General features: G+C 43.9%; 39 protein-coding genes and 2 rRNA genes (2 of these 41 cut by a window edge). 14 read left to right on the top strand and 27 right to left on the bottom strand.

Annotated elements, in window-relative coordinates:
- The 6 genes in view from GSF13_RS05945 to GSF13_RS05920 are tightly spaced (at most 28 nt apart) and all read right to left on the bottom strand, a layout consistent with a single transcriptional unit that may run on beyond the window.
- On the bottom strand, positions 1–962 hold the start of the coding sequence (locus tag GSF13_RS05945; protein WP_211867495.1) for a non-ribosomal peptide synthetase. It extends 2449 nt beyond the left edge of the window; only the first 962 of its 3411 coding nucleotides appear in the window; its start codon is at positions 960–962; its stop codon lies beyond the left edge, outside the window.
- Entirely contained in the window at positions 959–4252 is a 3294-nt protein-coding gene (locus GSF13_RS05940) for a type I polyketide synthase (protein WP_206472328.1), read from the bottom strand. The genes GSF13_RS05945 and GSF13_RS05940 overlap by 4 nt, the downstream gene beginning before the upstream one ends.
- A gap of 6 nt (positions 4253–4258) precedes the next feature.
- Positions 4259–9664, bottom strand: coding sequence for a type I polyketide synthase (locus tag GSF13_RS05935; RefSeq protein WP_211867493.1), 5406 nt, complete (start codon positions 9662–9664; stop codon positions 4259–4261).
- Entirely contained in the window at positions 9654–12791 is a 3138-nt protein-coding gene (locus tag GSF13_RS05930; RefSeq protein ID WP_174171039.1) for a non-ribosomal peptide synthetase, read from the bottom strand. Before GSF13_RS05930 ends, GSF13_RS05935 begins: the two co-directional genes overlap by 11 nt.
- The gene (locus tag GSF13_RS05925; RefSeq protein ID WP_010604331.1) at positions 12781–14511 is read right to left on the bottom strand and encodes a cyclic peptide export ABC transporter; all 1731 of its coding nucleotides are present in this window, start codon (positions 14509–14511) and stop codon (positions 12781–12783) included. The genes GSF13_RS05930 and GSF13_RS05925 overlap by 11 nt, the downstream gene beginning before the upstream one ends.
- A gap of 28 nt (positions 14512–14539) precedes the next feature.
- Positions 14540–16870 carry a penicillin acylase family protein gene (locus GSF13_RS05920; RefSeq protein ID WP_211867491.1) on the bottom strand — a complete coding sequence of 777 codons (2331 nt, stop codon included), beginning with the start codon at positions 16868–16870 and terminating at the stop codon, positions 14540–14542.
- 777 nt (positions 16871–17647) lie between these two features.
- Here GSF13_RS05920 and glnA point away from each other — a divergent pair.
- From glnA to GSF13_RS05890, 6 genes are all read left to right on the top strand, one after another.
- On the top strand, positions 17648–19054 hold the full coding sequence (glnA, locus tag GSF13_RS05915; protein ID WP_010604329.1) for a glutamate--ammonia ligase: 1407 nt from the start codon (positions 17648–17650) through the stop codon (positions 19052–19054).
- Between the two features lie 266 nt (positions 19055–19320).
- Positions 19321–19827, top strand: coding sequence for a DUF4124 domain-containing protein (locus GSF13_RS05910; protein WP_211867489.1), 507 nt, complete (start codon positions 19321–19323; stop codon positions 19825–19827).
- Between the two features lie 546 nt (positions 19828–20373).
- Entirely contained in the window at positions 20374–21456 is a 1083-nt protein-coding gene (gene glnL, locus GSF13_RS05905) for a nitrogen regulation protein NR(II) (RefSeq protein ID WP_174171038.1), read from the top strand.
- Positions 21453–22850, top strand: coding sequence for a nitrogen regulation protein NR(I) (gene ntrC, locus GSF13_RS05900; protein ID WP_211867487.1), 1398 nt, complete (start codon positions 21453–21455; stop codon positions 22848–22850). Before glnL ends, ntrC begins: the two co-directional genes overlap by 4 nt.
- 145 nt (positions 22851–22995) lie before the next feature.
- A complete protein-coding gene (locus tag GSF13_RS05895) occupies positions 22996–24021 on the top strand; it encodes a tetratricopeptide repeat protein (protein WP_211867469.1) in 1026 nt (341 codons plus the stop codon).
- 125 nt (positions 24022–24146) lie between these two features.
- Positions 24147–24608 (top strand): cyclic nucleotide-binding domain-containing protein, encoded by a 462-nt coding sequence (locus tag GSF13_RS05890; protein WP_010374445.1) that lies wholly within the window; start codon positions 24147–24149, stop codon positions 24606–24608.
- Positions 24609–24641: 33 nt separating this feature from the next.
- Here GSF13_RS05890 and GSF13_RS05885 read toward each other — a convergent pair whose 3' ends face one another.
- The 7 genes from GSF13_RS05885 to GSF13_RS05855 form a co-directional block, all read right to left on the bottom strand.
- Positions 24642–25877, bottom strand: a complete 1236-nt coding sequence (locus GSF13_RS05885; protein ID WP_010604323.1) for a cysteine desulfurase-like protein — start codon at positions 25875–25877, stop codon at positions 24642–24644.
- Positions 25878–25886: 9 nt separating this feature from the next.
- Positions 25887–26519, bottom strand: a complete 633-nt coding sequence (locus GSF13_RS05880; protein WP_010604322.1) for a 2OG-Fe dioxygenase family protein — start codon at positions 26517–26519, stop codon at positions 25887–25889.
- Between the two features lie 245 nt (positions 26520–26764).
- Complete coding sequence (gene acnB, locus GSF13_RS05875) at positions 26765–29362, bottom strand: bifunctional aconitate hydratase 2/2-methylisocitrate dehydratase (protein ID WP_045989411.1); 2598 nt, start codon at positions 29360–29362, stop codon at positions 26765–26767.
- Positions 29363–29672: 310 nt separating this feature from the next.
- Positions 29673–30722 carry an OmpA family protein gene (locus tag GSF13_RS05870; protein WP_206472338.1) on the bottom strand — a complete coding sequence of 350 codons (1050 nt, stop codon included), beginning with the start codon at positions 30720–30722 and terminating at the stop codon, positions 29673–29675.
- A gap of 151 nt (positions 30723–30873) precedes the next feature.
- Complete coding sequence (locus tag GSF13_RS05865; protein WP_211867468.1) at positions 30874–32652, bottom strand: ABC transporter ATP-binding protein; 1779 nt, start codon at positions 32650–32652, stop codon at positions 30874–30876.
- A complete protein-coding gene (locus tag GSF13_RS05860) occupies positions 32653–34074 on the bottom strand; it encodes a protein adenylyltransferase SelO family protein (protein ID WP_211867466.1) in 1422 nt (473 codons plus the stop codon).
- 23 nt (positions 34075–34097) lie between these two features.
- Positions 34098–34778, bottom strand: a complete 681-nt coding sequence (locus GSF13_RS05855) for a DNA-3-methyladenine glycosylase I (RefSeq protein ID WP_010604317.1) — start codon at positions 34776–34778, stop codon at positions 34098–34100.
- A gap of 498 nt (positions 34779–35276) precedes the next feature.
- On the opposite strand from GSF13_RS05855, the gene GSF13_RS05850 reads away from it, so the two are divergent.
- Positions 35277–35789, top strand: a complete 513-nt coding sequence (locus GSF13_RS05850) for a sigma-70 family RNA polymerase sigma factor (protein ID WP_010604316.1) — start codon at positions 35277–35279, stop codon at positions 35787–35789.
- A gap of 9 nt (positions 35790–35798) precedes the next feature.
- Here GSF13_RS05850 and GSF13_RS05845 read toward each other — a convergent pair whose 3' ends face one another.
- The gene (locus tag GSF13_RS05845; protein ID WP_010604315.1) at positions 35799–36248 is read right to left on the bottom strand and encodes a TerB family tellurite resistance protein; all 450 of its coding nucleotides are present in this window, start codon (positions 36246–36248) and stop codon (positions 35799–35801) included.
- Between the two features lie 54 nt (positions 36249–36302).
- On the opposite strand from GSF13_RS05845, the gene GSF13_RS05840 reads away from it, so the two are divergent.
- A complete protein-coding gene (locus GSF13_RS05840; protein WP_010604314.1) occupies positions 36303–36677 on the top strand; it encodes a hypothetical protein in 375 nt (124 codons plus the stop codon).
- A 51-nt stretch (positions 36678–36728) separates the two neighbouring features.
- Here GSF13_RS05840 and GSF13_RS05835 read toward each other — a convergent pair whose 3' ends face one another.
- From GSF13_RS05835 to fabR, 6 genes are all read right to left on the bottom strand, one after another.
- Complete coding sequence (locus tag GSF13_RS05835; RefSeq protein WP_206472313.1) at positions 36729–37319, bottom strand: hypothetical protein; 591 nt, start codon at positions 37317–37319, stop codon at positions 36729–36731.
- 87 nt (positions 37320–37406) lie between these two features.
- Positions 37407–38006, bottom strand: a complete 600-nt coding sequence (gene leuD, locus GSF13_RS05830) for a 3-isopropylmalate dehydratase small subunit (RefSeq protein WP_010604312.1) — start codon at positions 38004–38006, stop codon at positions 37407–37409.
- Positions 38003–39406 carry a 3-isopropylmalate dehydratase large subunit gene (leuC, locus tag GSF13_RS05825; protein WP_174171030.1) on the bottom strand — a complete coding sequence of 468 codons (1404 nt, stop codon included), beginning with the start codon at positions 39404–39406 and terminating at the stop codon, positions 38003–38005. Before leuC ends, leuD begins: the two co-directional genes overlap by 4 nt.
- A gap of 15 nt (positions 39407–39421) precedes the next feature.
- Positions 39422–40498, bottom strand: coding sequence for a 3-isopropylmalate dehydrogenase (gene leuB, locus GSF13_RS05820; protein WP_045989497.1), 1077 nt, complete (start codon positions 40496–40498; stop codon positions 39422–39424).
- Positions 40495–42042 carry a 2-isopropylmalate synthase gene (gene leuA / locus GSF13_RS05815; RefSeq protein WP_211867459.1) on the bottom strand — a complete coding sequence of 516 codons (1548 nt, stop codon included), beginning with the start codon at positions 42040–42042 and terminating at the stop codon, positions 40495–40497. Before leuA ends, leuB begins: the two co-directional genes overlap by 4 nt.
- A gap of 376 nt (positions 42043–42418) precedes the next feature.
- The gene (fabR, locus tag GSF13_RS05810) at positions 42419–43042 is read right to left on the bottom strand and encodes an HTH-type transcriptional repressor FabR (RefSeq protein WP_010374371.1); all 624 of its coding nucleotides are present in this window, start codon (positions 43040–43042) and stop codon (positions 42419–42421) included.
- 125 nt (positions 43043–43167) lie between these two features.
- Here fabR and GSF13_RS05805 point away from each other — a divergent pair, with 125 nt between their 5' ends.
- Together GSF13_RS05805 and sthA are read left to right on the top strand one after the other, a co-directional pair.
- Complete coding sequence (locus tag GSF13_RS05805) at positions 43168–44295, top strand: fatty acid desaturase (RefSeq protein ID WP_010374369.1); 1128 nt, start codon at positions 43168–43170, stop codon at positions 44293–44295.
- 35 nt (positions 44296–44330) lie between these two features.
- Complete coding sequence (gene sthA, locus GSF13_RS05800) at positions 44331–45767, top strand: Si-specific NAD(P)(+) transhydrogenase (protein WP_029215742.1); 1437 nt, start codon at positions 44331–44333, stop codon at positions 45765–45767.
- A gap of 50 nt (positions 45768–45817) precedes the next feature.
- Here the strand turns inward: sthA and GSF13_RS05795 are convergent, their stop codons facing one another.
- The gene (locus GSF13_RS05795; RefSeq protein ID WP_211867451.1) at positions 45818–47059 is read right to left on the bottom strand and encodes a hypothetical protein; all 1242 of its coding nucleotides are present in this window, start codon (positions 47057–47059) and stop codon (positions 45818–45820) included.
- On the bottom strand, positions 47040–47687 hold the full coding sequence (locus GSF13_RS05790) for a methylamine utilization protein (protein WP_211867449.1): 648 nt from the start codon (positions 47685–47687) through the stop codon (positions 47040–47042). Before GSF13_RS05790 ends, GSF13_RS05795 begins: the two co-directional genes overlap by 20 nt.
- 201 nt (positions 47688–47888) lie before the next feature.
- Here GSF13_RS05790 and GSF13_RS05785 point away from each other — a divergent pair, with 201 nt between their 5' ends.
- Together GSF13_RS05785 and GSF13_RS05780 are read left to right on the top strand one after the other, a co-directional pair.
- A complete protein-coding gene (locus GSF13_RS05785) occupies positions 47889–49922 on the top strand; it encodes a glycoside hydrolase family 97 protein (RefSeq protein ID WP_211868949.1) in 2034 nt (677 codons plus the stop codon).
- A 115-nt stretch (positions 49923–50037) separates the two neighbouring features.
- A complete protein-coding gene (locus GSF13_RS05780) occupies positions 50038–50238 on the top strand; it encodes a hypothetical protein (protein WP_010604304.1) in 201 nt (66 codons plus the stop codon).
- 125 nt (positions 50239–50363) lie between these two features.
- Here GSF13_RS05780 and GSF13_RS24905 read toward each other — a convergent pair whose 3' ends face one another.
- Together GSF13_RS24905 and GSF13_RS24900 are read right to left on the bottom strand one after the other, a co-directional pair.
- Positions 50364–50963, bottom strand: coding sequence for a glycosyl hydrolase family 18 protein (locus GSF13_RS24905; protein ID WP_282961451.1), 600 nt, complete (start codon positions 50961–50963; stop codon positions 50364–50366).
- The gene (locus tag GSF13_RS24900; RefSeq protein ID WP_282961450.1) at positions 50939–51775 is read right to left on the bottom strand and encodes an Ig-like domain-containing protein; all 837 of its coding nucleotides are present in this window, start codon (positions 51773–51775) and stop codon (positions 50939–50941) included. The genes GSF13_RS24905 and GSF13_RS24900 overlap by 25 nt, the downstream gene beginning before the upstream one ends.
- Before the next feature lie 272 nt (positions 51776–52047).
- On the opposite strand from GSF13_RS24900, the gene GSF13_RS05770 reads away from it, so the two are divergent.
- Positions 52048–52701: a S24 family peptidase gene (locus GSF13_RS05770; RefSeq protein WP_211867447.1), complete on the top strand. Its 654-nt coding sequence runs from the start codon at positions 52048–52050 to the stop codon at positions 52699–52701.
- A 34-nt stretch (positions 52702–52735) separates the two neighbouring features.
- Here the strand turns inward: GSF13_RS05770 and GSF13_RS05765 are convergent, their stop codons facing one another.
- Entirely contained in the window at positions 52736–53908 is a 1173-nt protein-coding gene (locus GSF13_RS05765; RefSeq protein ID WP_130163272.1) for an MFS transporter, read from the bottom strand.
- Positions 53909–53988: 80 nt separating this feature from the next.
- Between GSF13_RS05765 and GSF13_RS05760 the strand changes: the two genes are divergently transcribed.
- Complete coding sequence (locus GSF13_RS05760) at positions 53989–54801, top strand: helix-turn-helix transcriptional regulator (RefSeq protein WP_039491539.1); 813 nt, start codon at positions 53989–53991, stop codon at positions 54799–54801.
- Positions 54802–55013: 212 nt separating this feature from the next.
- Here the strand turns inward: GSF13_RS05760 and rrf are convergent.
- Together rrf and GSF13_RS05750 are read right to left on the bottom strand one after the other, a co-directional pair.
- A 5S ribosomal RNA gene (gene rrf / locus GSF13_RS05755) occupies positions 55014–55127 on the bottom strand.
- Between the two features lie 167 nt (positions 55128–55294).
- A 23S ribosomal RNA gene (locus tag GSF13_RS05750) occupies positions 55295–57671 on the bottom strand; it runs 508 nt beyond the window's last position.

Below are 57671 nucleotides of genomic sequence, written 5' to 3'. Positions count from 1 at the left end.
ATGAACAAGGTTGTCTCTTCTCGTGCAGCAAGTTTTTTCAGTTTAGCCAGCCTCAGGGAATCAAGCTTAAACTGCTGTGTCCTACCGCTATAATCCAACTGACGTGGGCGTGGAAAATCATATGGAAGTTGATTTACTTTTGGCGCACCCTCTAGCCTTTCAAGCCAATATTCAATCCCTTCATTTTGCATTTCCATCCATTCAGGGGAACGCTGCCAAAATGCATAATCTGCATACTGAATATCTAATGGAGCCAAACTCTCATCTGATTTCTCAACCGCATGAAGATACAATTGACATAGCTCTTTACTACAAACACCACCGGAAAATCCATCTGTTGCGATGTGGTGTATAACAAACAACACTAAATATCTTTCTTTCGTTCTAAATAATTTAACTCTGATAGGAGCATCACGTTCCAAATCAAAATAGATATTTATACTTGTTCTGATCTGCGCTTCTATTTCTTCATCGTTTTTATGAACCACGGAAACAAGCTCGCAGATTTTTGTCATGTCGATACTTTCCATTGGCATCACAAACTGAAACGGCATTCCTAAATTTTCGCCATAACAAGTCCGCAATATTTCATGCCGCTCTATCAACTTGCGCACAGCAAGTTGAAAGCAGGAAAAATCAATCTCACCACTAATATCGAATAAGAAGTGACTGTTGTAATACTCGTTGCCTGACGCAAACTTTTGCGCTAAGTACAAGCTTTGCTGTGAAAATGACAGTGGTATTTCACAAGCTTTATCGACCTTTTGAATCGTGTGGCGTTTCTTATTATCTTTATAAAGCTTATTTAAAAACGACTTCAACGCTTCTTTATTACTTATCAGTGTCGTCTTCAGGCTATCAGGAATTCCCGTTTTTGGTAATTCACAAACCAGCTTGTCACCTTTGATATTTAATTTAACGTGATGAGCCCGAAGCTCTTGTAAAAGTGCCTCAACATTCATAGTTCAAGCACCTCAACAGGTTCAGTCGTATCGGCCTCACTATTTTCTTGCTCAAGTAACCACATCCGAGTTTCAATTAATTCGGAAAGTGCAGAAATAGTTGGTAATTGCAATAATTCCTGAAGTGGTATCTCAAATTCAAACTGCTTGCGCATTTTGGTTACTAAGGCAGCCGCCATTAAGCTATGCCCACCCATTTCAAAGAAATTATCTTCTATTCCAACTGGGCTATACCCCAAAACTTCTTGCCATTGCTGCGCTAGTAGTGATTCAAGCTCCGTTCTTGGTTCAACATAATCAGGCGCAAAACTTGGACGGCTATGATTGGAAGCCAATGCAAGGTCATCACTACTACCATCAATTTGAGACTCTATATTTGCAAACTTTAACTCTAAGCCTTCACCTTTGACATCCATACTACTACCAAGAATAGTCGCAAGCTGCTCTGTAACACCTTGTTGCATCGCCTTGATAGCTGCCAATTGTGCGTCTGACAACGTCGTATGTTGTTCAACCGCTTTTAACTCCCAACGTAATGCCCCCTCTACAAGCGGTTTTGTGGTGCTGGGCATATCAGAATCTTTCGTTAAAATTAAATCAGGTTTAAATAACTGCTTACCTGTTGCTGCAGGTTCAATCCAATATCTTTTTGGCTCAAATGCATAGGTAGGAAGACGAACTCTGTGGCGCTTTTGCGTAGAATAATACTCTTCAAAAGGTAGTGTGATCCCCGCTGCCCATATTTCAGCACGCGTAAATGCGATACTTTCCAGTGTCAACTCTTGCTCTGCAGGTTTAGGTAATGTACTTGCAACATGAGCTTGGTTATTGCTCAACGTCTTTATAAATGATCGTAAGGTAGTCCCTGGGCCAACTTCAACGTACACACGGCTAGTATCCTCAGACCATAATGTCTCTAAGCCATCATTAAATTTCACAGTTTGACGCAGGTGTTTAGCCCAATATTCTGGGCTGCAAACTTCTTCCTCAGCCCAATCACCCGATACATTTGAGATAAACGGGATAGTTGGTTTATTCATCGGTATTGTGCTTGCAAACTCTATGAATGGCTGAAGTGCAGCAGCCATCATCCCGCTGTGAAACGCATGAGATGTATGTAGCAGAGAAGCTTCAATTCCTGCTGCATTTAGTTCAGCTAATAAAGCGTCAACTGCTTCAGGCTGCCCTCCCAAAACCTGTGAATGTTCGCTATTTTGAACGCAATGCCAAACTCCCTCTCTTACCCAGTTAGACACTTCACTTGCAGCGATTGGAATCGACAACATTTTGCCATGTGGCATACCCGCCATGAGCTCACCACGCTTTGCAACGAGTCTTATTGCATTTTCCAGAGTAAATACACCGGACAAACACGCTGCAACATACTCACCGATACTGTGACCAATCATGCTTTGTGGTTTTACATCCCAACTTATTAGCAGTTTAGCTAGTGCATAACTAACACTAAATAAACTTAATTGAGCATTCTGAGTTTGTTTAAGTTGTGTACTGGCAGCAGTTGAATTCTCACAAAACAAAAGTTCTTTTAAGGACAAAGAGCAATGCGTGTGTATTAATTCAAAGCACTGATCTAAATGCTTTTTGAACTCAGCTTCATTTTCATATAAAGCTTTCGCCATACCGACATACTGACTACCTTGACCGGGGAACATAAAACAAATATCTCGCTCTGTTTTGTTCTGGGCACTATGGATCGTGAATCGCTTGTCGTCTCCTGTCAGCTTATTCTTTAATTCATCTATTGAACTGACAACAGTGACAAACTTGTGTTTAAAATTTCTCCTACCGACTTGTAACGTGTAAGCAACGTCAGCAATATTTAGCTCTGGGCAGCACTTCAAGTGCTCAAGCAGGTTTTCTTTCGTTTTTACTAATGAGGATGCTGTTTTTGCAGACAACACGATTAGATGAAGTCCACTAGCTGAATCAGACTTAGGTAACTCAGGCGCTTCTTCTACGATTAAATGTGCATTCGTTCCACCAATGCCAAATGAACTAATACCAGCTCTTAACTTGTCACCTGCACTTGGTTCCCACGGGATCGTTTTATCAACAACGAAAAATGGGCTATTAGCAAAATCAATTTTTGGATTAGGTTGTTCAAAGTTTAGACTTGCAGGTATCTTGTGATGCTCCATCCCCTTCAACGTCTTTATCATACTGGCAACTCCCCCCGCTGATACGAGGTGCCCAATATTTGTTTTCACAGAACCAATGCCACAGAATTGCTTTTTATCCGTATAGCGTTGAAATGCTCTAGTCAAACCAGATACTTCTATCGGATCCCCCAAGTTAGTACCTGTTCCATGTGCTTCTATATAGCTAATCGTCGCAGGATCTATCTCTGCGCTTTCAAGAGCTTCTGTAATACACCTCGATTGCCCTTCAGGGCTTGGCGCGGTATAACTTGCTTTGTCCCCGCCATCGTTATTAATTGCACTGCTCTTTAGTACGCCAAGGATCTGATCGCCATCTTCTAGTGCATCTTCCATGCGTTTCAAAGCAACAAGCGCAATACCATTCCCAGCAACTGTACCGGCAGCCCTCGCATCGAAGGCTCTACAGTGACCATCAAAGGACCCTATGCCGCCCTCTTGGTAAAATAAAGCATCTTCTCTTGAGTTTGATATTGTAACTCCTCCAGCTACCGCAATGTCACATTGATATGCAAGCAACGCTTCCCTCGCATAGTGAACAGCAACAGCTGAAGACGAACATAAAGTATTAATATTGATACTAGGTCCAGATAAGCCAAGCTTGTAGCTTGCTCTTGTCGAGACAAAGTCTTGTCCCGTTGAGAGAGAGACTTTAAAGGTCCCAACGTCCCTTACATAGTCTTGGTGTGATAATAAGTTTCTCGACAGATAGGAACTAGCACCGGCTCCACTATAAACACCAATGATGTTGTCGCCTTCTTCAGCACCATAACCCGCTCTTTCTAACAGCTCCCAAATTACCTCAAGGAAGATCCGATGCTGTGGGTCTAACAATTCAGCTTCTCTAGGCGAGAAACCAAAGAATTCAGCATCAAAATTCTCAACGCCTTCAAGTACCCCCTCAGCACCAACAAAGTTCGGGTTTTCTAAAAGTGCAGGATCAACCCCTAAGTTCAATAGCTCTTCTTGACTAAAAAACCTGACTGACTCGACACCATTTTCAAGGTTATGCCAAAACTCTTCGACACTGTTTGCACCGGGGAAGCGACCAGCCATTGAAATAACGGCAATGTCATCCTGATAATATTCTTTTAATTCTTCTGTTGATTTCATTTTCTGTTAGTCCTTTTGTTGTTTTTTTCTGCGGCGAAGGGCTGCTGCTTTTTTCTTCTCAACTCGAGAAGAAACCTGAGATAAAGTATCGTCATCTTCGTTAGATGAAGAGTCTATATATTCGGCGAGTTTTTGAATTGTCGGATAGTTATACAGTTCAACAACCGCTATTTTTTCATCAAATGTTTGTTGTACTTTTTTATGGATCTGCATCAAAACGAGAGAGTCCCCACCAAGCTCAAAGAAGTCGTCTTGAATCCCTACTTTTTCTAATCCAAGCATTTGCTCCCAAATTGACACTAATGATTTTTGAGTGGGAGTTTTTGCTGCAACAAAATCCACTTCCAAATCAGGTCTAGGTCGTGTTTGTTGTGGTAACGCGTCATTCAGGTCGAATAAACCAGTGTCACCATCTGCGGAGTTTTCATAGCGCTTTATAAAATCCGATGCTGCATACAAAGTTACTGGCTGACGGTGAGCTAATGTCTGTTCGATAACACTCATTGCAGTACTATTATCAATGCCTGCAGGCATCGCTTTATGTTTATATACAAATTCACTAAGAGGTATATTGCTTACCTTACTTGAAGAGCTAGCTAAGTCTGTTTCAATTTTCTTCATCGTGAAATTTGAAATAGTTACTAGCTGCTCTCCTGTTAAGCTGAGTAAACAAATATCAAAGCTCATGACTCCCGATTTGCTGTCCTGACTCTGCAACTCGACAAAACTATAAAACTGACCTTCTAGCTTCGAATATTGGGTAAGCTTTGCATAGTTAATTGGTATATAGACGCCACCATCAATAAAAGCTCTCAGATAAGAGGTTGCGCAATCCAGTAAGGCAGGATGTAAACTGTAGTCATTAATATCAGTATCGAACTGTGCAGGTAAGTGCATTTTAGCTAGGCCTGAGCGCTCGCCGATCCACACCTTTTCAAAACAGTTCCATCTCTCACCATACTTCATCAACTGATCGTGCTGCTCTGCATTTCGGCTCACACCAAGAGCTTGAGCCCCAAGGTCTGCAGCACCAGAAACATTGTCGAATACTCTTCCTTGAATTGAATTAATTAGCTCATTAATCGACATGCTTTCTGGCTGCGCGCTCGAAACTCCACTTACCTGCCCTTTCGCATGAATTTGGTACAACTCATTACTCGGCTGATAACTCGTAATTTCGAATTGAGTACCATTGCCATCGACTGTTAGGTTGGTATATAAATCAGACCAATCTCCTGCAGATAGGGCTGCACCAGATAAAAAGTATACGTCTTTTAAAGTGATGTGCTTTGAAGGGGTTGAATGCTGAAATGCAGCTGCAGCCATCTCCAAATAGGTTGCACCAGGAATCGTTGGTAAACCCATAACCCAATGCTCAGCAAGCGGCCAATCCCTCTCTGTATGAAATTGCTTACAGTAGACTGTCTGGCCTGACTCATTGATAATTTGATCGCCCAACAGTGGATGAGTTTGATGCGCTGTAATCCGTCTTCTGCCATTTAATGCCTCTACAGCCATTCCAGCTTCTTTCCAAGCATCCCAGCGAATACTGAAAACTCTATCTATACCTCTACTGTGAGCTGCTTCTGCTATACAATCCAAACCAGCATTGGCTGAGCTATAGTCACTTTGACCCATGCCACCTAAAATCCCCGTAACCGAAGAAAATAGTACGACGAACTCCATCTCTTCACGCTCGCAAATATCAACCCAAGCGTTGGCAGTTCCCAGCTTTGCAGCTAGTACCTTATGCACAATTTCATTTGTTTGGTTCATCACCATCGTTTCACCTGGCAGTCCCGCTAGGTGAAATACACCGCTAACTTGGCCAAACTCAGTGACGGCTTTGTCCCAGATTATTTGAGCTGATCGCGGTGTACTTACATCCGCCTCAAGGCAAGTTACATTGGCACCATAGGAGTTCAATTCAGCAATAAGAGGAGAAGATGAACGGTCTGTTCGACTCACTAACACTAAGTTTGCTTTATATGTTGACGCTAAATAACGAGCAAGTTCTTGTCCTGCACCTCCGAATCCACCTGTAATTACATAAGTCGCATTATCACGAATAACTACAGGTGAACTGCTCTTTTCTAGCTCCTTGCCAATTTTTAGAAACTCTGGTTGCCAAAGATTTCTGCCTCGCACCGCACTTACAGTGGACAATTTTTTAGAACGTATTATTGGAAGTAACTGAGACTGACTAAAACTTGAACTATCAAAGTCAATTTGATGCGCTGAGATGTTCTGATGCTCTTGAGAAATTACTTTCAGTGTGCCGTACACCAGCCCTTGTTCGGGTTTAAGCAACTCTATACCTGTAACGTTACAAGCTTCTGTTGTTATCGCAAACCAACTCATCTCATCTTGGTAAGAGACATTTGAGAATGCTCTTGCTAAATGGAGATATGTGAGGATGCTATGATAGTTGTCAATAGTGCTTAAACTTGGCCAAAATGAGATAATTTTTGTCGGTAATGTCACTAACCGCGTTAATTCCGCAACTAGCTTTTCATAATCTTCAAATATTTCCGCTCTCATAATGTAGCGGTTTTCATCCTCTCGCTTAAATACTTCTCCAACCCTAACAGTCGTTATTGTGCTTGCTGTTTCCAACTCTAACTGCTTGATAATATTTTGGGAAAAATGACTGTTATCATCGAGAACGAGTATATTACCTTTATTGTCACTATCCTGTGATAGGAGTGATAGCGCTTGTTTACTCCACTGTTGCTTATAAAATCCTTCAACATCCTCTTCTGCCGTTTCTCTAAAACCTGAAAACTGAGTTTTATAAACTTTGCTATCAAATTGATAAGGAGGAAGGTCGGCGATCTTGTTAAAACCTTGAAGTACCCTGCTCCAATCAGGTTCAATATCAAGCGTATAAAGCTGCCCTAAACACTTATTGAATGCTGTATGTTCATTCTTTTCGTTTCTTTTTGCGCGGGTGGTATGCAGGACTAAACTCTGACTTTCTAATTGCCCATGGCGTGACACAATGTTGGCTAGCGTATTACCTGGACCAACTTCAACAAAAGCTCGACTTGGTCCTGACAACAGCGTGCTGATACCTTTGTGAAATTGAACCGTATGACGCAAGTGCTTAACCCAATAAGAGACATCACATAGTTCCTGCTCACCTGCCCAATCACCTGTCACATTTGAGATAATCGGCATATTGGGAGTATTCAGTTGAATCCCTTTGAACTCAGCTTCAAAGTCACTTAACAGTGGATCCATTAATGAAGAGTGAAATGCACTTGATGTATTGAGCTCTGTAGTTTCTAATCCATTGCTTCGTGCATCTGAAATAAATATCTCAATATCCTGGACTGCTCCAGCAACAACATAGTTCTTTTCAGAATTAATAGTCGCAATTGATACATTCGACCACTTTGAGGTGTCAAACTGAGTCCAACTGCCGTTCACTGCAATCATTTTCCCCGGCGTAGCACGAGACATAATTTGGGCTCTAGCGCTAATCACCTTTATCGCGTCTTGAAGGCTGAATACCCCAGCAACTGTCGCAGCAACATACTCACCAAGACTATGCCCAATTAACGCACTAGGCCGATACCCTTTATCAATTAGACTTTGAGCAATTGCAAACTCAACGGTGAACAGTGTAAGTTGCGCAAGTTTTGTTGCTCGTAACTGTTCGTCACTTGCTATCTGCTCAGTATTTCCCCAAAGTAATTCGCATACATTAACACCTGTGAGCTCATCTATGTGTGTAGAGCATAACTCTGCTACTTCTCTAAATTTTGTATCATTCTTATATAGCCATTGTGCCATCTTAGAGTATTGAGAGCCTTGACCACTAAACATGAATACCAGTGATTCAGGGTGCAGCTCCTTATTAAACGCTGTCGCTATGTATTGATTGTCGGCATCATGAACAAGTGCAGACTTAATACTCTGCTTTGAACGCTTAAATAACATAGTATAAGCAGCAGATAGTGAATCGTTAGTATTTGACCGCAACCAGCTCTGCATTGCGGCTAAGTTACGTTGTAGACTCTCTTTAGAATGACCAGTAACAGGAATAAAGGCAGCACTTTGTTGCACTGATTCCATTGCGGGTTTTCGATACTCTTCTAAAATAATATGCGCGTTTGTTCCACCAATCCCAAACGAGCTGACGCCGGCACGTTTTACCCCTGCTGATGGCCATTGCTGGAAGTGATCCGATACCATTAGCCCAGATTCAGAAAACTGGCACTTCTGATTTGCATCCTTGTAATGCAAGCTTGCTGGAATCCCGCCATGCTTTATAGCGAGTACCGCCTTAATAAACCCAGCGATACCTGCTGCGGTATCTAAATGGCCAAAGTTGCTTTTTACTGAGCCAATTAAACAAGGCGTTGATCTATTAACGCCATATACTTGGTTCAAAGCCTGCACCTCTATAGGGTCTCCCAGCTTTGTTCCTGTTCCATGAGTTTCAATGTAACCGATGCCTTGTGGCTCAACACCAGCAATCTGTAGTGCTGTACTTAACACATCTCGCTGGCCTGCAACACTTGGTGCGGTATATCCTACTTTATTATTACCATCGTTATTAATTGCTGAACCTTTAATAACAGCATGAATTTGATCACCATCGGTAATTGCATCATGTAGTCGCTTTAAAACGACAAACCCGACTCCATCACTCAAGACCGTCCCCTGAGCACTTTCATCGAATGGCCTACATTGACCATCAGGAGCGAGGATCATTCCCTCTTGATAAACATATCCTTGTATATCTGGTTCAACTAAAGCTGGGTTGGTAGATAATGAAACAGCTCCAGCTAACGCAATATCACTATCCCCACTTAACAGACTTTGACAAGCTTGGTGAATTGCAACTAAGCCTGTTGAACAAGCTGACTGTACAGTCACAGCAGGGCCATTTAGATTGAACTTGTATGCCAAACGAGTATTAAAAAAGTCTCGACTAACGAGATTAATTATCTCGTAAGCTTGTGCACCACCTTCAGAAGCGGCTTGGCTAAATTGAGCTGTCCATAATGGGTTTGCTGAAGCTCCACCAAAAACGCCCAGCAACCTCTCATTTAACGTCTCTCTCCCACAACCAGCATCTTCAAGAGCTTGCCAAGCAGTCTCATGATAGAGCCTCAATTGAGGATCCATTAAAATAGCTTCACGCTCACTATATCCAAAAAACTCTGCGTCGAAGGCCATCGCATTTTCCACAACCCCCTTAACTGGAACATAAGAGTCTTGCGATATCAGCTCACTATCCACACCTGCACGCTCTAACTCTTCAGAAGAGAATGTTGACAATCCACACCGGCCTTCTCGCAACAATTGCCAAAACTCTTGTGTCGAGTTCACTTTGGGGAATCGCGAAGACATACCTATGACTGCGATTTCAGCACCATGATAATTTTGATTAGTACTCATTGACTTGTTTCCTTGTATTCAATCTTCTTTGAAGCCTTGATTTGCCTGATTGAAGTTGCTCTGTTCGGCTTTTTGCCTCGGAGTTGCGGGTCGCAGAGGCATCAATGACTTGAGCCAGCGCGTTAAGTGAGGGATAACTAAACATATCGACAACAGTTAGTGACAAACTCAATGCTTCATTCAACTTTGGCACAAGCTCAACCATTTCTTGGGATCTTGCTCCTGCATCAAAAAAGTTTGTCTCTGCATCAAGGTGAGGTATCTGAAGGTGATGGCAAATAACGGCTGCCAGCTCCTGTATCAAACGATCTTCATTTTCAGTTGTGCTTACCTGTGCAAAACTCGAAGGTAGTGAAAGCGACTTACTATCTAGTTTGCCACTTGGTGTTAAAGGAAACGCTTTAAGTGCTTGCCAATGGCTTGGAAGCATATGTAATGGAAGGTATTCAGAAGCGGCAGCTCTCAAATGTTCAGAGGATAACTCATCATTTTCAGAGATATAGTAAGCACATAAACACTGATGACCAGAGTCAGATGTCTTGATTAGAACAACTGCGTCAGAGATATTCGGTAACTTTTTCAGTATTGACTCTATTTCACCTAGTTCTATTCTGTACCCTTGGAATTTAACTTGAGTATCTATTCGTCCTACAAATTCAACACTACCATCTGCCTGTATTTTCGCTAAATCTCCCGTATTATACCAACGCTCTCCATTACAACTAATGAAGCGACTAGCAGTTAGCTCAGGTTGATTAAAGTAGCCTTTTGCCAACCCCTTACCACTGATGTATAACTCACCCGTCCAACCCACAGGCATGAAGCTATGCTGGCTATCTAGAATTGCCATCTGTGTATTAGCGATTGGATGGCCTATTGAATTTACACTCCAACTCTCTTCCACTCGGATACAGCTTGACCAAATTGTTGTTTCAGTTGGCCCATACATATTCCAAAGCGCATCAACCTTGCTTGTTAGCTCAGTTGCTAAATGCTGTGGCAGAGCTTCTCCTCCCACAAGCGCCTTTAAGCTAGGTTTACCTTGCCAGCCAGAAGCTAATACCAACTTCCATGCGCTAGGAGTCATCTGTACGATGCTGGTATCAGGTTTGTTAATTTCATCAACCAAACCTTGCAGATCATGGGTTATACGTGAAGGAAATACTTTGACCGTCGCTCCACTTATTAACGGAAGTAATAGTTCTAAAATAGATATATCAAAACTAAATGGAGTGACGGCTAATAATCTATCTCCATGGCTGATTCCTGGTTTTTTCCTCATTGAGAGCAAAAAGTTAGCTAAAGATAGATTCGAAATTTCAACGCCTTTTGGCGTACCTGTAGAGCCCGAGGTATATATAACATAAGCAGTGCTATCGTTTTTGGCTACGGTAGTCGAGCCAATTTCAACAGCGGTATTTTCACAAAGTGACTCTACAATATAAATCTTATCTGTTAGCTCAAATGCTAACTCAGAGAAATCACTATCGATGACAAGCAATGAAATATTACTGTCATGTGCCATATGCTTTAGGCGGCTAACTGGATAGCTCGGATCCATCGGCACAAAACCAGCTCCAATTTTACTCAGCGCTACAATCGCTTCCACCATTCTTTCTGAGCGATGAAGCATTAGCCCTACGAGATCACCGGCTTTGACCCCGATTTCCTTGAATCTCAATGCAAGCCGCGTTGAAGAAAGATCTAAGGCTTCATAAGTAAGTTCTCTGTTTTGACACGACACAGCTACGGTATTCGGAGATTTCCGCACTTGCTCCAAAAATAAGGTAATAAATGGTTGTATTTCCTCATCAAGTCCAGTGTCGGACAGAGATAACGATTTATTTTTCTCAGATGTAAGCATTAATTCAGAGAGTTTTACCTCTGGATTATTTGAAACTTGTTCTAGAAGAGAAAAAAGTATTTCTAAAAGCTGTGCAATTTCCTCTTTTGAAAAGTACCCCATGTGATAATCCACCTGTAGTTCAACAGGCTGCACTTCTCCATTGTCCCAAATGGTTAAGTTAAAAGGAGTAGTTTGGAAAGGGTTTTCGATATAATGGTAAGATGCATGCGCTTTAGCAAAGCGACAACTATTATTTAATTTTAAGAAGTTCACACACACATCATAGAGACCACTTCTTGCTTCAGGGCCCATATCAGAAACAATATGACCAATTGGGTATTTCTGATGTCGATATATTTTTTTTTGCTCAGAAGCTACATAGCTAAGAAACTGATCAAATGAGGTGTCTGATGTATAAGCTAGCGATATAGGGCTAACACTTGTATATAGAGCTATATCATTCTTTTGTTTCGCTGATTTTCGATTGTGAGCTGGTAACCCTACATTAAAATTACGCTCTCTATATAGTCTAGAGAACATTATAAAAACAAGAGACAAAAATACAGTACCAGGGGACTTAGCTAGAAACCCTTTGTTTGAAAATAAGCTTTCATACTTATCTCGCGCTACTGAAAAAACAACTCTCTCACTTGAGCTTTTCGATTCCAATTTCCTATTTGGAATAAGTATATTCCTTTTAGAACAATGCAAGTAAGACTTCCAAAATTCCTTATCTTTCTGATACCGTTCTGACTCCAAGTATACTGAGTCTTGTTCAAAATAGTTTTGCTGCGCGTGCTCATTAACCTGATATTCTTTTGATTCATAAGCTTTTGAAAGTGCCTCAGCCCATAGCGCAAACCCCCAGCCATCAATCAGCAAATGATGCGCTACACCTACAAACCAGATCCTTTGATCTGTCAGTTGAATGATATAAGTTTTGTAGAGGCATCTTCCCTTAAGATCAAAGGGCTGAGAAAATATTTCTTTCACAAGCTCCTGCGCTGACTTAATCGGTTCAATAGCGTCTCTATAATCAACCACCGTAGACTTAATATGTAAAGCGTTATCAAATCTTGCTTTGGGACCATCATGCTCATGCTCAATAGTCAAACTAAACATAGGGTTACTTGCTATAACCTGATCACTTGCTTCTAATAAAGATGTGACATTTGCCGAGCTTATATCAACATATCCACCAATATTATATTTAGCATTACCAATACAATGTAGCTGATCGAAGTAAACATCCTTCTGCGCTAGAGAAAAATCAAACCTCATATGCGTTATCCTTATTATTTTCTGAGTTTTTAAAATTTGATTTTTCAGCCTTAGCCTCGCCATAATTTAACCTTGAAGCACTTAGCTGAACCTCTCCTTTATCTAAATGAACGAGCTGATCTGATAAGTTATAATATCTATCATCATGAGTTATAACTATAATCAACTTATTTCTTGACTTTAAAATAGGTAGGATTTCTTTGTAAAAAATCTCTCTGAATTGAGGATCTTGATCTGCAGCCCATTCATCAAATAAATAAAAATCTTTATCTTCTACAATACTAGCTATTAATGCCAACCTTCTTTTTTGACCATCTGAAAGTTCTAAAGTAGAGAATCCATCTCCTTCTAAAAACACCTTCTCATCGAGGTTAAGCTTCACTAACCAATAATTAATTTCATCTATAACATCACTATTTTCTAAATCAATTCCATGCAGCTTTTCAAATAAGTGATAATCACTATAGATAACACTTATTGACTGGCGATAACTATCAATATTGCTTTCATCAACTTTCACATCATCAAAGATAATATTTCCTGATGTTGCCCTATAATGAAGTGTAGCGACCTTACAGAAGGTTGATTTACCCGAGCCATTTCCTCCAACAATAAAAGTTATTTCTCCGCGTCTACAACTAAAAGAAATTGGGCCAACTTCAAAATTAGATTTTTTATAAGAAAAGCAAGTATTATCGAAAGTTACTTTTTCCCAGTTACTAACCGGGGTTAATTCACTCTCTACCTCCTTAGACAAAGATGCAAGAATCAGATCTACTTTATTATATGACGCATTAGCTCTATAAATTGGAGCTATTGATTGCAATATCCATCGAATTGGGCCGGATATATATAGCAGAACCATAACTATACCCAGTAATTCACCATGACCAATCGAGTAGTAATTAACAAAAGAGAAAACCAAAACGGCGATAATTAGATAGGTTAATAGCATCCCATAGTTTTCAGCAAAGATTGTATAGTTATACGTTTTAGTAAGTGTTTCACGCATTTCATTTTCAGCTTTAAGCAACTCATTTTTAATAAATGACTCTCGCTTAACATTATTAACTTTCAACTCTTTCGCTCCCATTAGTAAAGAGCGAAATGATTTTTGAAGTTCATCTGTTTCTTGTCTTGATTTATTAAAAAACCTCATGGAATAGATGATAGGAATTTGATAGGTAATAACTGAAACAACTAAACAAACCAATAAAAATAGAAATGCCCCCATACTTAAAAAGTAGATATATAAAAATACACCTAACAAAATAACTGAACTGACTAACAGACCAGGAACTGCTTGCGCCCCCATCATAATTCGACTGATATCTGTACTTAATACAACGAGTAATTTAGAAGTTCCAACTGACTCAAGGTTCTCGATTGGAGCCCCTAGAATCTTTTCAAACAATCTTTTTCGGATATTACTCGCAAGCATTAATGCTGACTTTTGTAATGCAATCATTGACACTGATTGCAAAATAAAAATCGCAGCGCAAATACCTAAAAATAACAGCGCTAAATTTGGATGTGCTATTTGCACGCCCAGCACCTCAACAAAATCTGCGGTGCCGTCTAATACATAGCTAAACTCTTCAATTGCGATTAGAATAACTGGAACTAGCGACGCGTAGATAAGGCCTGCGATCGCGCCGCTCAACAGTGAAATAAAGACAGAGTTAGGCGCCGTCTTTCCTAATTCGGAGAGTAACCTCATTACAATTCCTTTTTATTAATTATTATATTTATTGCGGTGTTTCAGTAACTAATTGATTACTTTCATATAAGTCGATCATGTCATCATAGTGTGGGCTCATGATATTGCCGGACTGACCCGTTGAATTGATGTACCAAGACTTAAACCCTTCCTGCTTACTCGACACCATAATTTGGCGAAACCCAGCACCAAATATCTGCTCATATCCATCAGCACTATCAAACCGATAACCGGCGGCATTCACGGTATCTAATGAACCAGCTCCAGTGATCTGCCGCTCAAAAATTCGTCTCGAAAAGTCCGCTTCACTAAAGGGTTGATGCGCGAAAGTTCTCGGCGCAAGCTCTCCCCATGACCACGGCCTAGCGCCAAACTTACGCTCAAGTTCAACTAAAGTCGCTTGATAGGAATCCCTAATTTCATCTGTACATTTTTCTGAAGTGTCAGAACACCATAATTCATGGTCTTGTAAGGCGAGCAATAACTGTTTGTCGGTTAGACTAGATGCGGTTAGCCCGCCACCAAATTGTGTAGCAAGACTTTGTGAATGGAATAATTTGACTTTTAAATTTCTGATCATGACTTGGTATATAGCACCAACGTCAGGGTCAGATTTATAATCTCCATCCCAATGTAGTAGCTCACCAAGTAAAGGCTTCAGATTTGGATAGTCATTTCTAAGAAGGTTGAGTAGATCTATCGCTCCTAAGTCAAGTACATCACCTTGAATACTCCGGAAAGTATCGATGGAAAGTTTGTGTCCTCGCTTTAACTCACCTTCTATAAGAGACGCTATACGTTCCGCTCTATATGAAGGAGCCCAGTCCATAGAAATGAAGTAAGGATAATCCTCAGAGACATGTTTTTGGTTGGCATTAATGATATAGCCTTTTTTAGGGTTGAATTCCGTTGGCATACTTTCCCAAGGAATGTACCCAGTCCATTCAAACTCATACTGATTAACAGGTATGGCTCCAGAATGTTTTTTGCGAAGCGGAACTTTACCCGCGCTATTGAGGCCTATATTGCCTAGGCGATCTGCATAAACAAAATTGATTGTCGGCGTGATAAGAAGCTGGAGCGCATTCCTGAACTCTTCCCAATTAGAAGCATAATTCAGGTCGATCAAGGCAGAAATAGAAGTATCACTGTCATTTAAAGCTGTCCATCTCAGTGCATACCCATGAGACGCGCCAGCACTATAATCTAGAATAGGCCCATATTTTGATTGTGCAACCGTATGTTTTATAGTCTCTGGGGCTTTTCTAAATTGAGCTGGGAAGTCAGCCTTAACCGCGATCTCCTCTACCCTTTGAACAATTTTCTCTCCTGCAGAATTCCCTCCTCGATTAAGGTCCACTATGACCAAATCTTGCGTATCCGCGGGCATGTTAGTACCGCCCCAAGCAATATGAGCATTATGTCCAAATACAATTACAGGCAATCCTGGAATGGTCATACCTGATGCGTTTACTTCGCCGCCTAACAAAGACGCTCGATACCATAATGAAGGCATTTGGAAAGAGAGATGAGGATCATTCGCCAACATCGCATCGCCCGAAGCACTTAACTCCCCAGAAATTACCCAAGCGTTACTCCCGGCAAATTTGCCTCCAATCCCATGCTCTAGCAATAAAGCTTCTTCGATACTCGCTAACTGGCTTAACGTCTCATCCAATTTAGCGACACGTGATATATCCTCTGATAAAGATTGCTGATCATTAAGCTCTGGATAGATTGAGTGTAAATAGTCCACTGGTAATTTAGCGGCAGCTTGTACTCTGGCGCGTTCATAATTAGCAGCAAAACTCAGAGAGTAAGAAAGTAGCTTACCTACCATTAATGAATCTTCAGGAGACCAATTTGAAGCAACGACACCAAAAACCCTAAACTCAATTGGTAGGTTTTCAGAATCTCTGATATACGCATTCACTCCTTCAGAGAAGGCAACTAAGATGCCTTTTTCCCGCTTCCCTAAACTTTTTAGCGCCTCTTTTGCAGCATCAGCAAGCCCCAAAGTACGCATATATTTATCACGCTCAATTGTTGATGCTCCAAAGACCTCACTCAAAGTACCTTTAATTAATCGGCGCTGTAACTCCATTTGCCAAAGCCGATCTTGAGCTTGAACATATCCCATAGCGAAAAAAGCATCATGATCACTTTTCGCGCTTATATTTGGAACTCCGTACTTATCTCTAGAGATACTCACTTTGTTACTCAAAGCGCTATCGCTTAATGTGATATTATCCAGAGGTAAAGTTTCTCTCTCGTCTAAGTAAAAATAAGAGATGATTATAATGAGGGGAATAAATACTAAAATAACAAATCTTAATGCTAATGACTCTCGAGAAAACACCTTACTTCTTCCTTGCATATCAACAGTAACAAACGAAAATTTAGCCTATTAGAGTGCATCAAGTAGCCCCTTTAACATTAGACTCAACTTATTAATATCAGGTACATAGTACCCAAAAAATGAAACCGATCAACACAAAAAACAAAACAAAAATTAACTCGATTAACACAATTAACACACAGGACACAATTGAGAAATACAAAATTGCATAATGTACATACAACTTCCTCACATGCAGTATCATTCACCTAAATACAGACAAATAAATGGTGAACAAAAAGTCGCCTATAAAATGCGGGCTCTTTGGTGTTAGCGTATATAAACAAAAGATGTAAAAATTAATCTAAGAAGCAGTTAATGAGCAAAGAAAAGTTTCGATTAAATACCTAAAGAAAGGTGCTTTATATGCAATATTTAGAATGTATTTTTTCTATAAATTTAGAAATTAATTTCAATTTTCTGCTCAATACCAGACCACCATTAGTGCAGACAACTGAATATACTCGAGCAACTTTTAGCTATTCGATATCTTGATACCTTGAGCATTTAATCAATATCAACTACAACAGAAATGGAAAGTGTCGTTGTCAGGAAAAATATTACGCACCACCATGGAACACTTACGCACCAATTTAGTGCAAAACATCCGTTCACAGATCAGTAAATTTAAATAAATCACTAAAAATCAAACAGTTAAACAATTGGCACGATTAACGCTTATCAAGGTGCAATTGCAGTACATTGCAGCAAAAAATAACCCAACGAGTCGGAGGACACATGTCACAATCGGTTTTAGATTTTATTAAAGAGCACGACGTAAAATTTGTTGACTTACGTTTCACAGATACAAAAGGTAAAGAACAACACGTATCGATCCCGCATCATCAAGCCGATGAAGACTTCTTTGAAGACGGCAAAATGTTTGATGGCTCATCTATCGCTGGTTGGAAAGGCATCAACGAATCTGACATGGTACTTATGCCTGACGCAGAAAGTGCTAAGCTAGACCCGTTCGCAGAAGAAACAACCCTTATCGTCCGTTGTGACGTGGTTGAACCAAACACACACCAAGGTTACGAGCGTGACCCACGTTCAGTAGCTAAACGCGCTGAAGAGTTCATGCGTTCAACGGGTATTGCAGACACCGTATTATTCGGTCCTGAGCCAGAGTTCTTCTTGTTTGACGATGTTAAATTTAAAACTGACATGTCTGGCTCAATGTACAAAATTGATGCTGAAGAAGCGGCTTGGAACTCAGACAAAGACTACGAAGGTGGTAACACAGGTCACCGTCCTGGCGTAAAAGGTGGTTACTTCCCAGTAGCACCGGTAGATTCGTCTAATGATTGGCGTGCAGCTACTTGTTTAGTACTTGAAGAGATGGGCCACGTTGTTGAAGCGCACCACCACGAAGTAGCAACTGCTGGTCAAAATGAGATTGCGACTCGCTTTAATACTATGGTAACTAAAGCAGACGAAATCCAAGAGATGAAGTACGTTATCCACAACATGGCTCACCTATACGGTAAGACAGCAACCTTTATGCCTAAGCCAATCGTTGGTGATAACGGTTCAGGCATGCATTGCCACCAATCACTTGCTAAAGACGGCAAGAACATCTTCGCAGGCGACAAGTACGGCGGTCTATCTGAAGAAGCGCTTTACTACATTGGTGGTATCATTAAGCATGCTAAAGCAATCAATGCATTCACTAACCCAGCAACAAACTCTTATAAGCGTCTAGTACCAGGGTTTGAAGCGCCAGTTATGCTTGCATACTCAGCACGTAACCGCTCAGCATCAATCCGTATCCCGGTGATCCCATCAGAAAAGGGTCGTCGTATCGAAGTACGCTTCCCAGATCCTGCGGCTAACCCATACCTAGCTTTCGCAGCGCAGTTGATGGCTGGTCTTGACGGTATCCGCAACAAGATCCACCCTGGCGATGCAATGGACAAAGATTTGTACGACCTACCAGCGGAAGAAGCAGCAGAAATCCCAACAGTTGCAGCATCACTTGACGAAGCGCTTGCTTCTCTAGATGCTGACCGTGAGTTCTTAACTCAAGGTGGCGTATTCACTGACGACCTAATCGATGCGTACATCACACTTAAGTCGAAAGAAGTTGAAAAATTAAACATGACAACTCACCCAGTTGAGTTCGAAATGTACTACAGCGTTTAATCGCTAACAGACTACTACGCTCAGTACCGCGGTATTGAGCTTGTAGAGCCAAAACTCATTATGCGTTTCTGGCACTCTTAATCATATGTGTTCTCAAGCCCGTAATTACGGGCTTTTTTAATTTAATTCAAAAGGTTAAATTAAATATCTCGAATAAATTTATTATCGGAGTTACTCATTTGTAACTCGCAATTCCAACAACACTATACTAAAGTATGAACAGTAGTTTACTGTGGAGAGTTGTGGTGCGTCAGTGGTTTCTTATAATGTCGGTTAGCATGACGCTAACCCTAACAAGCATTGATGCTGCAGCAGAGTCCAAGCCAAAAATCTATCGCTGGAAAGACAAAAACGGCCATTGGGTCTATTCGGATGTACCGCAACCAGGTTCAAAAGAAGTCAAACTCAACGCCAGCGCTTTAACCATGCCAAGTGTTGATACTAAAATTCTCGAACAAACGGATACAACACCAACGATTCAATATACAGCTAAAATCACTTCTCCTGAGCATGAGCAAACAATCCGTGATAATAGTGGCAGTGTATACGTAACTGGCACCATAGAGCCAAGATTTACCCAAGGACTAAGCGTGCAACTCTTTCTCAACGGAACAGCCACAGGGCCAAAACAAAGTAATACTCAGTTTTCTTTGCGTGGTATCAATCGTGGCGAGCACTCTTTGGTTATGAAAGTGTTTAATCAAAAAGGTATGTTAGTCGCCCAAAGCGATGCTCATAAGTTCTTTTTGCACCGCAATACCGTGAATAATTAGAGCGATATTGCTTACCTACACTGACTTTTAACCAGTAGTTGCAAACACACCATACTCATCCCTCCTGCTATTGAGGAGGCCAAACTCGACATTTCATTGTGTTCAATCCACAACCTTTGCTCACCCACCTGGATTTGATAGTAGACTTCAGCCTTTGTTTGCAGTAGATATTTATCTCGCCAGTTAGGTTGAACGACCCGCATTACGCCTGTAAGGGTGGTTTTCTCGCCATTCGTAGCCCGATGTAAATTAGCGGTGTAAGGAGGAAAGCAACCCGTATACTCGGTAACATACCTAGCGCCTTGAAAGTCACAACCACTCATGCAGAACGTGACAAACAGGCTCCCCCGCAAGCACAAGCTAGATGTATTTTTTGAAACAAAGCATTAATAATGTGGGCACCTTAAAGTTGGCATGCTTTATTAATACCAAGTTTAGGATACGAGTTCGAAAACCCCTAGTTTCTGAGCTCAGGTAATAATTTAATCCAATGGATGCAAAGCTATGCTATTCTCATTGCACCACATTGGTGCACGGTGAACATATATGGATCAACATAACTCGATTGACTTGGATAAAGTTTGGCAATCTCTCTCAACCGCGATTTTAGTGCTCGATCAAAATTTAATGATCCACTATGCCAATTACAGCAGTAGTGAACTACTGGGACTCAGCACTAAACGGCTTGTTGGGCTGGCGGTTGATAGTGTGTTTAATCATCATCATATAGACTTGCCACGGCTCTCTAAATACGTGCTACAAGATGGTGTAGACTGCCAGCAACACAGGGTAGACGTGGTGTTTGTAGATAATCGTGTTGCGACACTAAGTCTGCATGCCAGACGAGTTTACCTTGCAGAAGAGGCGTTCATTTTAGTGGAATGTCGCCGTGTTGATGATGCCCTGCGTTATGACCAAGCATCCAATCAAATGCACCAATTTCAAGCAGCTCGAAACCTCATTCGCAGTCTTGCCCATGAAATAAAAAATCCACTTGGTGGGATCCGCGGTGCGGCGCAATTATTGCAGTATGAAACTGATCAACAAGAACGGGAAGAATGTGCCACGCTCATTATTGAGCAAGCAGATAGATTACGCGAGTTGGTAGATAAACTGCTTGGACCCAATCAGTTACCACAAAAAGAGCCGTGTAATATCCATCAGGCGTTAGAATCGGTGATAAAGTTAACCACCTTGGAGCGCGATGCCGATATCACCTTGGTAAAAGATTATGATCCCAGTATTCCGGCTATCGTGATAGATCAAGCCAAAATTCAGCAGGTTCTGCTGAATATGCTACGCAATGCTCAACAAGCGCTACAGCATGACGGTACGATCACCATAACAACGCGTATTAAACACCGTCTTCATCATGGTGAGCGACTATTGAAAAAAGCATTACTCATCCGTATCAGCGACAACGGTCCAGGGATCGCCGATGAGGTAAAAGAGACATTGTTCTTTCCGATGATCACGAATAAAGAAGGAGGCTCTGGACTTGGGCTCTCTATCGCGCAAACTTTGGTAGAGCAACACCAAGGATTTATCGAATGCGATAGTTGGCCAGGACACACTGAGTTCAGTATCTACCTTCCCTTTGACAACACCGAAACAGGAAACGTGCAATGAAATCAGTTTGGTTAGTCGATGATGACGCTTCAATCCGATTTGTTTTAGAAAAGGCATTAAAGCGAGCTGAGTTTGAAACCGAGAGCTTCGCCAGTGGTCAAGATGTATTGACCGCGCTTGAATATGAGCAACCCGCAGTGCTGATCTCAGATGTACGTATGCCAGGTATCGATGGCATGGCCTTGTTAGATAAAATTGCAGGGCTCTACCCAAACTTGCCGGTGATCATTATGACCGCACACTCGGACTTGGATTCTGCGGTCAACGCATTTAAAAAAGGGGCGTTTGAATATCTCGCCAAACCTTTCGACTTAAACGAGGCCGTTTCCCTTGTGCAACGTGCATTTCGTGCAGGCCAGCAAACTAAAAAGCAAAAGCGCCAAAGTGAAAAAGCCAATAGCCCCGACATTATTGGTGAAGCCCCAGCGATGCAGGAAGTGTTCCGCGCCATCGGTAAACTTTCCGCTTCAAGCATGAGTGTATTGATTAACGGCGAATCAGGCACGGGTAAAGAGCTTGTGGCAGGCGCGCTGCACAATCACAGCCCGCGCAAAGAGGCTTCTTTTATCGCGCTCAATATGGCCGCCATCCCCAAAGATCTCGTCGAGTCTGAGTTGTTCGGCCATGAAAAAGGCGCTTTTACCGGTGCTGACGGCATGCGCCGTGGCCGCTTTGAGCAAGCCGATGGCGGCACCCTATTTTTAGATGAAATCGGTGATATGCCACTGGACGTGCAGACTCGGCTATTGCGCGTACTCGCCGATGGTGAGTTTTATCGGGTTGGTGGCCACAACAGCGTGAAGGTCGATGTCCGTATCGTCGCGGCTACCCATCAAGACTTAGAGACACTGGTCAAGCAAGGTAAATTCCGTGAAGACTTATTTCACCGCCTCAATGTCGTCAGGTTAAAACTACCAGCCTTACGTGAACGCCCTGAAGATATCGCCGCCCTGTGCGATCACTTTCTTGCAAAAAGCGCAAAGGAGCTAAAAGCCGAGCCAAAAATCATCTCCAAACATGCTCTGCAAAAAATGCAGGCGTATCATTGGCCTGGCAACGTTAGGCAATTGGAAAACACCTGCCGTTGGTTAACGGTAATGGCCCCGGGTGAACTTGTCACCCCTGCGGATCTTCCCGAAGAGCTAGAAAAGCCACAACAGATTGACGCCTTAGAGCATGGCAATTGGCTGGACGCATTCCAAACTTGGTTAGACTCAGAGTTACGTAAAGGAAAAGACCATATTTGGCCCGATGTACAGGCACAATTAGAAACACGACTGATCAAATCCGCACTCAATGCCTGTCATGGTCATAAGCAAGATGCGGCGTTAAAGATAGGTTGGGGACGCAATACATTGACCAGAAAACTAAAAGAGAGAAATATTCAGGACTGACTCGATTGCTTGAGTCACATAGTTCCGCTACGTGGGCAGCAATCAAGTCAGAAAAACAACTTAACCTAATGATATATAAGTGACTTTAAAAATCCATCAGAACAGTCTACACTCTCTAAGTTAGGTCCAGTTAAATAGTGCTAGTGTGTCATCTTTTATAGTCGCTTTAATAATAATCTCAAGTGCTTTAGGTGCGGGAGAAGCTAAGGTAGAGCATACCTATGAATATGATAGAGCCGAGTATTTTCTCAACAAAGACCCTGCTCGTGCTTTACAAATCATTCAGCAGGTTGAGCCAGACAGGCAAACGAATAAAGCTCAATATATCAAAAGACAGCTTTTAGAAGCTACAGCACTAATGCTGCTGCGAAACAATGATGTTGCGCAACAGCCTGTGGCACGGCTTTTTGAGCTTTCTCAGACTGCTGAGTTTCGAGGCGAGCTTTTCCAAATCACCTTTTTATCCGCAACTTTGCTTAGACGTGCAAATCGCCTGGAAGACGCCACACAAGCCTATACTTGCGCACTTAAATACACAACTAATTTGAAGCAACAGCTGAGGGTATTAAATGGACAAGCAAATACACTCAGAGAACAAGGACGATACCCAAAAGCAAGCGCCATTTACGCTCAAGCAATCAAGGTCGCAGAGCAACTCCCTGATAATATAGCCATGGCTTCTATCTACAACAACTTAGGGGTGCTGCATCTAGATGCCAATAACTTAACAGATGCAAAATCAGCCCTTCAGCATGCTTTTGAACTTTTCCAGCTAGCCACAGTCAAGTCAGCCGTTTTAAATTCCGGTCTCAATCTTCTACTCGTCGCGGTGTTAAGCAAAGATGAAGTCCTTTATCAACGCCTCCAGCCTAGATTACAAGCACTAACAGAGGATTACTTAAATGAGTCTCGATCGGCTTATCTTGACTGGATAAAAGCAGGACAGGCGTTTTCCCAAGGAAGCCACCTCAACGGATCAGAAAAAGCCAAGTTAGCGGCATCTTTTTTGAAAATAGATGACTTAGGCTTGAAGCGATTATTAAAAACACACTTAGCTGTACCAATGAATGTGCGTCTAGATGCATCAGCATTTAAGCAAAACGCGTTTTCACTGAGTAGTTTAAAAGCAGCTCCTGTATGGGTCAAAAAGTTACTCAACTGCAACTGGTGAGTTGATTTATTCACAGCAGCTTGTATTCATACCTCAGAATCAACCTGCAAATGGGGGGTAATCATTGACGAGAAAGTCAAAAGCACGCAATATTCAAGAATAAGTTTGATTTGTGAATAGTTTGCATGAAGTTACTTGAAAATGTGCCACTGTTTAAACAACTAGAGATCATCAATCGCTTAGCGTTTTTTAAAGAGTTTACGCTTGCCGAGCGCCAGGTATTGCTTGAGTCTTTTGGTCACTTATATCTGGTGCAACAAGAGCGTCATGCTTTCAAACGCTTTGAAAAAGACAATCGCCTGTATATTGTATTAAGCGGTGAGTTTTTGATTTTTAAACAAGATGCGGCCCATGATTTAGGTAAAGTTGGTCCTGGAGAGTTTTTAGGTGAAGGTGCATTTATCACTAACCGAGAACGCAGCACTAGCGCACAAGCGTTAAAAGACAGCATCATATTGGCGATAACCCCAGATGCATTAACACGCTTGCCCAATGTGATCCGGGAAAAAATCAAAGATAAGCTCATTGAAGGTATGAGCCATCGCATTGCTAAGCTCAATGCATTTATTGAAGGGCAAGAAACCTAAATGAGCAGTGGGAGCCGTAGCTCCCACTTTGTATTATGCTAACAACTCACTGAATGCATCAAACAAGCTATCTAGTTCTTCTATGGTGTTGTAATGCATACAACCGATGCGAACAACCCCACCTTTATCCATCACCCCTAGCTGCTCGCAAAGCCCTTGGGCGTAGAAATTACCATCCCATACGCACATGTGCTTTTTACCTAAGAATTCCGACACGGTACGTGGCTCGATGCCATCAAATGTCAAAGCAAACGTTGGTGTACGCTCAGCGAGTCGCTCACGTGACTCGATACCAAAAAGTTTAATCTTTTTAAATTCGGCTAAACGCGTTAAGAAGTGCTGGCTAAGCTGCATCTCATGCGCTTTTGTGCGTGCAAACGCCTCAACCAGTTTCTCACGGCGTGGTGTATCTGCACTCATCTCGCTAAGTGAAGCAATGTAGTCAATCGCCGCAACAACACCCGCTAGTCCTTCGAAACTCTGCGTACCAGTTTCCCAGCGGCCTGGGATAATGTCTTTTGCCGGCTCCACCTTATACGGAGTAAAACCTTCTAAATGCTCACGCTTACCATAAACAATGCCCACATGCGGACCAAAGAACTTATAAGCAGAGCACGCAAGGAAGTCGCAATCCAAACCTTGTACATCGATTAGCTCATGAGGTGCATAATGCACAGCATCAACATATACCAATGCACCAACTTGGTGCGCAAGCTCCACAATGCGTTTGATATCGTTGATTGAGCCCGTTGTATTCGATGCATACGTCACCGCAACTAACTTAGTCTTGGCATTTAGTAGTGATTCAAAATGCGCAAGATCAAGCGTGCAATCGGTTTCATTAATACGCACCGCATGTACCGTCGCACCTTTATCTTCGGCAGCTTGACGCCATGAAGAAACGTTTGAATAGTGATCGGCATTGGTCACAATAACTTCATCACCTGCTTGCCATTCGCGAGATAGCGCACGGCTAAAGCTAAAGGTTAAGCTAGTCATGTTGGCACCAAATACAATTTGATCTGCACTTGGCGCATTGAGTAAGTCCGCAACCGCTTGGCGCGCTTCACTCATCAAACTGACGGTCTTATCGCTTGAGAAAAATGCACCACCTAAGTTAGAGTTAAAATAACCAAGGTAAGCAGACATCGCGCTCAACACGGATTGCGGTACTTGAGAGCCACCCGGGCCATCAAGGAAAATTGGCGTGGCTCCACCAATACTTTGCATAAGCGCAGGGAACTGACGACGCACTAGATTTAAATCCATACTACCCTCTTAGGCTGTAAATACGAAGCAGTCTAGGTAACCGACTTGCTCGGCATCTAGCTTGTTCATCGGTGTTGCGTTATGCCACACTTCACGGTCATTCACCAGTGCAAATAAACCATCTTTGATTTCCATTTTGAAACAGGGCTCAGCTTCTTTGTGCTCATATACCAATAGCTCGCCACCGGCGATATTTTCGTGAGAAACACCGCAGACACAGACATGGTCAAAGCCATCTTGGTGCACACCTTCTGGCGCAGGAGGGGTATCGCTTTCAATCGCTAACATGCGAAACTGATGCACTTCTATGCTGGTATCGTCTGCAATTCCCGTCATGGCTTTAAATTCAGCAAGCATATGCTTAAAGCCATCGGTGTTTAACATGTCCTGCTCAAGGTTTTCGTAAACACGCTCAATATTACCTTGGAAAGTATTAATTGAGTCGTCTTGCACGAAAGCTTTCGTCGGCTGCAATGTTACTTCACCGTCAGTGAATTTAACCACAGAGTAACGGCGCTTTCTGAATGCACCATCGGCATAAGGGTTATCTGGAAGTTGATTGAAAAAAGGCTTAACTGCGTCGATATGTGACTGCGGTAAAAAGCGTAGTTGTAATAAATTCTGGTTGTTTACTGTTGTCATGATCCTCTCGCCCATTGATGAGAATTTGCCGACAATTCTAATAAAACCAGAGAAAATTACTGTTTAAAAAAACGGGATTTTAACAACCAAAACGCAATAAAAACCCACTTATAGCCATTTTAATAGATTACTTATCTAGGTTTAAAATAATGCTTGATAACACCATTTAACTTGAGTGCTTTATGTGCATAAAAAAAGCCAGCATGCGCTGGCTTTTTTCTTTCAATGTATTCTAGAGCGAGTAATTAAACCGCTTGTTGAATGATCACTGAGTCTGCCTTTTTAGTGTACTGAGGCATCTTATGGAAGTTCAAGTAACGGTAAGTGTCCGCAGCCGTTGCATTGATCTTCTCTGCATACTCTTGATATTCAGCAGGTGTTGGTAGTTTACCAAGAATAGCAGCTACCGCTGCAAGCTCTGCTGATGCAAGGAATACGTTTGCACCTGTACCTAAACGGTTAGGGAAGTTACGAGTCGAGGTAGAAACAACCGTTGCTTTATCAGCAACACGTGCCTGGTTACCCATACATAGTGAACATCCTGGAGTTTCGATACGTGCACCTACACGACCGTAAATACCGTAGTAACCTTCGTCAGTTAACTGATCGCGGTCCATCTTCGTTGGCGGAGCAACCCATAGTTGCGTTGGTAGACGACCACCGAAATTATCCAGTAGTTTACCAGCTGCACGGAAGTGACCGATGTTAGTCATACAAGAGCCGATGAATACTTCGTCGATCTTCTCACCAGTTACCGCTGAAAGTAGACGAGCGTCATCAGGGTCATTTGGTGCACAAAGGATTGGCTCTTTGATATCAGCAAGATCAATCTCAATGGTGTGCGCGTATTCTGCATCCGCGTCAGCAGTCATTAGCTCAGGATTCGCTAGCCACTCTTCCATCTTAGTGATACGACGCTCAATGGTACGTACATCACCATAGCCTTCAGAGATCATCCACTTAAGCATCACGATATTAGAGTTTAGGTACTCTTCGATAGACGCTTGTGAAAGCTTAACAGTACAACCTGCCGCACTACGCTCTGCAGATGCGTCAGATAGCTCGAACGCTTGCTCAACCGTTAAATGCTCAACACCTTCGATTTCAAGGATGCGACCAGAGAATTCGTTGATCTTACCTTTTTTCTCAACCGTCAATAGACCTTGCTGGATTGCATAGTAAGGGATAGCGTGTACTAGGTCACGTAATGTGATACCCGGCTGCATTTCACCTTTAAAACGAACAAGGATTGACTCAGGCATATCCAACGGCATTACGCCCGTTGCTGCTGCAAACGCTACTGCACCTGAACCGGCTGGGAATGAAATACCTAACGGGAAACGAGTATGTGAGTCACCACCTGTACCTACTGTATCTGGAAGTAGCATACGGTTTAGCCATGAGTGGATAACACCGTCACCAGGGCGTAGTGATACACCGCCACGGTTCATGATGAAATCAGGAAGTGTGTGGTGTGTGTTTACATCGATTGGCTTAGGATAAGCTGAGGTATGACAGAATGACTGCATTGTAAGGTCAGCAGAGAAGCCAAGACAAGCAAGATCTTTAAGCTCATCACGCGTCATTGGACCCGTAGTATCCTGAGAACCTACTGTTGTCATTGTTGGCTCACAGTATTGACCTGGGCGTACACCTGCCATGTTACATGCTTTACCAACCATCTTCTGTGCAAGCGTAAAGCCTTTACCAGAATCAGCCACTAACTTAGGCTTACGGAAGATATCTTCAGCTTCTAGGCCTAGTGAAGCACGAGCTTTATCAGTTAGACCACGACCGATGATCAATGGAATACGGCCACCAGCACGCACTTCATCAAGAATTACGTCTGATTTCAGTGAGAACGTTGAGATAACTTCGTCAGTACCGTGACGCTTAACCACACCTTCGTATGGGAAGATGTCGATTTGGTCGCCCATATTTAGTTCGTCAACTGGAAGCTCAATCGGTAGTGCACCTGAATCTTCCATGGTATTGAAGAAGATTGGCGCAATTTTACCACCTAGACACACACCGCCAACGCGCTTGTTTGGTACGAATGGAATGTCATCACCCATGAACCAAAGTACGGAGTTAGTTGCAGATTTACGAGATGAGCCTGTACCAACAACGTCACCTACGTACGCTAGCGGTAAACCTTTACCATTAAGCGCTTCCAGTTGTGCAATTGGACCTACTTCACCTGGCTTATCAGGGTTGATACCGTCACGCTCGTTTTTAAGCATAGCCAGTGCGTGTAATGGGATATCTGGACGAGACCAAGCATCTGGTGCTGGAGACAAGTCATCTGTATTTGTCTCACCCGTTACTTTGAATACAGTCACTGAAATCTTGTCTGCAACGGCTGGCTTCTCAAGAAACCATTCTGCATTTGCCCATGACTCAATCACTTGCTTAGCAAACTCATTGCCTGCTTTTGCTTTTTCTTCTACATCGTAGAATGCGTCAAACATCAGTAGTGTATGAGATAAACCCTTAGCAACGATAGGTGCAAGTGCTGCGTCGTCTAGTAGGTCGATCATAGGCGCGATGTTGTAACCACCAAGCATAGTGCCAAGTAGTTCAGCTGCATACTCTTTTGAAATGAGTGGTGATTCAGCTTCGCCTTTCGCTACTGCAGCCAAAAAGCCTGCTTTTACGTAAGCGGCATCATCTACACCTGGCGGTACACGATTGATAAATAGATCAACGATGAACTCTTCTTCACCTGCAGGTGGAGTTTTTAGTAATTCGATAAGGTCAGCAGTTTGCTGCGCGTCTAACGGCTTAGGCACGATACCTTGCGCGGCACGCTCTTCTACGTGTTTACGATATTCTTGAAGCACAATATTGCCCTCTTGGTGACGTGGACAGACAAGTAAATGATCTGGCTGCGATTATTGATGCAATCGGCTGAACCATTCCCTTGACCATAAAATATAATGAACAATTATAAGGTCTTTGAGTATAGATGAAAATCTTGCATGCGATACCTCGCCTTATAGTCACTATAAATACAATGAATAAGCATACCGAAACAAGTATATTTTGATGAATATTAGTCAAACGAGAATCATTTTAATTTTGCGAAAAGGTACGCTTGGTGGGATTAAAAAAGGCTCCCGAAGGAGCCTTTTTGCATAAGTTAAGTAAAAATTAACGCTTAACTTTTACTTTCTCTTTAGAAGAAACGTGCGCTTCCACGCGACGGTTTTCAGCATGCGCTTCAAGCGTATTAGCTGGGTTTTTCAAACGCTCTTCACCGTAGCCTACTGTGGTAATACGCATTGAATCAATACCCATATCTACGAGTTTCTCAGCAACGTTTTTCGCGCGGCGCTCAGAAAGCTTTTGGTTGTAATCCGCATCACCTACTGCTGATGCGTGACCTTCAATCACTACATCTGCATTTTTATGTTCTTTTAAAAACTTAGCAACCGCGTTGATATCATCAACATATTGCTGTGAGAAAGAAGCATCATCGTGCGGGAAACGAACCAGTAGATTTACTTTGTCTTCATTCGTTTCATATAGAGTACAACCTGACGCATCAACAGCATCGGTCATTGGTGTATTGGCACATTTGTCTTCGCTATCCACAACACCGTCTTTATCACTGTCTTGTGGTGCTTCTGCAACTACAGGTGCCGGAGCAGGTGCAACTTCTTCCGTTTTACCAGCGCTACCGAATGAGTAGTTGATACCAATTTTACCGCCAACATCAGTAAAACCTGCTTCTAAGCCTTGGTAAACTGCCGCTTCTGCATTCACGAACAAGTGATCGGTGAAGTAGTGACGAACACCAGCACCAACGTTAGCAAAAGTGTTATCTGAAATGACGTCCAGATTCATCTTTTTGATACCCACTAGACCATAGAATGGGCCACCATCAAAGTGATATAAACCATCGATACCATAACGCTCTGCGTCTAGTGAACCATTGCTGATCCCACCAAGATCAAAATCCATGTCTGCATACTCAAGACGACCACTCCAATATTTATCAAAACGGTAGCCGATTTCAGCACCCCAACCAGTAGACTCTTCTACGTCTAAGCCAGCCATATCACGGTGATTTTGCCAGTCAGCATCATAGTAATCACCGAATACACCAAGATATACACCTTCAGTAGGTTCAGTGGTGTTTGCATTTGCATTGGCTGTTACTGCCATCGCAACTAGTAAGCTCAAAGTTTTAATTTTCATCATTCCTTCCCATCTCTGTTAGTTAACGCATTGAGTATTGACTCGGATAGTCTACCAGAAAATGCGTCTACTGATTACGTTGCATAGATAATATTAGCTCGTCCATTAATGTTTACTTAACGTTACATAAGGAATTTTTGCTATTTATGAATTAATTTTGATGACCAAATAGGATTTGATACAGACCTTGTTCCTTTAACAAATCCTTATGTTCTCCATACTGGGACACTTCACCATCATCTAAAACATAAATTAAGTCGGCTTGTTTTATTGCGCTCAGTCGATGTGCAATAATCAAAGTCGTTCTATCAGCCAAAAACGCTTGCAAATTGCGATGAATTTTTGCCTCAGTCTCAATATCAAGTGCTGAGGTCGCTTCATCCAGCACCACCACTTTAGGATCGGCAACAACCATTCTAGCAATGGCTAACCTTTGCTTCTGTCCTCCGGACAATTTAATCCCGTTGCGACCGACTTGCGCATCTAACTTGTCGGCTAGCGCAAGTACGGTATCGGCTAGCTCTGCAACTCGGAGTGCCTGCCACAGTATTTTGTCAGATACCTCTCTTCCCATTGCTAGATTTTCACGGATGCTGGTATTAAAGAGTATCGGCTGCTGCAGTACAGTCACTATATTATCTCGCACAGCTTCGTATCCAATCTGCTCTACTGGCGTGTCATTTATATGAATCTCGCCGCCTTGTTTTTCATACAATCCCAAAAGCAATTGCACCAAAGTAGATTTACCACCTCCAGACACCGCTACTAACGCTACTTTCTTCCCTGCTGGAATATGCAAAGATACCTGTTTGAGCACGGGTTGCTCTGCAACGTAAGCGAAGTCTATATTGGCAAATTTGATATCAACCTGAGATGAATCAAAGACGGTTTTCGTAGCGGGATATTGTGCTTCTGTCGCAAAATTAAAAACCTGATTTAACCTACTAAGTGCCGCCGAGGCACCATAGTACGCATATTGAATACCAAGAATTTCCTGCACAGGCCCCATCATGAACCAAAGGTAACCAAATACCGCAAATATCTGGCCGACCGTTAAATCAGAAAACACCACCATAAACATAGCGACAGCACGGAAAAACTCGAACCCCACCAAAAACACGGTAAAACTTAAGCGGTTAACCGCATCCGTTTTCCATTGTGACTGCACCGCGTAATGTTTGAGATCTTTGGCAGCTACTTTAACTTGTGCAAAGTAGTTACCCTCTCGACGAACGGCTTTTAGTTGAGAAATAGCATCTAGCGTCTCGACTAGTGAAGTTTGCAGTGCCTCAAATGCAGCATTCTCTTCCTTTTTCAGCTCTTTAACATGTTTGCCAAACTGCCGAGAAAAATAGATGACCGCCGGATTGAGCAACAAGATCACCAGCCCCAACATCCAATCAATCCAAAGCAAAATCGCCGCAGTGCCAATGATTGTGAGTAAACCGATTAAAAAGCGTGACAAGGTTTGACTGATAAATTTATCCAAGGTTTCCACATCGGTAATACAGCGAGAACTAATTGCTGCACCGCCTTGGCTTTCGTACTCCTTCAGTTGAACTTTAGGTAAATGCGTAAGTAAGCGCTCACGGATTTGATAACTAATGTCCTTGCCAATAATAGTAAACTGGCGTGACTGCATCACCCCTAACACCAAGCTGGCCAAACGCATGGTTATTACAGCCAACAAAATAACCACGATATAGCCACTGGGGCCATGCCATTGCTCGGGCAATACCGAGTTCATCCAAGCCACTGCTCTGCCAGGTGTATCTAGTAAGACTTCATCGACCAGCAACGGCATCATCAAAGGGATAGGGACACTCACCAACGCGGCAAACAAGGCGATGATATGCGCCTTCATAAGCGGCCGTTTGTGCTCAAGGACTTTACGTTTAATTTCTTGCCAAGAAAGCTGCTGTTCTGCCATTTAGGTTCCACAAAAAGTTTGATAGTGGGCCGGTGTAGACGCGCTGGTCCACGATTCAGGATAGTCTTTGTAATCATAGGGCGACGTCAACGCAGTTAGCCAATCCTCTAGTGTTTGACTCATGCCTTGCTGATTAAATAGCGCAATCTCAGCCTCCACCAACGCATTACGGGGGATAAGTATCGGGTTAGCTTGACTCATCAAGTTAGCCGCAACCTCATCGGCAGCACGCCTTTGCGCCCATTGTCGCTGCCAGCTCTCCAACTCCGTTGGCACGGATAAAGCTTTGTTTGGATGACCAAGCAAGCTATTGGTTAGTGCCGCAAAGGTATTGGTAAAGTCTAGTTCGTGCTCCGTCATCAACTTGAGTAAGTCACTAAGTAGAATGTCGTCTGCGTCGCTCCATTCATCAATACCAAGCTTAGCCGCCCACATATCTTTGTACTTGCGATTAAACGATTCAGAAAACTCCGCTAAAATTTGACTAAATGCTTCAATTCCCGCTTGCTCATCCTGCCATAACACCAATAAGGCCTCGGCAAGTCGCGCACAGTTCCAATTCATGATGTTTGGCTGATTACCAAACGCATAGCGGCCTTGGCGGTCGATAGAGCTAAACACGGCGTTAAAATCAAACTTTTCCATCATTGCACAAGGGCCGAAGTCTATCGTTTCGCCACTGAGCAAAATATTGTCGGTATTCATCACGCCATGAATAAAGCCAACCCGCATCCACTCGACAACTAAGTCCACCAACTGCTCACACACTTCACGAAACAATTCGAGTACATCCTGTTCGGTCTCAACTTTAAATCCCTCAAATAATTGCTCGCCCAGCAAGTTAAGTAGGCTCCATAGCTCATCTTTATCTTGCTGTGTAGCCAGATATTGCAAGGTACCGATGCGGATATGACTTTTTGCCACACGACATACAACTGCGCCAGGTACTTCACCTTGACGATAAACATGGTGTCCAGTGGTTACAACAGCTAGGCATTCCGTAGTTGGAACCCCCAAGCCAACCATAGCTTGGCTCATTATAAACTCACGTACCGCAGGTCCTAGCGCACAAAAGCCATCACCACCGCGAGAAAATCGCGTCGCTCCAGAGCCTTTCAAGTGCAGGTCGTATTGACGTCCGTCATCGAGCTTCACCCCGCCAATTAAATGCGCTCGGCCATCACCAAGTAACGGGTTAAATTGCCCAAACTGATGACCACTGTAGGCTAAGCTCGTAGGTTCAATATTGCCTAAAGGGCGCTGACCACTTAACAGCTCAGCAAGCGCTGTGGTGTCGTATTCCTTTAGCTCAAGCTTAACTAGCAACGGCGTATTAGATAGTAGTAATGTGGGCTGATTAAATCTTGCTGGTTGCTCCTTAAAGAGCAGAGCAGAACCCTGATAGGGCTGAAAAAATACCATGCGATCATCTCTATTTTTAGCGCCTAGCGAATATTATCACCAACACTCATTGACACAATTTGGCTTAACTCTTGTAAGCTAAGCCCGCTATATTGACGCATTTCATTGAAAAACTGCTGCGCCGATTGCAGTGACTTCTGACTTTGTAAGCCTCCGTCTATGATCTCCTCGGCACGTAGCACCGTTTCGACGTCTTTACTCAGTAAAAACGTATCTTTACCTAACACACGAAGTGCGTAAGGCCCGGTATTCCCACCGAGTCTCGAACCATGCTTTTTCAAGTACAGCCACAGACCTACGATATTGTCTTCAGGCCAGTGTGCGACGAAATCACTAAAGCGACCATACTGTTGTTGCACTGCAAAAATCATATGGCAATTGTCAGCGATACTTTTTACCTTTTTAGCATTACGAATGATCCGTTCATCCTGACTACGTTGCTCATACATTTCAGGTGACATCATAAGCAACTTCTCAATTGAGAATTGCCAAAATACTTCTCTAAAGCCATCCCACTTATTATCAACCACCGCCCAATAAAACCCGCTCTGGAAAATCTTGCGAGTAAATTCTTCTAGCCATTGATCATCACTTAATGCCAATAGTGATTCGGCACTCAATGGTTGGTTAAGCTTAGCTTTTAGCGCCGCCTCAGAGCCTTTGCGCTCGGCAGCTCTATGATAAATTTTTTCGAATACTTTCATGCTCATGACCGAGTTTTATTGTTATCAAATACAGGGTAACTTATCTGACTTTGCGGTGTGAGTTAATTTTAATAAAAGTAGATTGCTCAGGTTGCTCTTATACAAGACAGATATCCCTTTAACATCATACCAACACCATCAATATTAAGAGCAGCTCAAAGCCGACTCTTTTTTCCAAGCACCCAACAAAGCACATTGTGATTACCGCTCCCTAACGAACAGCCATACAGTTAGTTTTCATTTTGTTAACTTAAACACTTCCATTGTTAGAGAGCACCAAGCTCACCTTGTAGAGATAAAGCCCATGTTGACCGTAATCTGCTAGCAACTTTCTCAGTAATTGTAATGACAATAGAATGTTAATATATGGTGCAAAAAATTGCGTAAAAGTATTAATTTAACTTGACATGAACCCATAACAGAAAATAAGATCGCACAGCAAATGATAAGTGTTTTCATTTGCAATGGTAAAGTATAATTAACATAGGAGTGTGATCTGTGTCCAAGTTTGCTATCAAGTGGGCTAACGTTATTTCAGACAACAAAGGGAAGGTACTCGCGTATCTCAACAGTATCTTAAAATGCCCCTATCTTGCCGAAGATGCGTTACAGGACACTTTTATCCGTCTTAGCAGCATGTCACATACACAAAATGCGCAAATCAATAACACAACGAGTTTCTGCTTCCAAGTGGCTAGGAATATTGCAATCGATATGCTTAGAAAGCAAAGTCGAGAAAGCTTAGTTGCCCTTGAGGCAACGCATGTAGAGTACATGTCAGACACAGATTCAGATATCGAAAACAAAGTCGAGTCGGCACAACTGGATAGACGCATGGACTCAACAATCCAAAAACTGTCAACTCGCCATCAAAATATCATTAGCTTTTATCGTACTGGTCGATTCAAACAAAAAGAAATTGCGAAGCTTTATAAAATCTCACCAACCTTGGTTAACTTTATGATAAAAGAGGCTGTACACAGCTGCCAAAAGGAGTTTTTAGCTCACTAGAATAGAGGATTATACACTAGCTGATTGTTGTACTCGTAGCTTCGCAGCAATGAAATCAGGGTGGGCAACATAAAACAGCCCGGCTATTTTCCGAATTATATGGTCTTCATGACTGTCTAACTCACCATCAGCATAAGCAACGTGCCACAACAGCTCAATGACCTCGATGCGCTCAATGTCGCTGGTGTGATTGTTCACTTGCTTGGCAAAAGAATACATATCTACTGCCTGTTCCACCAATTGCTGCGCTTGTGTTATCAGTGCACTGACTTGTGGTTCAGGCAATTCACAACGTGTTTTGAGTAACTCCGCAATTTTATCGAATTCCGACTGTTGTAGTTTGCCGTCCGCTCGCATCACTTCGACCAGTAATGCAGCAAGCGCGGTATTAAAGTCGATTTCTTGTCTCGGTGACGACTCCTGCAAGCTTTGAAATAGTTTTTTAAGTTGGTTAAGCAAGTGACTAAACTCCCATGTGATATACTAGTAATGTAGCAGACTAAAAGGATGGTTATGCGTAAGTTATCATTGAGACTAAATTCATTAAAGCTAAGTTCCCTAATTGTAAGCGTAACATTGCTCTCAGCGTGCCAATACACACCGGTTCCAAGAGGCGAACCTGAAAAACTTTATGACTTTGACCATAAAGTACATTATGAGCAAACCACGTATAACGATGACCACTTTCGACTGGCAATTAAGCCAGATAGTTATGCGCATTTTAGGCAACAAAGCGTTTTTTTGCTGCGCCATGCCAAACGCTTATGCCAAGGTAGTAACCCACAATTGACATTACTCGGTGGCGTCCAAGGCTTTGATAAGATGCCATTAGAGCCAAGACCTTACCAGAATGACTTAACAGTAGACGTAAAGTGTGTGGCCAAATAGCCACACATTTTTGTTAGCGCTATAAATCTTTTTCTGTAACCCGCTCTGGGTTTAGTTTTCATACCCCCAAGGTGCTGCTGGTGCGGTTACTGGTTTTGTTAAATCAAAGTCCACTCGGAACTCTCGCCCTTCACGCACTAAACGATAGGTAAACTGCTCTGGATAGATATACATCTGCCATGTATTTCCAATTGATTGTGGGATCCCTTGTTGGACAAATAACTGTTTTGAGTATTCATCAGCAGGGAACGACTGCACGGTATTAAATCCCGCATCTAGGGTATGACCCCCATACATAGTAGAAACATCGTCACTGCCATCTTCATGGCGGTGATCGTGCTTTAAGCTCAAACCACTCCCTGTTTTGGTGATGATCCAAGTTCTTGAAGCATCTTTTCCTACATGAAATGGGACTTGAAGCTCAGCGTCGCCACATTTACGAACGTGCATCACAAGACGCGCATCGCTAAAGCTGCTTGGACCTTGATTATCCACCGTTACTTTACCTTCGTAGGCTTTACCACAATGCGCTTTAATAGCGTCAAAAAATGCATCATGGCTTGGGATGGAAACCAGCGGGGCAGGACGCGCGAAGGCTGCGCAGCTCAAGGTTGCGAGTAGCGCTAAAGTTAATTTTTTCATTGGAGACACCTAAAACAAATAAAGCCAGAGCTTAATCAGCTTCTGGCTTTGTGGCAAAATTATTCGACCAAATTGAGTAAACAGCTATTATTGCCAAGGTCTTGTCGTAGCAAGCTGCTGCTCAAAGGCATCAATTTGGGCATTTAATAATTCGGTCTCACCGATAAAGTCAAGGCCACTCAAGAGGCGTGCTTTGATGTCTTCTCGCACCTCAAAGTCAATTGGTGCAATACCCGCTCCGCTTATCTGCTGCGCTTCTAGGTCAATACTCAAATGCACTTGTGATTGTTGCTCACATGCATCGAAGAGCGTATCTAACGTGCTGGCTGGTAACGCAATGCAAAGCATTTGGTTATTACCACAATTGTTAAAAAAGATATCGGCAAAGCTCTCGGCTAGGATCACAGTAAAACCATATTGTTTTAGTGCCCAAGGAGCATGCTCACGAGACGAGCCACAACCAAAGTTGTCACGCGTTAACAAGATTGACGCGCCCCGATATTGTCGATAGTTAAGTACAAAATTCGGATCTGGCTGGCCATCGTCAAGATAGCGCCAATCATAAAACAGCGCTTTATCAAACCCGTCGCGGCTGGTTGAAGTTAAAAACTGCTTGGGAATAATTTGGTCTGTATCAACATTGTTTTTGTCTAATGGCGCAACTAGGCCCTGATGAAACACGCTCATGACGCCTCTCCTCGAATATCAGTAAAGTGACCTGCAATTGCCGCTGCGGCAGCCATTGCTGGACTCACCAAATGCGTACGACCGCCTCGCCCTTGACGCCCTTCAAAGTTACGGTTTGAGGTCGATGCACAGCGTTTTTCTGCGCCAAGCCGATCATCGTTCATCGCCAAGCACATAGAGCAGCCCGGTTCTCGCCACTCAAATCCCGCAGCTTTGAAAATATCGGCTAAGCCCTCTTGTTCGGCTTGCTGCTTTACTAACCCAGATCCTGGGACGATTAGCGCTTCAACGCCTGCCGCTACGTGCTTACCCACCACCAGTTGTGCCGCCGCACGCAAATCTTCAATACGGCTATTGGTGCAAGAGCCAATAAATACGGTGTCGACTTTGGCATCGCTTAGCCTTTGTCCTGCTGTGAGGCCCATATATTTCAACGCGCTGCGCATCGCATCCGCTTTGACTAAATTAGGTTCATCGTCAGGGTTCGGTACTAAGTCATTAATACCAATGACTTGCTCTGGACTTGTCCCCCACGTTACTTGAGGTTGTACACTGTCAGCATCCAGCTCCACGACACGATCAAATTCAGCATCCGGGTCGCTATGCAAGGTTTTCCAGTAGTGCACCGCAGCATCAAAGTCTTCGCCTTGAGGTGCAAATGGGCGACCACGTAAATACGCAAAGGTTTTCTCGTCAGGTGCGATCAAGCCAGCTTTCGCCCCCATTTCAATACTCATATTACACAGCGTCATCCGCGCTTCCATCGACAGCGCTTCGATCCCCGTCCCACAAAACTCAGCCACATAGCCAGTGCCACCAGCTGTGCCTAATTGCCCAATCACAGCGAGGATCAAGTCTTTTGCAGTCACGGTCGGACGCAAGACGCCATTCACTTGAATTTTTAACGATTTGGCTTTTTTCTGCTGTAATGTTTGCGTGGCCAGCACATGTTCAACCTCTGATGTACCAATACCGTGAGCCAGCGCACCAAATGCACCATGCGTTGAGGTATGGCTATCACCACATACAATCGTTGTACCCGGCAAAGTGATCCCTTGCTCAGGTCCCATTACGTGCACTATGCCTTGGTTAATCGAATTTAAATCGTAAAGTACAATGCCGAACTCTTCACAGTTTTGTGCCAACGCCTGTAGCTGGTTTTTGCTCACCTCACTGGCAGCATCAATCGAACGGCTCTTGGTCGAGACATTATGATCCATTGTCGCAAAGGTTTTTTCTGGACATCTTACCGGACGGTTCTGCTCTCTTAATCCCGCAAATGCCTGCGGTGAAGTGACTTCGTGTACTAGATGACGGTCAATGTACAAGAGATCGGTTTGCTCATTTAATTTAGCAACCACATGGGATTGCCAAATTTTATCGTATAATGTTTTTGCCACTTGCTCTTACCTTTATTAAACCCTGTCGACGATCGCTTGCGCGACATCCATAGTAGTAAACCCTGCTTGAGGATAGATATCCGGTGTACCTACACCATCTTTCACCGCCTCTGCTACTGCCTTTTCAATTGCGCGTGCCGCTTCGTCTTGCCCCAATGAATAACGTAGCATCAGCGCGGCACTTAAAATTTGTGCGATTGGGTTTGCCACCCCTTTCCCGGCGATATCTGGTGCTGAGCCGCCTGCTGGCTCATATAAGCCAAAGCCCGATTGATTTAGACTTGCCGATGGTAATAACCCCATGGAACCCGTGATCATTGCACATTCATCAGAAAGGATGTCACCGAACAGGTTGTCGCACAGTAGCACATCAAACTGGCTTGGTTGCTTTACCAACTGCATCGCAGCGTTGTCGATATAAATATGATCAAGCGCCACATCTGGGTATTCTTTCGCGACTTCATTGACTACTTCACGCCACAGTACACTGGTTGCCAACACGTTGGCTTTGTCTACAGAAGTCACATGATTGCTTCTAAGTCTCGCCGCATCAAAAGCAAAACGGGCGATGCGTTCGATTTCTTTGCGCGAATAGGTTTGCGTATCAAACGCCGACTCGCTTTCGCCCTCACCTTGACGACCTTTTTCGCCAAAATAAATCCCGCCAGTAAGCTCACGGACGCATAAAATATCAAAACCTTGCTGACTAATGTCGCTGCGTAGTGGAGAGGCAGCGCTCAATGCGGGTAATAGCTGCGCAGGACGCAGATTACAAAATAGCTGAAAGTGCTTTCTAAGCGGTAATAAGGATGCCCGTTCTGGTTGCTCATTTGGCGGTAAGTGCTCCCACTTAGGCCCACCCACAGAGCCAAACAGAATCGCATCAGCGGCTTCACATGCGGCCAATGTCGCCGCGGGTAAGGCTTCGCCAAATTGGTCTATGGCCGCACCACCAATCGCTTGTGGTGATTTTTCTAAAGCAAAGTTGAACTTAGTCGCCACTTTATCTAATACCAGCTCAGCGGCTTGCATCACTTCTGGACCAATTCCATCTCCAGCTAGTACTGCGATTTTGTAGTTTGTTTGACTCATCCTGCTTTCCTTTGTTGTTTTAGGCTAGACACTTTTTGTGCTCTATCAATTAGGTTATATACTCGGATCATGGCTCTCACTGACGCTTCAACAATGTCGGCTGCAAGTCCCACACCGTGATATTGCTTACCATCAAACTTGGCAATAATATCGACTTGGCCCAGTGAGCTTGCCCCCTTACCCGTCGCATCAAGGTTATATTCCACCACTTCCACCGCCATGCCAGTAATACGCTCGATAGCTAAAAACGCCGCTTCTACAGGACCGTTGCCGGTTGCTGCTTCTTGCTTAAGCTCACCATTCAAGGCAATCCCCACAGTCGCGCTCGCGATGGATTGAGAGTTAGAAGATGCATTGACGAACTGTAATTGGTAGCGCTCGTCTTTATCTTTTATTTGGTTGAAATAAATCATCGCTTCAAGGTCATAGTCGTAAACCGTGCCCTTTTGATCGGCTAATGCTAAGAAGCTTTCATACAGGCTATCCATATCGTAATCCGATTTCTGATAGCCAAGCTCGGTAAGACGATGCTCGATAACATGTCGGCCAGAGCGTGAAGTCATATTTAACTGATTACTCGGCACGCCAACGGTTTCTGGTGCCATGATTTCATAGGTGTTTTGTGCTTTTAAGACGCCGTCTTGGTGAATACCCGAGCTATGTGCAAAGGCATTTTCACCCACAATTGCCTTGTTTGGCTGCACCGGCATATTGCAGATTTTAGCAACTTGGCGCGACGCGCGATAAATCTCTTCGCTACGAATATCGGTGTGCACTTTTAGGTGGTCTTGGCGCATCTTCATGATCATCGCCACTTCTTCTAGTGAGCAGTTACCTGCACGCTCACCAATACCATTGATGGTACATTCGATTTGTCTTGCACCGGCTTGTACCGCCGCGATTGAGTTTGCCACCGCAAGTCCTAAATCGTTGTGACAATGGACGCTTAGTCTGGCTTTGTCGATGTTAGGCACATTATTACGAATATGGTAAATCATCGCTGCATACTCGTCTGGTGTGACGTAACCTACGGTATCAGGCAAGTTAATCGTGGATGCACCGGCATTAATCGCCGCTTCAACAATACGACACAGATCAGCGTGTGGCGTACGGCCGGCATCTTCACACGAAAACTCAACATCATCAGTGTACTTTCTGGCTTGAGAAATGGCCTTAATCGCCATGTTAGTCGCATCATCTAGACTCATTCTTAACTTATGTTCTAGGTGCAGAGGACTGGTTGCAATAAAAGTGTGAATGCGACGCTGCTCAGCACCTTTAAGGGCTTCGCCACACGCGTCGATATCTTTACTAACCGCACGCGCAAGGCCGCAAATCGCTGGACCTTTTACCTCGGCAGCAATGCGTTGTACCGCACGAAAATCAGCCGGACTTGATACTGGAAAACCCACTTCCATGACATCCACATTGAGACGACTAATGGTATGCGCCAGTTGTATTTTATCTTCTTCTGTTAAGCTGGCTTTTAACGCCTGCTCACCGTCCCTTAATGTTGTATCGAAAATCCAGACTTTATCTTGCATACCCTTATCCTCAGCCAAAAAAAACCCCGCAAGTGCGGGGTGTCTACAGTAAATGTCGCTCAATTCGCGCAATTACACCCCATCCCTCTGGTTTACCAGTAGGAGGTTAAGAAAGAGTGAAATACGCGCAGTCATTTTCATTGAGCTAAGTGTTCCTGTTGATGAATTGGTTATGTTTTAACATGCTTTAAAAGCGACAATCAAGCATAAATTATCCCAAAAACAGAGTTCAAACCTCGACTTTTTGGAAACTTAAATCACAACAACGCCAGTTTTAGAAAATATATTTCAAGATCAGAAGTGAACACAGATAGGATATGAAGTGAGCAGGGTTATTTTGAATTTTAATTACCAATAAAAAAATAGCCAATTTAGGCTATTTTTTTATTGGTTCTGGATGTTTTGCATAACCAGAGGCACCTTTTGCGATATACCGCAACTGCCACTTCAAACGCTCGGTCAGTTCAGCGCGCTGTGGGGGATCTTGATCTAAAGCCTCAGCACCAGAGCTAAATACTAAGGTGACCATTGCTTCAGCTTGCATGTGGGCGTGATGAGTATCGACTCCCGTTTCTGTTTCAAGGTAATGAGCAAGCTCTAAGATAAAATGTTTGATTTCTCTAGCCACGGCGGCACGAAACGCAGGCGAAGTACCCGAACGTTCACGCAGTAATAAACGAAATTGGTTGCTCGACTGCTCAATAAATTCCATAAAGGTGTGCACAGAAGTATTGATCACGCTACCACCTTTAGCGATGCGACGCCTTGCTTGGCGCATTAATTGTCGCAAGGTTAAACCCGCTTCATCTACCATAGTCAGCCCGAGCTCGTTCATATCCTTAAAATGTCGATAAAAAGAAGTAGGTGCGATACCCGCCTCTCGTGCGACTTCACGCAGGCTTAAATTCGAGAAACTATGCTCAGCACTTAGTTGATTAAATGCCGCTTCGATAAGCGCTTGACGGGTCTTCTGTTTTTGTTGGGCGCGTACACCAGCCATGGACTTTCCCCAATTCGCTTCGAAAAATAAGAACAATAAACCGCAGTCTAAACCTTGACGCAGCAAGAATGAAATACTATTTTAGCGTACAGTTGTACGCTGAAATTAGATTTTGAGATTAATTGATGAAAAAACCACCCATTTTATGGACCAATGTGCTGTTCTTTAGCTTATCGTTTTTAGCTGCGATCACTTTGGTGCCTTGGTATGGCTTTGAATACGGCTATACCACCAGCCACTGGGTAGCTTTTGTTGCCTGTATGTTTTACGCCGGTCTGTCGATCACCGCAGGGTATCACCGTTTATGGGCGCATAAAGCCTATGACGCCCATCCTGTGATTCAAGTTATTTTTGCGTTGGGTGGCGCATTCGCGTTACAAAACAGTATATTACATTGGAGTAGCGATCACCGTGTACACCACGGCCAAGTCGACGACCCAGTAAAAGATCCGTACGCCGCAACACGAGGCTTCTGGTATAGCCATATCGGTTGGATGCTGAGAGATTATCAAGGCGAGACTTACGGTGATTATAATAACGCCAGAGACTTACAACGTAACCCTATCGTGATGTGGCAACACAAGCACTATATGAAATTGGTGTTACTTACGAATATCGGCATCCCGTTAGTGCTAGGTTTATTACTCGGAAATGTGTTTGGTATGTTGTTACTTGCAGGCGTACTCAGACTCGTACTCAGTCAACACTTTACCTTCTTTATCAATTCACTGGCGCACATTTGGGGTAGTCGTCCTTACACCGAAAAAAATACCGCGCGAGACAATGGTTTGCTAGCCCTATTCACTTACGGTGAAGGCTACCATAACTTTCATCATATTTTTGCCAGCGACTACCGTAATGGTATTCGCTGGTATCACTATGACCCAACTAAATGGCTGATCCGCACTTTTGCAGCACTGGGCCTTGCCAGTAAGCTAAAACGCACTCCGGTTGAGCGCATTGAAAAAGCCAAAGCGGAGACCTTGTTGAATAAGACTAAAGTCAGTCTCGCAAAATTGCCTTTGGCGCAAGATAAGCTTACATTGTTACAACAAGAGTATGATTTACTTCTTAAAAAGCTTCAAAACTACTGTACTGTACAAAAGCAGGTACTCGAAGCGAAGAAAGAGGCAGTACTTGCACAATGCGAACATTCCGCACTGATGCAACAATATAAAGAGCTAGAACAAGCTTGGGAAAGCCAAAAACAAGCTTGGATTGCACTAAATTCGAGGCTACTGAAAACGGCATAACGTTCAGCGGCCTCAATAACTAAAGGGGTGAGGCCGTGAGCAAAAAAGCTTCAGAAAAAACCGAAACTGTTCCACAATCCTATCAATACGATGCCATTATTATAGGCACCGGACCTGGTGGCGAAGGCGCCGCCATGAACCTCTCTAAAAGTGGTAAGAAAGTCGCGGTTATCGAACGCCAGCATGCGGTTGGCGGTGGCTGCGTTCACTGGGGCACCATTCCCTCAAAAGCGCTTCGCCATTCTGTCAGTCGTTTAATTGAGTATAAAGCGAATCCACTTTATCGTTTTACTGAGCGCCCGCAGCGCCATACCTTTCAAGATATTTTGCACCATGCCAGTGATGTGATCTCAAAACAGTCAACATTGCGTTCTAGCTTTTATGGTCGTAACCGCATTCACTTATTCCAAGGCGATGCCAGCTTTGTTGACGCAAATACGGTACAAGTCATTCATCAAGATGGTTCACAAGAGCTACTCACCGCTCAAACCATTGTAATAGCCACAGGCTCGCGCCCATACCGCCCACCAGGCGTTGATTTTAACCACCCTCGCGTCTACGACAGCGACACTATTTTAAGCCTTGAGCATAATCCTCAGCGCGTATTGATATACGGCGCGGGGGTCATAGGCTGTGAATATGCCTCAATCTTTAAAGGACTTGGCGCAAAGGTAGACCTCATCAACACCCGCGACCGCTTATTGGCCTTTATGGATGCCGAGATCTCTGACGCACTCAGTTACCATTTTTGGAATAATGGTATTGTTATTCGCCATAACGAAGAGTTTGCGAAAGTAGAGACCCATGACAAAGGGGTTATTGTGCATCTACAGTCTGGCAAGAAAGTACGTGCTGACTGTATTTTATGGGCCAATGGCCGCTCCGGTAATACCGAAACACTCAACCTTGCAAGCGTAGGCCTAAAGGCTGATAGCCGTGGCCAGCTTAAAGTCAACGAACACTACCAAACTGAAGTGGATAATATTTTCGCAGTAGGAGATGTGATTGGCTATCCCAGCCTAGCAAGCGCAGCGTTCGATCAAGGGCGTATTGCGGCCAATGCGATTGTGCATGGAGCCTGTGATGATCGTTTGATAACCGATATCCCTACCGGCATTTATACCATTCCAGAAATGAGCTCTGTTGGTAAAACCGAGCAAGAACTCACCGCTGCGCGCATTCCCTATGAAGTGGGTCGTGCCCAGTTTAAACATTTGGCTCGTGCACAGATCACCGGCACTGAAGTCGGTAGCTTGAAAATTTTGTTCCATGCAGAAACCAAAGAGATATTAGGTATTCACTGCTTTGGTGAACGTGCATCCGAGATCATCCATATCGGCCAAGCCATAATGGAACAAAAAGGAACGGGTAATAATATCGAGTACTTTATCAATACGACCTTTAACTATCCAACAATGGCCGAAGCCTATCGCGTTGCAGCCTTAAACGGCATTAATCGTCTACTGGACTAACGTATCGTATGGCATGAATAAGCGTGACACCTTGGGCGTCACGCTTATTGTTATAAATTAAAACGATACTCCGCGCTGAGTCGCCACACATTATCGCTTTGCTTGGGCTTGCCGTTAAAGGCCTCGCGATTTGCAACTGTGGTTGTCAAACTCAAAAACTCACCGCCCACCAGCCAATTGCTATTAATTCGATACTTCACTGTAGCGGTCAGTGCATGGCCATCACTTTGGTTTGGGTCGAACTGCCAATCATCTTTATCGATGACTTTGAACTGCTCCCCCCGCATGGAAAAACGCCACTCATCGCGCTGATGTGTGAGTAGCAAAAACCAACTATTAAAGTCATTATCAACGCCGCGATTGACACCCATGGCGGTATTACCCAGCATGCCTTGTGCGAGTATATGCGTCTGCGGGGTTAACTTGTAACGCCAAGCTGCACTAATAAATTTAGTGTCCCACGCATACTGCCCAGTTCGGTAGTTGATCTTACTTGGATCGCCATTATTATCGTACCAATAGACATTGATCTCACTACGGTTTGAAAAGTCGCGATGATACCCAACATAATAACCAAATCGGCCATCAACTTCAGAAAACGGTTCAACATGCTGTGCTTGATGTTGTAGCTGCGGTGTATTCAACGACTCTACCGCGGCAAAGGGGAGACTTTCGTTAAACACCGACTGCCTATCATGCACGGTAAAACCTCGCCATGCGAGTAAAGTGCCAGCCGGATCATTCCCCTTAAAAACACCAAACACACCTTTGAATCCCTGACCGCGGCTACGACGCGTCTGCGGCTGCTCAATCGCGACTTCACCTCCAAATACTCGCACTTCCTCACCTATCCAAGCGTTGATGGCCGAATACTGATATGTATAGGGTGATGACCAGCCAATATCTGGGTTCTCAATAGAAAACTTCGGATAAAAGCCGCCCGCTCGAACAATAAAGCGGCGACCATTTTTAGGCAGTGTTCGATACTGCAAATACAGTTCTGTAAAGCCGAGCTTGTCACCTGGGTCTGGCACATACTGTGTTACCCCGTGCAAAGACCAAGCGCTGGCAAAATCTACACGCCAATCAATAGCGCCACGGCTAAGCGTAATATCTGACTCCCCTTTCCCAAAACGCGTAACGCCCCACCCAGGCTGATACCAAGCTTTACGATTATCATCATGCTGCCAAGTCGTTTGCAGTTGTCCTTGTCCAGAAATCTCAACGGCACCTGCTTGCCCTATGGCGAATAATGCCAAAGCGGCGCTTAGCTTAGTAATCATCGAAGCCATCGGAGAAATCCTGAAGTGGAGCAACCAGTGTTTGCTTAATTTGATAGGTAATTGCTTGAGTGTTATTCACGATGGAGAGCGGATGCTGTTCTATTTTGTCTATATTTTCGAATCTTTCATGCCATACATTCAGCTTTAGTGCGCTGGCTTGCTGAGCACCTAGGTCGATTGATACTTTACCGCTGCTATCCGTTACCGCAAATAATGGGCTATCTACAACCACGATATAACCCAGCATCCAATCGTGAATATTGCAGCCAAGCTCAACCACACCGGTTTGATCAAATAATACTTGTTTCGGGTCATCGCGATACAACTTAAGCTCGAATGGCTTTGCAGCAGAGAACGAATAGACGTGATGGAGAATGGGATCTAAATTTGGAAACGAGACTTGTGTGCCAGCTTGCACCATCAAAATATGGGGCACAAACGCTTTATCCTTTTGCTCCATTTTATAATCTAGCGTCGTTCTTTTGTTATCAAAGCCATCTCCTTGCAACCACACCGCGGCATTCGCGAGTGGCTGTTTATCAGCATCGACAATTTGCACTTCAAGGGCATTGACTAGACCGGCTTGTAGCATTGCCATCACAACAGCAATACGCCCAAAAATTGTTAGGTTTAGCATAAGCAGTTCAACCTATCCTTATTATTTTTCTTAGCTTGTCTACACTAGACCGAGCGGAATAATTATTACATTCATCGCATTTACAGCATGAATACGTATGCAACTTTTACGTGAACGTTAGCATACAACAGTAAGCTTAGCTTATGTGCAAAAGAACACGAATTTTCGTGCCGACAACAAAAAGGAAAAACTATGCGCCCCATGTCACTTTCCCTGATCGGATTAAGCTTGTTTACGACTACGAGCTTTGCCGCATCTTTAGCTGTGAGTTCGCCAGATGGCAAAATCACTTTTACCTTGAGTGATGATAATAGCCAGCCGACCTACCATGTCAGCTTTAACGACAAAACCATTATTCAACCGTCTAAACTTGGTTTTGATTTCGCAACAGCTGCATCGATGCGCGATGGCTTAAGTATCACCACACATCAGCGTAATAGCGTCGATAGCAGTTGGCAACAGCCTTGGGGCGAAGCCCGAGTGATCCAAGATAAGCACAATGAGCTTGCTGTCACCTTTGCTAAGCAGACAGACAAGTCGCCGCAATATACTGTGCGTGTAAAAGTATTTGATGACGGTGTCGGCTTTCGCTATGAGGTTGCTCAAAATCAAGCGCTTTATATCACCAGAGAATTAACCGAATTCGCCTTTGCACAAAGCGATAAAAGTACGGCGTGGTGGATCCCTGCTCGTGGCTGGAATCGCTATGAATATGTATACAACACCACACCACTGCACGATGCCCCACATGTGCACACCCCGTTTACCTTAAAGAATCAAGACGGGGTTCATATCAGTGTGCATGAAGCGGCCCTAATTGACTATGCGGGTATGACCTTAAACCAGCGTCGCCCGGGAACATTTGTTGCTGATCTAACACCTTGGTCAGATGGCGTTGCTGTCAAAACCAATGGTAAGTTCAATACACCTTGGCGCACCCTGCAAATAGGCGATGAAGCCACCGACTTGTTGAACTCTCACCTTATTTTAAACCTCAACGAACCAAATAAGCTCGGTGATGTATCTTGGGTTGAGCCGGGTAAATACATCGGCATTTGGTGGGGCATGCACATCAACAAAAATACCTGGGGCAGCGGCGAGAAGCATGGAGCGACTACGGCGCGTACTAAAGAATATTTGAGCTTTGCCGCTGACAATGGCTTTGATGGCGTGTTAGTTGAAGGTTGGAACATAGGCTGGGATGGCGACTGGTTCTTCAACGGTGATGTCTTTAGCTTTACCGAGGCCTATGCTGACTTTAATATTGATGAAATAGCCAAGCACGGAGAAAAAGTAGGTGCACGCTTAATAGGTCATCACGAGACGTCTGGTAACGTCAGCAACTATCGCAATCAAATGGAGGCGGCTTTCGCACTCTACGAAAAAGCAGGCGTTCGCCAAGTTAAAACCGGTTACGTAGCCGATGGCGGCAACATTAAACGCATTGATGCCAAGGGCAATGCCAGATTCGAATGGCACGACGGTCAATTTATGGCAAATGAGTACTTAGACAACGTCAAACTCGCGGCTAAACACAAGATCAGTATTAACACGCATGAACCAATCAAAGATACCGGCCTGCGTCGTACCTATCCAAACTGGATCGCGAGAGAGGGTGCAAGAGGGCAAGAGTTCAACGCATGGGGCACGCCACCAAACCCACCAGAGCATGTGCCCATGCTTGCCTTTACCCGCATGTTAGCAGGCCCTATGGACTTTACTCCGGGTATTTTTGACATGGGCTTCAACGGCCTTGGCGATAAAACCAACCGCCCACAAACCACCCTCGCCAAACAATTAGCGCTTTATGTTGTGCTTTATAGTCCAATTCAAATGGCGGCCGATTTGCCAGAAAATTACCTCGCTAAGCCAGACGCCTTCCAATTTATCAAAGATGTACCCACCGACTGGGAACACAGTATCGCACTTGCAGGAGAAGTGGGTGATTATGTTGTCTTTGTCAGAAAGGAGCGCAAGCATAAACAATATAGTGGTAACGATTGGTTCTTGGGCGCAGTGACTGATGAAGAAGCGAGAGAAATTCCTATTACTTTAGATTTCCTTGAGTCAGGTAAAACCTTTGAAGCGCAAATCTACGCGGACGGTAATAAAGCCGAATGGAAACAAAACCCGTATGAAATGAATATTTACCGCAAAAAGGTAACAAGTGCCGACAAGCTGACATTAAAACTGGCTGCCGGCGGCGGCGTTGCTATTCGTTTTAAAGCGCTTTAAACATAAGGTGACTACCCAGCAGCTGGGTAGTCACCGCTTTGGGCTGTACATTTAGTAAACTATACAGTAGGGTAAAATAGTCTATTAAGACATTCTTATTTCAAAGGAAAATAATATGAAACTTACCCTAGCAAAGAAAAAACTAAAACAATTAGACTATCAACAAAGTCAACTTGCCGCAAAGCTCACACCGCAAGCAGCCGGTGGTAGAGGACCAGAAACCGGCGTTATGTGTGAAACGACTAATAACGATTACTGGTGTCAACGTCCAAGTTCGCCTGCTGTTACCTGCAGCGTGATGGAGCGCTGTTTATAATCATTTCCCACCATATATAGGCTAGATATTATAAAAATATGTAGTTAGCCTATTTCTCAGTCAAACTCTCTATATGCTCAACGGCCAGCTTTCACTCGCCGCCGAGCTGAGTTATACGTAATAATTTACTGACATTGATAGCTTGGTGTTACACCATTAGCAACTTCCCATTTCGCTGTTAATAGCGACGCAGGGCCATTACTGTCATGGGATAACTCCCAATTCATAATGCCACCGGCATTGAGCTTAGCGTACTGCGTTTTTGCGCGGATCGTCGGGATACCATTGTAGTAGCTGCTACCATCACTATCGCGACAGGCATTAGCAGGGTTCTCTTGTAGTAAGGTGCGATACGCTTTCCAAGTGGGTCTTGCATAAAATGGTACGCCTAATACCGTTTTTTCTTTACTGAGCCCACGACCTTGCCAGTAAGCTATTGAGTCTTTGGCGTATTGCATAGAAGCATGATCAGTATTGTTCGCGTCGTACGCCATCAAATTTAAAAAGTCGATATCTTGGAATACAGATTCCAACACGCCACCACCAGTATAACCAAGCGCCACCACAGCTGCCGTCAAGAATCTACCTCTGGCGCGTAACTCAACGCTTAGTTCCTTCATCAGTAATGCATAGTTATTTGCTGAAGCACCGGGATCTGGATATTCCCAATCCATATCAACACCATCTAGATTATGCTGCTCTACAAACGCAATGACCTCTTGCACGAAACGGGCTCTACCTTGCTGTGAACTGGCGAATGTCTCGAATGCACTATCGTCCCCCCGTTCCAGCCACCAATGGCAATTCCCACTTTCACATTGTTGGCATGAGCCGAATTTACTAGCGCTGTCATTTTGCTCAAATTTTCAAGCGGTCTCAGTGTGCCATCTGCATTGGGTAGTAAAAATGAGTAATTGATATGGGTGAGTTTATCAAACTGAATATCACTCACGGCACCCTGCCAACTTGGAAAGTAGCCGACAATTTTAAAATTAGGGTCGCCAGGAGGAACCTCGTCAGACACGACACTGAAGTTCACCGCACTCGATTCACCTCGTGCCCCAGACACATCAGTTGCAGAGACAGTTAATGCGCGATTACCTAGCCCCTGCGCTTGCCACATCACCTCATAAGGCGCACTGTTGTCAGAGGCGACAAGCGTGCCATCGAGATAGAATTCAACACTGTCGATTGCCGTGTCTTGCGGATGGCTTACTGCCGCCGCTAGGCTAACGGATGAGCCCACTAACACTCGTGCGTTACTGCTTGGAGAGGTGACCGAAACTTGGGGCAGTGGCGTTACCGGATCACAACTGCCATTGGCTTGCCAGACACCATAAGTATCGGAATTTTGCGCTGGGTTTTGGTTTTGTGTCCACCATTTCGCGGTGTATTTAGTAGACTGATAGGTGACTGCGTCACCACCTGTGTATACTTGCTGTGATTGCCATTGCGTTAAGTTGCTACAGTCAACCGCCAGTGCAACCTCCATCGCGCCCAAGAGCGGAAGTGCAATTAATAAATTTGTATATTTCATTACCTTTTTCCATGTTGTATGTCAGCTAAAGCAAGTCGTGCCGAGTTTAAATAAATGTTAACTTGCGATTCTAGCCTACCAGCATGGACAAATTTCGTACAACCCAACTCACTACGACCTTAGTCTAATGAAATAACCCCTCTGTTTAGGCCACTATTCATCCTCGATTATGCTCGTTTATAAAATGTCCAACTAGTACAGCGAGACTGTACAGATAAGGCTTAGCTCAGTATGCTTGCGGGTTTAGGCGCTATAAAGAGAATAATTAAGAGATGAGTACGGCATTTTCAAGACGATTTGTAACCTTAGTCGAGCAATTTGCAGGCGGCAATAAGCGCCAATTTGCCCAGTTAACAGGTAAATCCCCTTCCCATATTTACCGTATTTGTCGCGGCTTAAGTCGCCCTTCAATGATATATCTTGAGCACCTTTATAGCCTATTTGCCGTTGATCTGAACTGGTTACTCACCGGTGAACAACCCTTAGATAAACCACAAGGTCAGCTTAAAGATGAACTTACCCTCATACCTAAACTTGATATTGAGGCCAGTGCAGGTATGGGCAGTGTAATTGGTCATGAAGAAGTTACCGAGCAGTTTGCACTCAACCGTCGTTGGCTAAACTCCCATCTTGGCGTGTATTCAGAGAAGCTCGCCTTTGTCTCTATCCGTGGTGATAGTATGCAGCCCACGTTGCTAGACGGCGACATGGTACTCGTTGACCTTTCACAGAATCAACCCAGTAAAGATGCGGTTTATATCATTCAAACGGAAGAGGGTCTCATGGCTAAGCGAGTGCGACAAAAGCACTCTCAGCTCAAAGTGATCAGTGATAACCCTGATTACCCGAGCTGGGAGATCACCGCTGATAATGCCGACAGTCACGGCATTGCAGGGCGTGTTGTTTGGTGTGGTCGCAGTATCTAAACTGCAATGTCACTATTCGTGTGATGCTGGAGCATCACACGGATTTAGCCAGCTTTTCCTGCACATTGGCTGTATTCACAAATTGACTCAACACCAATGAGCACACCGCAAGTGCAGCACCAAAGTAAAACACTAAGGATTGATCGTATAACCATACTAAGCCAAAGCTTGCTGGGATCACTACTGCTGCAATATGGTTAATAGTAAAGCTAACCCCAGCTGTTGCTGCGATATCTTCTGGCCGAGCAATTTTTTGAAAATAAGTTTTGAGTGCAATGGCCATCGCAAAAAACAGATGGTCGATGACATAAAGCGCTGCTGCAAAGCTTGCTGACTCTACCAATGCATAACCAATAAATACAAAAATGAGTCCCACATATTCGATTGTCAGTGTTTTACGCTCACCAATATGCCCAATCATTTGACCAATTTTGGGGGCGATAAATATGTTTATCAAATGATTCAACATATAAAGCGCGGTGATCTGTGCAACATCAAAACCAAATTTTTCCACCATTAAGAAACCCGCAAACACCATAAATATTTGTCGTCTCGCACCCGAGAAGAAAATCAAGGCGTAATATAGGCTGTACTCTTTTCTCAAAATGAGCTTTTTATGCTGCGTAGTATGCATTTCAAAGGTTGGAAAGCCGATAAACATAAATAGCGCAATGATAAAGCCAACCCCTCCAATAAGCAGATACATCCACTGATAGTCTGCGGAGAAGTAGCTAAAACCCAGCCATATTACCGCATAGGTGATCAGAGAAGCGATGGATTTAATAGAGAGCAAGATACCTAGTTTGGCCGGTGCCTCATCTTTATTGAACCATTGTAAACTGAGAGATTGATTCAGCGTCTCGAAATAGTGAAAACCTATCGACATTAACACTGTAGTTGCATACAAACCATAAATAGTAGGCAACAAGCCGGTAATGGCGACGCCAAGCGACAGCAAACACAAGCTGATCAGTGCGAAGGTTTGCTCCTTTAACACCAATAAAACAAATACCGCTGTAAACGCTAAAAACCCGGGGATCTCACGCAGGGATTGCAACATTCCCATATTAGCGCCATTGAAGTTTGCGGCTTCAATCGCAAAGTTATTGAGCATGGCCATCCAGCCTGCGAATGTAACGGCCATAACTACGGTAGCGAGCACTAAGAAATTAAAAGGACTTTGCCATCCTTGAGAAGCATTCTTCATGATTATCTCCACATAAAGCACAACTATTAAAAAGTTATGGCTATAATATGGCCACACGTTAATTTCTGATATACATAATTATGCCAAGTTCTTTATCAAAACAGACAACTTCTCCTTGGCGTATTCAGCCCAAATATAAGCGCTTCTTAAAGCCAACCCTTGGCCGGCCAATCCTGCCAAGAGCGGTAAAAAAAGCGGAGTGGGAGCATGTTCAACGGCACCAACATGAGTGGGGGCAGCTTGCATATACAAGCAATGGAGTCATCACAATTGTAACTCCTGAAGGCACTTTCGTGATCCCTCCCGACCAAGCTTTGTGGCTACCTCCGGGCCTTCCGCATGAGACGTATTGTCGCTACGGTGGAGATTTTCGTAGTGTCTATATCGACAATAAATACACCGAGTTGCTAGGGAATAAAGCGAAGCTAATTGCGGTAGATGAACTACTGAAGCAATTTATACTGGAGATCTGTACTTGGCAGGAAGAGTACCACTTAGATGAAAAAACAGAGCGATTTATTACGGTCTTTATTGATAGATTAACATCAGCTACAACGTGCCACTTTTTTATTCCAAGTGCACAGGATGCTCGGATCTTACCCATTGTGACCGAGCTACATACAAATCCAGGATGCAAAATAAGCTTGGAGGCCTGGAGTGATCAAGTCGGCGCATCAACTCGCACACTCAACCGCTTATTCCACAAATGTTTTATGATGGGCTTCAGTGATTGGCGCCAGAAATTAAGAGCTATCAAAGCAATTGAGCTGTTGAAAGATGGATACTCTCAGCAACAAGCAGCTGAATATTTGGGTTTTGAATCTACCGCCGCATTTAGCAATGCGTTTAAAAAAGTCTTTGGCAAACCACCGGGACAGTACATTAAAAAGTAAGATAATTTGAGATCAATAAATACTTTCCCACTAAATATTATGAATGCACAAATCGGCGGGTAAACCGTCTCCCACGATACATGTTTATACTGTGGTGGGAGCGAGTCTATGGTAGGAGCGAGTTTACCTCGCGAGATTTTTAAATCTCAAATCTCTATACCCCAAACAGCAAAAAACCCGTCGCATTGCTGCAACGGGTTTCTCTTATTTGGCCCTGGCGATGTTCTACTTTCACATGGGTAATCCACACTATCATCGACGCTGTTTTGTTTCACTTCTGAGTTCGGCATGGGGTCAGGTGGGTCCAAAACGCTATAGTCACCAGGAAATTCTGTTCATCAATGAAGTCTCCTTCATCAATGTAAATCTGGAAAAAGCTATTAAATTCTTTTGTCTACTTTAGTCTATTAACTTCTGTTAGCTAAGGCCTCCATGGATGGAGGTCATGCTAGGAATTGTCTGGAACAATTCTAGTAAACCACTTTGGCGTTGTATGGTTAAGCCTCTCGGGTAATTAGTACGAGTTAGCTTAATGCCTCACAGCACTTCCACATCTCGCCTATCAACGTTGTAGTCTTCAACGGCCCTTCAGTTGACTCTAAGTCAAAGTGAGAACTCATCTCGAGGCCTGCTTCCCGCTTAGATGCTTTCAGCGGTTATCAGTTCCGAACGTAGCTACCGGGCAATGCAATTGGCATCACAACCCGAACACCAGCGGTTCGTCCACTCCGGTCCTCTCGTACTAGGAGCAGCCCCTCTCAATTCTCAAACGCCCACGGCAGATAGGGACCGAACTGTCTCACGACGTTCTAAACCCAGCTCGCGTACCACTTTAAATGGCGAACAGCCATACCCTTGGGACCGACTTCAGCCCCAGGATGTGATGAGCCGACATCGAGGTGCCAAACACCGCCGTCGATATGAACTCTTGGGCGGTATCAGCCTGTTATCCCCGGAGTACCTTTTATCCGTTGAGCGATGGCCCTTCCATTCAGAACCACCGGATCACTATGACCTACTTTCGTACCTGCTCGACGTGTCTGTCTCGCAGTTAAGCTTGCTTCTACCATTACACTAACCGTACGATGTCCGACCGTACTTAGCAAACCTTCGTGCTCCTCCGTTACTCTTTGGGAGGAGACCGCCCCAGTCAAACTACCCACCAGGCACTGTCCTCAACCCCGATTCAGGGGCCTAAGTTAGAACATCAACACTACAAGGGTGGTATTTCAAGGTCGGCTCCACAGAAACTAGCGTTCCTGCTTCAAAGCCTCCCACCTATCCTACACATGTAGGGTCAATGTTCAGTGCCAAGCTGTAGTAAAGGTTCACGGGGTCTTTCCGTCTAGCCGCGGGTACACAGCATCTTCACTGCGATTTCAATTTCACTGAGTCTCGGGTGGAGACAGCGTGGCCATGGTTACACCATTCGTGCAGGTCGGAACTTACCCGACAAGGAATTTCGCTACCTTAGGACCGTTATAGTTACGGCCGCCGTTTACCGGGGCTTCGATCAAGAGCTTCGCCTAAGCTAACCCCATCAATTAACCTTCCGGCACCGGGCAGGTGTCACACCGTATACGTCATCTTACGATTTTGCACAGTGCTGTGTTTTTAATAAACAGTCCCAGCCACCTGGTCACTGCGGCTCTCGTTTGCTTACAGAGCAAGTCCTTCACAAACAAGAGCGTACCTTCTCCCGAAGTTACGGTACAATTTTGCCTAGTTCCTTCACCCGAGTTCTCTCAAGCGCCTTAGTATTCTCTACCTGACCACCTGTGTCGGTTTAGGGTACGATTCAGTATGAACTGAAGCTTAGAGGCTTTTCCTGGAAGTAGGGCATCAACAACTTCACCACCTTAGTGGCTCGTCTCGACTCTCAGCCTTGGCAACCCGGATTTTCCTAAGTCACCAGCCTACAGCCTTTCACATGGACAACCAACGCCATGCTTGCCTAGCCTGCTCCGTCCCCCCATCGCATTCATACCGAGTACGGGAATATTAACCCGTTTCCCATCGACTACGCTCTTCAGCCTCGCCTTAGGGGTCGACTCACCCTACCCTGATTAACATGGGATAGGAACCCTTGGTCTTCCGGCGGAGGAGTTTTTCACTCCTCTTGTCGTTACTCATGTCAGCATTCGCACTTCTGATATGTCCAGCATGCCTCCCGGCACACCTTCAGCCACTTACAGAACGCTCCCCTACCCCGCATACTTACGTACGCAGCCGTAGCTTCGGTGGTATGTTTAGCCCCGTTACATCTTCCGCGCAGGCCGACTCGACTAGTGAGCTATTACGCTTTCTTTAAAGGGTGGCTGCTTCTAAGCCAACCTCCTAGCTGTTTTAGCCTTCCCACATCGTTTCCCACTTAACATACACTTTGGGACCTTAGCTGACGGTCTGGGTTGTTTCCCTCTCCACGACGGACGTTAGCACCCGCCGTGTGTCTCCCGGATATTACTTTACGGTATTCGGAGTTTGCAAAGGGTTGGTAAGTCGGGATGACCCCCTAGCCTTAACAGTGCTCTACCCCCGTAAGTATTCGTCCGAGGCTCTACCTAAATAGATTTCGGGGAGAACCAGCTATCTCCCGGTTTGATTAGCCTTTCACTCCTAGCCACAGGTCATCCCCTAACTTTTCAACGTTAGTGGGTTCGGTCCTCCAGTTGATGTTACTCAACCTTCAACCTGCCCATGGCTAGATCACCGGGTTTCGGGTCTATACCCTGCAACTTAAGCGCCCAGTTAAGACTCGCTTTCGCTACGGCTCCCCTAAATGGTTAACCTCGCTACAGAATATAAGTCGCTGACCCATTATACAAAAGGTACGCAGTCACCCAACAAGTAGGCTCCTACTGCTTGTACGT

It is taken from the genome of Pseudoalteromonas sp. M8, from assembly GCF_018141365.1.
Taxonomy (GTDB): Bacteria; Pseudomonadota; Gammaproteobacteria; order Enterobacterales; family Alteromonadaceae; genus Pseudoalteromonas.
This window is presented reverse-complemented; position numbering and strand designations above follow the sequence as displayed.

Bases quoted from the DNA above. Each gene is read 5' to 3' on its own strand.
- GSF13_RS05940 (WP_206472328.1), bottom strand. From the start codon at position 4,252: ATGAAATCAACAGAAGAATTAAAAGAATATTATCAGGATGACATTGCC.
- GSF13_RS05935 (WP_211867493.1), bottom strand. From the start codon at position 9,664: ATGAGTACTAATCAAAATTATCATGGTGCTGAAATCGCAGTCATAGGT.
- GSF13_RS05930 (WP_174171039.1), bottom strand. From the start codon at position 12,791: ATGAGGTTTGATTTTTCTCTAGCGCAGAAGGATGTTTACTTCGATCAG.
- GSF13_RS05925 (WP_010604331.1), bottom strand. From the start codon at position 14,511: ATGAGGTTACTCTCCGAATTAGGAAAGACGGCGCCTAACTCTGTCTTT.
- glnA (WP_010604329.1), top strand. From the start codon at position 17,648: ATGTCACAATCGGTTTTAGATTTTATTAAAGAGCACGACGTAAAATTT.
- GSF13_RS05910 (WP_211867489.1), top strand. From the start codon at position 19,321: ATGTCGGTTAGCATGACGCTAACCCTAACAAGCATTGATGCTGCAGCA.
- glnL (WP_174171038.1), top strand. From the start codon at position 20,374: ATGGATCAACATAACTCGATTGACTTGGATAAAGTTTGGCAATCTCTC.
- ntrC (WP_211867487.1), top strand. From the start codon at position 21,453: ATGAAATCAGTTTGGTTAGTCGATGATGACGCTTCAATCCGATTTGTT.
- GSF13_RS05890 (WP_010374445.1), top strand. From the start codon at position 24,147: ATGAAGTTACTTGAAAATGTGCCACTGTTTAAACAACTAGAGATCATC.
- GSF13_RS05885 (WP_010604323.1), bottom strand. From the start codon at position 25,877: ATGGATTTAAATCTAGTGCGTCGTCAGTTCCCTGCGCTTATGCAAAGT.
- GSF13_RS05880 (WP_010604322.1), bottom strand. From the start codon at position 26,519: ATGACAACAGTAAACAACCAGAATTTATTACAACTACGCTTTTTACCG.
- GSF13_RS05870 (WP_206472338.1), bottom strand. From the start codon at position 30,722: ATGAAAATTAAAACTTTGAGCTTACTAGTTGCGATGGCAGTAACAGCC.
- GSF13_RS05865 (WP_211867468.1), bottom strand. From the start codon at position 32,652: ATGGCAGAACAGCAGCTTTCTTGGCAAGAAATTAAACGTAAAGTCCTT.
- GSF13_RS05860 (WP_211867466.1), bottom strand. From the start codon at position 34,074: ATGGTATTTTTTCAGCCCTATCAGGGTTCTGCTCTGCTCTTTAAGGAG.
- GSF13_RS05855 (WP_010604317.1), bottom strand. From the start codon at position 34,778: ATGAAAGTATTCGAAAAAATTTATCATAGAGCTGCCGAGCGCAAAGGC.
- GSF13_RS05840 (WP_010604314.1), top strand. From the start codon at position 36,303: ATGCGTAAGTTATCATTGAGACTAAATTCATTAAAGCTAAGTTCCCTA.
- GSF13_RS05835 (WP_206472313.1), bottom strand. From the start codon at position 37,319: ATGAAAAAATTAACTTTAGCGCTACTCGCAACCTTGAGCTGCGCAGCC.
- leuD (WP_010604312.1), bottom strand. From the start codon at position 38,006: ATGAGCGTGTTTCATCAGGGCCTAGTTGCGCCATTAGACAAAAACAAT.
- leuB (WP_045989497.1), bottom strand. From the start codon at position 40,498: ATGAGTCAAACAAACTACAAAATCGCAGTACTAGCTGGAGATGGAATT.
- leuA (WP_211867459.1), bottom strand. From the start codon at position 42,042: ATGCAAGATAAAGTCTGGATTTTCGATACAACATTAAGGGACGGTGAG.
- fabR (WP_010374371.1), bottom strand. From the start codon at position 43,042: ATGGCTGGTGTACGCGCCCAACAAAAACAGAAGACCCGTCAAGCGCTT.
- GSF13_RS05805 (WP_010374369.1), top strand. From the start codon at position 43,168: ATGAAAAAACCACCCATTTTATGGACCAATGTGCTGTTCTTTAGCTTA.
- GSF13_RS05795 (WP_211867451.1), bottom strand. From the start codon at position 47,059: ATGGCTTCGATGATTACTAAGCTAAGCGCCGCTTTGGCATTATTCGCC.
- GSF13_RS05790 (WP_211867449.1), bottom strand. From the start codon at position 47,687: ATGCTAAACCTAACAATTTTTGGGCGTATTGCTGTTGTGATGGCAATG.
- GSF13_RS05785 (WP_211868949.1), top strand. From the start codon at position 47,889: ATGTCACTTTCCCTGATCGGATTAAGCTTGTTTACGACTACGAGCTTT.
- GSF13_RS05780 (WP_010604304.1), top strand. From the start codon at position 50,038: ATGAAACTTACCCTAGCAAAGAAAAAACTAAAACAATTAGACTATCAA.
- GSF13_RS24900 (WP_282961450.1), bottom strand. From the start codon at position 51,775: ATGAAATATACAAATTTATTAATTGCACTTCCGCTCTTGGGCGCGATG.
- GSF13_RS05770 (WP_211867447.1), top strand. From the start codon at position 52,048: ATGAGTACGGCATTTTCAAGACGATTTGTAACCTTAGTCGAGCAATTT.
- GSF13_RS05765 (WP_130163272.1), bottom strand. From the start codon at position 53,908: ATGAAGAATGCTTCTCAAGGATGGCAAAGTCCTTTTAATTTCTTAGTG.
- GSF13_RS05760 (WP_039491539.1), top strand. From the start codon at position 53,989: ATGCCAAGTTCTTTATCAAAACAGACAACTTCTCCTTGGCGTATTCAG.